The 56480-nt window shown below is 52.2% G+C and carries 55 protein-coding genes and 1 pseudogene (1 of these 56 running past the window's edge); 20 read left to right on the top strand and 36 right to left on the bottom strand.

The features are described from left to right. Positions 1-144: 144 nt before the first annotated feature. The 13 genes from ADN00_RS15230 to ADN00_RS15290 form a co-directional block, all read right to left on the bottom strand. Entirely contained in the window at positions 145-1446 is a 1302-nt protein-coding gene (locus ADN00_RS15230; protein WP_075063865.1) for a peptidylprolyl isomerase, read from the bottom strand. A 72-nt stretch (positions 1447-1518) separates the two neighbouring features. Beyond that, positions 1519-1791, bottom strand: coding sequence for a 30S ribosomal protein S18 (gene rpsR, locus ADN00_RS15235; protein ID WP_075063866.1), 273 nt, complete (start codon positions 1789-1791; stop codon positions 1519-1521). Positions 1792-1807: 16 nt separating this feature from the next. Beyond that, positions 1808-2209, bottom strand: coding sequence for a single-stranded DNA-binding protein (locus ADN00_RS15240; RefSeq protein ID WP_075063867.1), 402 nt, complete (start codon positions 2207-2209; stop codon positions 1808-1810). Positions 2210-2243: 34 nt separating this feature from the next. Beyond that, positions 2244-2528, bottom strand: a complete 285-nt coding sequence (gene rpsF / locus ADN00_RS15245; RefSeq protein ID WP_075063868.1) for a 30S ribosomal protein S6 — start codon at positions 2526-2528, stop codon at positions 2244-2246. A 171-nt stretch (positions 2529-2699) separates the two neighbouring features. Continuing rightward, the gene (locus tag ADN00_RS15250) at positions 2700-3680 is read right to left on the bottom strand and encodes a Gfo/Idh/MocA family protein (protein ID WP_075063869.1); all 981 of its coding nucleotides are present in this window, start codon (positions 3678-3680) and stop codon (positions 2700-2702) included. A gap of 23 nt (positions 3681-3703) precedes the next feature. Next, positions 3704-6019, bottom strand: a complete 2316-nt coding sequence (gene recJ, locus ADN00_RS15255) for a single-stranded-DNA-specific exonuclease RecJ (RefSeq protein ID WP_075063870.1) — start codon at positions 6017-6019, stop codon at positions 3704-3706. Further along, on the bottom strand, positions 6019-6843 hold the full coding sequence (locus tag ADN00_RS15260) for a PD-(D/E)XK nuclease family protein (RefSeq protein WP_075063871.1): 825 nt from the start codon (positions 6841-6843) through the stop codon (positions 6019-6021). Before ADN00_RS15260 ends, recJ begins: the two co-directional genes overlap by 1 nt. Then, the gene (locus tag ADN00_RS15265; RefSeq protein ID WP_075063872.1) at positions 6827-9094 is read right to left on the bottom strand and encodes an ATP-dependent helicase; all 2268 of its coding nucleotides are present in this window, start codon (positions 9092-9094) and stop codon (positions 6827-6829) included. Before ADN00_RS15265 ends, ADN00_RS15260 begins: the two co-directional genes overlap by 17 nt. Then, a complete protein-coding gene (locus tag ADN00_RS15270) occupies positions 9087-11207 on the bottom strand; it encodes a UvrD-helicase domain-containing protein (RefSeq protein WP_075063873.1) in 2121 nt (706 codons plus the stop codon). Before ADN00_RS15270 ends, ADN00_RS15265 begins: the two co-directional genes overlap by 8 nt. 79 nt (positions 11208-11286) lie before the next feature. Beyond that, positions 11287-11949 carry a protein-methionine-sulfoxide reductase heme-binding subunit MsrQ gene (locus tag ADN00_RS15275; RefSeq protein WP_075063874.1) on the bottom strand — a complete coding sequence of 221 codons (663 nt, stop codon included), beginning with the start codon at positions 11947-11949 and terminating at the stop codon, positions 11287-11289. Continuing rightward, positions 11940-12887, bottom strand: a complete 948-nt coding sequence (gene msrP / locus ADN00_RS15280) for a protein-methionine-sulfoxide reductase catalytic subunit MsrP (protein ID WP_075063875.1) — start codon at positions 12885-12887, stop codon at positions 11940-11942. Before msrP ends, ADN00_RS15275 begins: the two co-directional genes overlap by 10 nt. Before the next feature lie 124 nt (positions 12888-13011). Further along, positions 13012-13590 (bottom strand): 3'-5' exonuclease, encoded by a 579-nt coding sequence (locus ADN00_RS15285; protein WP_075063876.1) that lies wholly within the window; start codon positions 13588-13590, stop codon positions 13012-13014. Positions 13591-13604: 14 nt separating this feature from the next. Further along, positions 13605-14456, bottom strand: a complete 852-nt coding sequence (locus tag ADN00_RS15290; protein WP_075063877.1) for a hypothetical protein — start codon at positions 14454-14456, stop codon at positions 13605-13607. Between the two features lie 133 nt (positions 14457-14589). On the opposite strand from ADN00_RS15290, the gene ADN00_RS15295 reads away from it, so the two are divergent. From ADN00_RS15295 to ppgK, 4 genes are read left to right on the top strand one after another with little or no spacing between them, the layout of a single operon-like run. Continuing rightward, on the top strand, positions 14590-16077 hold the full coding sequence (locus ADN00_RS15295) for a baseplate J/gp47 family protein (protein WP_082390197.1): 1488 nt from the start codon (positions 14590-14592) through the stop codon (positions 16075-16077). Next, positions 16074-16493, top strand: coding sequence for a Holliday junction resolvase RuvX (gene ruvX / locus ADN00_RS15300; RefSeq protein WP_075063879.1), 420 nt, complete (start codon positions 16074-16076; stop codon positions 16491-16493). Before ADN00_RS15295 ends, ruvX begins: the two co-directional genes overlap by 4 nt. Further along, on the top strand, positions 16486-17634 hold the full coding sequence (gene mltG, locus ADN00_RS15305) for an endolytic transglycosylase MltG (protein WP_075063880.1): 1149 nt from the start codon (positions 16486-16488) through the stop codon (positions 17632-17634). Before ruvX ends, mltG begins: the two co-directional genes overlap by 8 nt. A 24-nt stretch (positions 17635-17658) precedes the next feature. Then, positions 17659-18411, top strand: a complete 753-nt coding sequence (ppgK, locus tag ADN00_RS15310; RefSeq protein ID WP_075063881.1) for a polyphosphate--glucose phosphotransferase — start codon at positions 17659-17661, stop codon at positions 18409-18411. 65 nt (positions 18412-18476) lie between these two features. On the opposite strand, the gene ADN00_RS20175 is transcribed toward ppgK, so the two are convergent. Further along, the gene (locus tag ADN00_RS20175) at positions 18477-18887 is read right to left on the bottom strand and encodes an indolepyruvate ferredoxin oxidoreductase subunit alpha (protein ID WP_082390201.1); all 411 of its coding nucleotides are present in this window, start codon (positions 18885-18887) and stop codon (positions 18477-18479) included. A gap of 30 nt (positions 18888-18917) precedes the next feature. Continuing rightward, a complete protein-coding gene (locus ADN00_RS15320; RefSeq protein WP_075063882.1) occupies positions 18918-19523 on the bottom strand; it encodes a superoxide dismutase in 606 nt (201 codons plus the stop codon). Between the two features lie 107 nt (positions 19524-19630). Here ADN00_RS15320 and ADN00_RS15325 point away from each other — a divergent pair, with 107 nt between their 5' ends. Next, on the top strand, positions 19631-20614 hold the full coding sequence (locus ADN00_RS15325) for a DMT family transporter (RefSeq protein ID WP_152966381.1): 984 nt from the start codon (positions 19631-19633) through the stop codon (positions 20612-20614). Positions 20615-20662: 48 nt separating this feature from the next. Here ADN00_RS15325 and malQ read toward each other — a convergent pair whose 3' ends face one another. The 5 genes from malQ to ADN00_RS15350 are packed head-to-tail and all read right to left on the bottom strand — an operon-like array spanning position 20663 to position 28053. Then, entirely contained in the window at positions 20663-22174 is a 1512-nt protein-coding gene (gene malQ, locus ADN00_RS15330) for a 4-alpha-glucanotransferase (RefSeq protein ID WP_075063884.1), read from the bottom strand. Next, complete coding sequence (locus ADN00_RS15335) at positions 22164-23420, bottom strand: glucose-1-phosphate adenylyltransferase family protein (protein ID WP_075063885.1); 1257 nt, start codon at positions 23418-23420, stop codon at positions 22164-22166. The genes malQ and ADN00_RS15335 overlap by 11 nt, the downstream gene beginning before the upstream one ends. Then, a complete protein-coding gene (locus tag ADN00_RS15340) occupies positions 23417-24898 on the bottom strand; it encodes a glycogen synthase (protein ID WP_075063886.1) in 1482 nt (493 codons plus the stop codon). Before ADN00_RS15340 ends, ADN00_RS15335 begins: the two co-directional genes overlap by 4 nt. Positions 24899-24911: 13 nt before the next feature. After that, positions 24912-26882 carry an amidohydrolase gene (locus ADN00_RS15345; RefSeq protein WP_075063887.1) on the bottom strand — a complete coding sequence of 657 codons (1971 nt, stop codon included), beginning with the start codon at positions 26880-26882 and terminating at the stop codon, positions 24912-24914. 4 nt (positions 26883-26886) lie between these two features. Then, complete coding sequence (locus ADN00_RS15350) at positions 26887-28053, bottom strand: competence/damage-inducible protein A (RefSeq protein WP_160317539.1); 1167 nt, start codon at positions 28051-28053, stop codon at positions 26887-26889. Positions 28054-28181: 128 nt separating this feature from the next. Between ADN00_RS15350 and ADN00_RS15355 the strand changes: the two genes are divergently transcribed. The 3 genes from ADN00_RS15355 to ADN00_RS15365 are packed head-to-tail and all read left to right on the top strand — an operon-like array spanning position 28182 to position 31184. Continuing rightward, on the top strand, positions 28182-28547 hold the full coding sequence (locus ADN00_RS15355; RefSeq protein WP_075063889.1) for a YraN family protein: 366 nt from the start codon (positions 28182-28184) through the stop codon (positions 28545-28547). Continuing rightward, positions 28534-29502 (top strand): tRNA (adenosine(37)-N6)-dimethylallyltransferase MiaA, encoded by a 969-nt coding sequence (gene miaA / locus ADN00_RS15360; protein ID WP_075063890.1) that lies wholly within the window; start codon positions 28534-28536, stop codon positions 29500-29502. Before ADN00_RS15355 ends, miaA begins: the two co-directional genes overlap by 14 nt. After that, complete coding sequence (locus tag ADN00_RS15365; RefSeq protein WP_075063891.1) at positions 29502-31184, top strand: long-chain-fatty-acid--CoA ligase; 1683 nt, start codon at positions 29502-29504, stop codon at positions 31182-31184. Before miaA ends, ADN00_RS15365 begins: the two co-directional genes overlap by 1 nt. A gap of 25 nt (positions 31185-31209) precedes the next feature. Here the strand turns inward: ADN00_RS15365 and ftsH are convergent, their stop codons facing one another. From ftsH to ADN00_RS15425, 13 genes and pseudogenes are all read right to left on the bottom strand, one after another. Then, positions 31210-33072, bottom strand: a complete 1863-nt coding sequence (gene ftsH / locus ADN00_RS15370; protein WP_075063892.1) for an ATP-dependent zinc metalloprotease FtsH — start codon at positions 33070-33072, stop codon at positions 31210-31212. A 162-nt stretch (positions 33073-33234) separates the two neighbouring features. Further along, on the bottom strand, positions 33235-33567 hold the full coding sequence (locus ADN00_RS15375) for a hypothetical protein (RefSeq protein WP_075063893.1): 333 nt from the start codon (positions 33565-33567) through the stop codon (positions 33235-33237). 71 nt (positions 33568-33638) lie between these two features. Beyond that, positions 33639-34202, bottom strand: a complete 564-nt coding sequence (gene efp, locus ADN00_RS15380) for an elongation factor P (protein ID WP_075063894.1) — start codon at positions 34200-34202, stop codon at positions 33639-33641. A gap of 211 nt (positions 34203-34413) precedes the next feature. Beyond that, positions 34414-34986, bottom strand: coding sequence for a ribosome hibernation-promoting factor, HPF/YfiA family (gene hpf, locus ADN00_RS15385; RefSeq protein ID WP_075063895.1), 573 nt, complete (start codon positions 34984-34986; stop codon positions 34414-34416). Between the two features lie 50 nt (positions 34987-35036). Continuing rightward, positions 35037-35570 carry a ComF family protein gene (locus ADN00_RS15390; protein ID WP_075063896.1) on the bottom strand — a complete coding sequence of 178 codons (534 nt, stop codon included), beginning with the start codon at positions 35568-35570 and terminating at the stop codon, positions 35037-35039. 36 nt (positions 35571-35606) lie between these two features. Then, positions 35607-35813 (bottom strand): annotated as a pseudogene (locus tag ADN00_RS20595) (double zinc ribbon domain-containing protein); the annotation flags it as partial. Between the two features lie 16 nt (positions 35814-35829). Continuing rightward, a complete protein-coding gene (locus ADN00_RS15395) occupies positions 35830-36777 on the bottom strand; it encodes a type II secretion system F family protein (RefSeq protein ID WP_075063897.1) in 948 nt (315 codons plus the stop codon). Between the two features lie 24 nt (positions 36778-36801). Beyond that, positions 36802-37764: a type II secretion system F family protein gene (locus ADN00_RS15400; RefSeq protein ID WP_075063898.1), complete on the bottom strand. Its 963-nt coding sequence runs from the start codon at positions 37762-37764 to the stop codon at positions 36802-36804. Positions 37765-37794: 30 nt separating this feature from the next. Further along, positions 37795-39189 (bottom strand): CpaF family protein, encoded by a 1395-nt coding sequence (locus ADN00_RS15405; RefSeq protein WP_075063899.1) that lies wholly within the window; start codon positions 39187-39189, stop codon positions 37795-37797. Positions 39190-39210: 21 nt separating this feature from the next. Further along, positions 39211-40446 (bottom strand): response regulator, encoded by a 1236-nt coding sequence (locus ADN00_RS15410; RefSeq protein WP_075063900.1) that lies wholly within the window; start codon positions 40444-40446, stop codon positions 39211-39213. Between the two features lie 43 nt (positions 40447-40489). Further along, positions 40490-41602: a Flp pilus assembly protein CpaB gene (gene cpaB, locus ADN00_RS15415; protein ID WP_075063901.1), complete on the bottom strand. Its 1113-nt coding sequence runs from the start codon at positions 41600-41602 to the stop codon at positions 40490-40492. Positions 41603-41800: 198 nt separating this feature from the next. Next, positions 41801-41947, bottom strand: a complete 147-nt coding sequence (locus tag ADN00_RS15420; protein ID WP_075063902.1) for a Flp family type IVb pilin — start codon at positions 41945-41947, stop codon at positions 41801-41803. A 63-nt stretch (positions 41948-42010) separates the two neighbouring features. Next, on the bottom strand, positions 42011-42157 hold the full coding sequence (locus tag ADN00_RS15425; protein WP_075063903.1) for a Flp family type IVb pilin: 147 nt from the start codon (positions 42155-42157) through the stop codon (positions 42011-42013). A 262-nt stretch (positions 42158-42419) separates the two neighbouring features. Between ADN00_RS15425 and ADN00_RS15430 the strand changes: the two genes are divergently transcribed. From ADN00_RS15430 to sucD, 4 genes are all read left to right on the top strand, one after another. Next, on the top strand, positions 42420-42950 hold the full coding sequence (locus tag ADN00_RS15430; protein WP_075063904.1) for a hypothetical protein: 531 nt from the start codon (positions 42420-42422) through the stop codon (positions 42948-42950). Between the two features lie 49 nt (positions 42951-42999). Continuing rightward, entirely contained in the window at positions 43000-44049 is a 1050-nt protein-coding gene (locus tag ADN00_RS15435; RefSeq protein WP_075063905.1) for an SPFH domain-containing protein, read from the top strand. A 148-nt stretch (positions 44050-44197) separates the two neighbouring features. Next, positions 44198-45352 carry an ADP-forming succinate--CoA ligase subunit beta gene (gene sucC / locus ADN00_RS15440; RefSeq protein ID WP_075063906.1) on the top strand — a complete coding sequence of 385 codons (1155 nt, stop codon included), beginning with the start codon at positions 44198-44200 and terminating at the stop codon, positions 45350-45352. After that, the gene (gene sucD / locus ADN00_RS15445) at positions 45336-46202 is read left to right on the top strand and encodes a succinate--CoA ligase subunit alpha (RefSeq protein WP_075063907.1); all 867 of its coding nucleotides are present in this window, start codon (positions 45336-45338) and stop codon (positions 46200-46202) included. Before sucC ends, sucD begins: the two co-directional genes overlap by 17 nt. A gap of 58 nt (positions 46203-46260) precedes the next feature. Here the strand turns inward: sucD and acpP are convergent, their stop codons facing one another. Continuing rightward, the gene (gene acpP, locus ADN00_RS15450) at positions 46261-46497 is read right to left on the bottom strand and encodes an acyl carrier protein (RefSeq protein ID WP_075063908.1); all 237 of its coding nucleotides are present in this window, start codon (positions 46495-46497) and stop codon (positions 46261-46263) included. A gap of 200 nt (positions 46498-46697) precedes the next feature. Here acpP and fni point away from each other — a divergent pair, with 200 nt between their 5' ends. From fni to ADN00_RS15475, 5 genes are all read left to right on the top strand, one after another. Beyond that, the gene (fni, locus tag ADN00_RS15455; protein ID WP_201781213.1) at positions 46698-47741 is read left to right on the top strand and encodes a type 2 isopentenyl-diphosphate Delta-isomerase; all 1044 of its coding nucleotides are present in this window, start codon (positions 46698-46700) and stop codon (positions 47739-47741) included. Beyond that, a complete protein-coding gene (locus tag ADN00_RS15460; RefSeq protein WP_075063909.1) occupies positions 47738-48751 on the top strand; it encodes a polyprenyl synthetase family protein in 1014 nt (337 codons plus the stop codon). Before fni ends, ADN00_RS15460 begins: the two co-directional genes overlap by 4 nt. Before the next feature lie 156 nt (positions 48752-48907). Beyond that, entirely contained in the window at positions 48908-50086 is a 1179-nt protein-coding gene (locus tag ADN00_RS15465; protein ID WP_075063910.1) for an aminotransferase class I/II-fold pyridoxal phosphate-dependent enzyme, read from the top strand. A gap of 164 nt (positions 50087-50250) precedes the next feature. Then, positions 50251-51459 (top strand): hypothetical protein, encoded by a 1209-nt coding sequence (locus ADN00_RS15470; RefSeq protein WP_152966383.1) that lies wholly within the window; start codon positions 50251-50253, stop codon positions 51457-51459. Continuing rightward, the gene (locus tag ADN00_RS15475; RefSeq protein WP_075063912.1) at positions 51446-52021 is read left to right on the top strand and encodes a class I SAM-dependent methyltransferase; all 576 of its coding nucleotides are present in this window, start codon (positions 51446-51448) and stop codon (positions 52019-52021) included. Before ADN00_RS15470 ends, ADN00_RS15475 begins: the two co-directional genes overlap by 14 nt. Before the next feature lie 46 nt (positions 52022-52067). Here the strand turns inward: ADN00_RS15475 and ADN00_RS15480 are convergent, their stop codons facing one another. Together ADN00_RS15480 and ADN00_RS15485 are read right to left on the bottom strand one after the other, a co-directional pair. Continuing rightward, positions 52068-52418 carry a metal-sulfur cluster assembly factor gene (locus ADN00_RS15480; RefSeq protein ID WP_082390208.1) on the bottom strand — a complete coding sequence of 117 codons (351 nt, stop codon included), beginning with the start codon at positions 52416-52418 and terminating at the stop codon, positions 52068-52070. Next, positions 52411-53052: a helix-turn-helix transcriptional regulator gene (locus ADN00_RS15485; RefSeq protein WP_075063913.1), complete on the bottom strand. Its 642-nt coding sequence runs from the start codon at positions 53050-53052 to the stop codon at positions 52411-52413. The genes ADN00_RS15480 and ADN00_RS15485 overlap by 8 nt, the downstream gene beginning before the upstream one ends. A gap of 340 nt (positions 53053-53392) precedes the next feature. On the opposite strand from ADN00_RS15485, the gene sufC reads away from it, so the two are divergent. The 3 genes in view from sufC to sufD are tightly spaced (at most 37 nt apart) and all read left to right on the top strand, a layout consistent with a single transcriptional unit that may run on beyond the window. Beyond that, a complete protein-coding gene (sufC, locus tag ADN00_RS15490; RefSeq protein WP_075063914.1) occupies positions 53393-54157 on the top strand; it encodes a Fe-S cluster assembly ATPase SufC in 765 nt (254 codons plus the stop codon). A 36-nt stretch (positions 54158-54193) separates the two neighbouring features. Then, on the top strand, positions 54194-55606 hold the full coding sequence (gene sufB, locus ADN00_RS15495; RefSeq protein WP_075063915.1) for a Fe-S cluster assembly protein SufB: 1413 nt from the start codon (positions 54194-54196) through the stop codon (positions 55604-55606). Between the two features lie 37 nt (positions 55607-55643). Continuing rightward, a protein-coding gene (gene sufD, locus ADN00_RS15500) for a Fe-S cluster assembly protein SufD (protein ID WP_082390210.1) crosses the window boundary here: on the top strand, positions 55644-56480 show its 5' portion. 516 nt of this gene lie beyond the right edge of the window; the window shows 837 of its 1353 coding nt (coding positions 1-837); it begins with the start codon at positions 55644-55646; its stop codon lies off the right edge, out of view.

Raw genomic sequence — 56480 nt, forward strand, 5'->3', positions numbered from 1 at the left:
AGCAGCGCTACCTGGTTCATTACATAGGGCTTAAACACGGGGTGGGCTTGTTTTCTTCTCATTCCTTTATTGAATCATTGCTTTTTAAAAATGTAAAGGGGCTGTCCTCTACTTTTTGGACAGCCCCTGTTTTCGACTGTGCCGCTAAAGAGTGGATGGCATCCGTTTGTCGAGCGGAATATTGGGCTCAACGGGTGTTTGGTCCAGGTAGCTGTCAAACGTCTCAATCTCAAGACCGGATTTGACCTCGTCAAACCACTTCTGGAAGACACCCTGGCGGGCGCTTTCGTAGGTGCTTTGATCCAGGGCGCGATCCTCTTTGCCTAAAACCTGGATGATATGCCAGCCAAACTGGGACTCAACCGGTTGGCTGATTTCGCCAACTTGCAGGGAAAAGGCCGCTTCTTCAAAACTCGGATCCATCATGCCGCGCGGGAAGTACCCCAAATCACCGCCGTTGGCGCTGTTGGACGAATCGGTGGAAACTTCTTTTGCCACTTCTCCAAAATCTTCACCATTTTCCAGCCGCTCGCGGACTACTTGAGCTGCGGCTTCATCTGCCACCAGAATGTGGCGGGCCCAGACCTGCTCTTGAACCACCGCGTAATCACGGGTGATTTCATCCACCAGCTTTTCACGCAGAAGAATGGAGCGGATAAATTCGGTGAAGAAGGCCTTTGAGATGCCCGCATCGCTGAGTTGGGTAAAGAACTCATCTTTCAACTGGTTGTAACCCTCCTGAGTGAAGGGGGTGGCGGTGGGGAAGGGCGTAGCAGTGGGTTCGCTGCTTTGTTCTTCTGGAACCGCGGTTGGCTCAGGAGTAGCGGTGGGTTCGGCGGGTGGTTCTGTCGCGGTCGCGGTTGGGGTGACGGTGATGATTGCCAACTGCTCGGCAGAGAGCGTGGAGGTCGGCGCTATGGTGGGGAAGGGAGTCGGCGTGGCTATGTTTTCCTGGTTATAGCCAAAATATTGTTCCATGCGCGCGTCAATCTCCTCCTGGGAGACGGTGATGCCTTTTAATTCCGCCTGCTGGCGAACGATCACATCGTCAACCATGCGATCCAAAACGCTTGAGCCAAGAATGCCAGCGTAATCTTCCTCCAACTGGGTTTGAATCTGCTGCAACTGCGGTTGAAGAGAAGCACCAAAATCGGGGTAGGCTTCATAAAAAGCATAATATTGCAAATATTGTTGAACTGCCTGATAGCGGTTGTACCGGACAGTGTCCTGATACTCTCCCAGCTTGATCTTCTCGCCATTGACTTCTGCGACTGGCTGGTTGTATTTAAGCACTTTGTCGTACAACAATCCAATACCAATGGTCAGAAGCACAGCTGCCACCACGATGACGCTGATGGTGATCAGAATTTTGCGCTGTTGGTTTTCGCGCTCCAGGCGAGCGACGTGTTTTTTGTTGGTAAATCTGGGCGATTTCTTTTCTGCCATACAATTGCCACCTTGGAAAAGAATAGGGCATAGAGTGTTACACTCCATGCCCTGTGGTTCAAAAAATATCTATTAACGAATAGCGTCTTCCCACGGTTCGCCAGTGTAGGGCAGCAGGGCGATGTGGCGGGCGCGTTTCACAGCCTTTGCGACTTCTCGCTGGTGGCGCGCGCAGGTGCCTGTCTGCCTGCGGGGGCGAATTTTGCCGTTTTCGGAAACAAACCGGCGGAGGAGATCAACGTTTTTGTAATCGATCTCGACATTGGCTTCTGCGCAAAACTGGCAGATTTTCGGCCGGGTAACGAAACGGCGACCGGGGGTGAAAGAGCGAGATTGCTCGTCCATATTTCACACTCCATTATCAATACGGGAAGGTATCTTCCTCATTGGTTTCAAATGCTGCATCCGCGTGGGATGCGCCAGAGTCAGGACGGTCGCCGAGCATCATCATCTCATTGGCAACAATTTCGACCGTGGTGTGTTTGGCACCCGATGTATCCTCCCAACGGCGGGTTTGCAGGCGTCCGTCAATATAGACCTGCTGCCCTTTGCTGAGATATTGCTTGCAAATTTCTGCCAGGTTCCCCCAGGTAACCACATTGAACCACTCGGTTTCTGAACGGCGATCGCCTTCTGCTGTGGTCCAAGTTCGGCTGGTGCCTACGGAGAAGGTGGTTACCGGCCGGCCTGAAGGGGTGTAGCGCATTTCAGGGTCGCGTCCCAGATAACCAATGATCATCACTTTGTTTAATCCACGAGTCATGTCCTGCTCCTGATTCAACAACAAACCTAAAAAACTACTTGGCTTCGGTCAACATGAAACGCATAACCGGCTCAAGAATCTGCAGGTTGCGTTCTAGTTCTGCGGTGAAAGACGGAGCGATGTTGACGTTCATCAACACGTATTGGCCTTCGCGTTGCTTGCGAATCGCGTAAGCCATTCGCCGCTTGCCCCAGACGTCTGTCTTTTCAACAGAACCACCGGATTCCGTTACCCAGCCCGTAACTTTTTCGACGATACCACCAAAAGCAGTCTCATCCAAATCGGGGTGGACAATGAAAACCAACTCATATTTGCGCATAGCAGGGATCCTCCTTTCCATGGGATTGCCCATTCTGCCCGCCGTGGGCGGCGAATGAGCGGAAAGGTATTGGCCGTTTTCGGCCATATACCACGAACTGTAAGTTTACCCCAACTTGCCGGCTTTGAACAGGGTAATATAATTCAAAGCCGGCGGGGTGTAACACAAAGTTTATAGCTCCACGGGGTGCTGCAGACGGGCTGATTCGAGCAGGGCCAGAATGAGGGCGGTGTTTTCCCGGCTGTCTTGCAGAGTAACACGCTGCGCCTGTCCGTCCAAGATCGCGTCGGCCATGTTTTCAAGCTGCAGGTGATATTTATCAACTGCGGGGAAGGTTTCTTTGCATTGCGAGCCGTTGGATAAAATGTGAATGGTTGATTTGCCAATCATGGAGAAGGGTTCGGGGATGACGATGGTGCCTTCGGTGCCGCGAATTTCCAACTGGCGGTAGGAGTGCATGGCAAAGGAGCTGTCAAACTGGGCGTGCAGTCCGGGTTGGAAGTGCATGATACCGTTGAAGGAAAGATCGACCCCCGAGGGAGCTGTTTCTTGCATGCCAAAGACGCTGGCGGGAAGCCGCCCAATCAGGTGGCGGGCATAGCTGATAGGGTAGCAGCCCACATCCCAAATCGATCCGCCGCCATATTCCGCGACCAGACGTATATCATCCGATCGCCTCAGGTAAAAGCTGAAGGTGCCGCGAATCAGGTGCACTTCTCCCAACAATCCCTGCTGAAAAAGCTGCGCCACGCGCAGGGTTTGCGGGTGGTGGCGGTACATAAAGGCTTCTTGAATGATCACTTTGTGGTCAGCGGCGGCCTGCTGAATGGCGTCCATCTCTGCCAGGGTGAGGGCAATGGGTTTTTCGCATAAGACATGCTTGCCCGCGGCAGCGGCTTTGACAGCCCATTCGGCGTGCATGTGATTGGGCAGCGGGATATAGACTGCCTGAATGTTTGGATCGTCGATCAGCTCTTGATACGAGCCATAGGCGCGCTCAATATTGTTCTGACGGGCGTAATCTTGCGCTTTGGGAAGGCTGCGGCTGGCTACTGCAAGCAAATGGTTGCGGCGCGATTTTTTGAACCCAGGAAAAAGGGCGTTATTAATATGCGCCGTGCTGAGAATTCCCCAGTTGATTTTTTTGGACATTGGTATCTCCCTATGAACAAGCATTATTGAATCGAGCCAAAAAGGTTCATTGGCAGGTTGAGATAGGTGGATTGGTAAGCTTTGACCTCATTATAAAGGTCTCGCAGGCGTTGCTGCAAGTCAAATAACTCAACCTTGGCAAAATCCGACTGTAAGGCCAGCACATAGCGATCAAGCTCTTTTTGACGGAATTGGACCACACCGCGCGCGGAAAGGTAATCCAGCGCGAGGCGCACCATACCGTCGGGCTGGCCGGAGGCCGCGGATAATTCTTCGACGGTTGCCTGTCCATTCTGGTGGTTTACGCGGTAACGGATCAGACTGAGCAGCGTTTTGAGATAGTTCTCCAGCGTGTCGGGTGAAGATGGGTTGGCAAACAAGGCCACTTTTTGGGGCGATACGGTGTTCATGGCCTGGTTGAATGCTTCCCAACTGGTGGGAATGTTCCACACAATCAGCCCGGCAGCTGGCTTGAGCTGGTGGCGGAAACAGCCGGACGGAGGAGGGCTTTGCATGCCTTCTTTCCAGACCACCCAGCCGGAATTGGCGGCCAACAGCGATTGCAGCGATTGGAGCGGCTCTGCGTCCTGGCGAAAGTCCAGCCATTCGACCGTGGCCAGAGGCTGTTGGATTTCGATGGTTTCCGTTTCCAGCGGGCGGGCGTGCGTCCACTCGGCTTGAATTTCGCGCGCTCCGCGGTAGTCTGAGGCGCGAAGGGTGAAGGCCAGGTCAAAACGGCCACGCGGCAAGGAATAGTTGCCTCCCTGCCACCAGATCACGCGCAGGGTGTTCTGATCGCTGTCTTCCACCACGGCTTCGATATGGTCACCGCCGCTGCCGAGTTTGTGGTGGGAGAGCAGCTTCACATTCGCGAGGGCGAATTGCAGAGAGGGGTTCCCCGCGCCGAAGGGAGACAGGCGGTCAATTTGAGCGGCCAGGTCCAGGTTGATTTCCGGGATTTTAAGAAAGGCGTCGATGGACAATGTGGGCGGCGGCAGGGGAAGGGCAGCCGACTGGAGAACAAATTCGTTGATGGCGCGGCGAAAAGCAGGCAGATTTTCTTTTTCGAGAGACAGGCCGGCAGCCATGGGGTGACCGCCAAAACTCTTCAGCAGCGCCGATTGCGCGGAAATGGCCTGGATGAGGTTGACGCCTTCCATTGAACGGCCTGAGCCGCGCAGCAAGTCCTCGCCGGTAAGGAGGATGACGAGGCGATTGTAGCGCTCAACCAGGCGGCTGGCCACGATTCCCACCACGCCACCCGGCCAGGCCGGGTGATGCAGGATGAGAACCGGCCCTTCCAAAAGCGATGGATCGCGCTCGATTTGGTCCAGGGCGGCGGTGAAGACCTGGTCGCACAGCAGTTTTCTTTTTTCATTGAAGCCGCGCAGTTCGGCGGAACGAACACTGATGAGTTGGGGATCATCCGCGTTGAGGAATTCGACCATTGGGTTGGCATCTGCCAGGCGGCCAATGGCGTTGAGCAGGGGGGCGATGAAGAAGCTGATATGCTCTTCGTTGAAGCGCTGAATATTGATGTTGGAATCGGCGCAGAGCTGCTTCAGCGAGGGGCGCGGATTCTGGCGAATTTGACTCAGTCCCATTTGGACCAGCCAGCGGTTATCCGCGATGAGGCTGGCTACGTCGGCGACAGTGCCCAGAGCTGCCAGGTCTATAAACCCTTGAGAGGCTTGCTTTTGGCCGATCAGGTCATACAGGGCTTCAACCAGCTTAAAGGCCGTCCCAACGCCGCAGAGAGGCTGTAAGGGGTGGTCTGCGGGCAGCCGCTGCGGATTGACGACAGCAAAGGCCCCCGGTAGGACTGGCGGAAGGGCGTGGTGATCGGTGATGATGACCGGAACACCGGTTGCCTGGGCAAAATTTACCGCATCATGGGCGCTTACCCCGGTGTCGCAGGTGAGCAGCAGGTCAATGCCCTGCGCTAAAAAACGCTTCAGGGCTTGAAGTTGAATGCCATGCGATTCGCTCTCGCGGATTGGAATATAATACTGAACCTTGCCTCCGGCCTGGAGTAGCGCCGAAACGAGCAGCGTGGTGGCAGTTTGGCCGTCAACATCAAAATCGCCCCACACGCCGATGGTCTCACCGGCGCGGATTGCGGAATAAAGCCGGTCAACGGCTTTTTCGAGATCGGGTAGATGTGCGGGGGATGCTGGCTGGTATAGCTGTGGGTATAAATAAGCCTGTGCCTGGGCGGGCGTGGTGATCCCGCGCTGGTAGAGGGCGCGCGCCAAAAAAGGCGGGCCCCCCAAAGCGTTTTGCAGGTCAACGGGGATGGGTAACTCTTGTGGTGCTTTCCAGACGAGTTCAGGCAGCATTAGAATTCCAGTTCCTCAATTTCATCCAGGTTTAGTTCGAGCAGGTCTCCGCTGGAGAGAGATGGCTCTTCAAGGAAATTACCAGCCGCGTCGCCACGCTCACATAAGGAGCGGTAAGGACAATACAAACAGCGCTTCTCATCGGCTGTTTTTTCAAAGCTGCCGTCGGGGGTGGACTGAATTTGATTGATCAGGTCGGTTAAAAATTCGCGGTCGGCCTGGTACCGGGCGGTGGAATAGGGAATGCGCTCCGGTTCGTGCGGGAAAGCCGGGAACCAATACAGCATTTCCATCTGTTCCGGCTGCCAGGGCTGGTTGTGATTGAGCCGCATACCGGCCTCGGCCAACAGGAAGAGGTACACGCGCGTTTGCAGGCGCTCGCGCCAGCCTTTTTTGGGGCGATGGCGGGATGTTTTCCAATCCACGATGACCGCTTTTTCGCCGGGATTGGCGCAAACCAGATCATATTGGGCAACCAGACGAAAGCCATGAAAAGGCGCGCTGAGGCGGTATTCCGGCAGGCGAACCTGATCAGGCAGCCCCGCCAGTGGATTCACTTTTATGAACTGTTCCCACCACTGCAAGCCTTCGGGCTGGGTAATCAGCGGGCGCAGCAGCTCTTCAGGTATGCCCAGCAGGTATTGTTGCACCATCTGGTGATACTGCCGGCCCTGGTCCATCCAGTTTTCCATTTCCAAAACGGGTTCGGATTTCAAAGCGGGCCAGTTCTGGCGAAGGATATAGCGCAGCTCAAAGCGGCGCGGGCAGTCGGCGTAATCTTGCAGGCTGGATTGGCTGAATTGAAAATCAGGAAGAAGCGGCATTTCTTTTTTCCTCCCAAAAAACTCTGAGGGCGACAAAGGCTAAGGCGGGCTGAGCCTGACCATTATTCTTGCCGTCGTTCCAGGTGATGATTAATTCTTCTCTGGCGCGGGTAATGCCAACGTAGAGCAAGCGCAGGCGTTCTGCCGCCAGTCCCAGGCGGGCTTCGCGGGTTGCCACGCCTTCTTCCAAATAAAGACCGGCGATATCATCGCTGAGCAAGGCTTTTAATTGGGCCAGGGTTTCTTCCTGCAGGTTGAGTTTGTTGCGGACGAACCATTTCTCACCGATATACTGGTCATATTCCGATGCAGATGGAAAATCGTAATTATTGACTGAGGTGAGATAAACGCGGTCCCACTCCAGACCTTTGGCTTTGTGCATGGTAGCCACCACGACTTTGCCTTTGTGATGCGCGGGTTCAAAGCCGGTGTCTTCTTCGGAAAAACCAGCCAGGCGCGAGCGGTTCTGAGCCACGTTGTTCAATTCATCGATGAATTGCGCCATTTGCCAGCCAGGGAAGGCCTGACTGCGCTGTTCCAATAGAGCAGCCAATTTGTGCGCCAGGGCAAGATCGGCGGGTTGGGTGAACATCTCTTTCGAGATGGTTAACACCAACTGGTCAATGGGCAGCAGGGCGGCCGATTGCCAGCGGCGCATCAATTGGCGAAAGACGAGGATCTGCTGGACAACAGGTTCCTCTTCGGGCTTGTTCTGGAGCTGCTGAAGGTAATCACGCTCTACTAATGGCCAGAGAAGGTCTTCGAGATTGGGGCACTTTTGAATGGTCTTTTCGACTCTTTTGACCAGGTCTTCGGAGGGCTGCTCATCTGAAGCGGCCAGGCAGGAATGAACAGCGCGGTAAGCGGCTATCAATTTGGGGTGAGAAATTGGATCCTGGATGGCTTGCAGGATGGCTGATAGCGTGGAGGCAGTTTCACGGGCAGAGCGGCTGCTTTTGAGCAGCTCAACATACTCAAGGCCATGCCGCTGGAGGTGTTCCACCAGCCTGCCGCCGCGCTCGTTGCGCGTTACCAGAACGGCGATGGTCTTTTCTTTGTGAGCGGGGTTTTCATCCAGCCAGCGGCGGATGGAACGCGCGATCATGTCCAATTCGGCGTCTGAATTGAGTTTGGCTGGGTACAGAACCACTTTATCCGGCCGGTCGGTTGGGTTTGGCTGCGGATCGCCGGGCGGGGTGGGCTCAATAACGGCGTGCTGCAGCGCCTCGCGCAAGCGCAGGTTGGTGTGGCTGGTGCGTGTCCATTGAACCAGATGGTTGGCCAGGGTCATGATGCTGAGGGTGGAGCGCCCGGAGTTGGGTAATGTGACCGCGATTACTCCCGGCTCGCGCAGAAAGTTCATCAGAAAAGTTGGGCTGGCGGTGGTGAAGGTCTCAAAAATGGCCTGATTGGGGTCTCCCACGCGCACCCAGTTGCCTTCTTTGCCCACCAGCAGGCGCAAGATCTGTTCTTGCAAGTAGCTGCTGTCTTGGGCTTCGTCTTCCAGAATATAAGGCCAGCGCTGGTGCAGGCGCTGAAGGTAATCGGGGTCCATCTGCAGTGCCAGGAGCGCCATGCGGATCAGATCGTCAAAATCCACCGCGGAGCGGAAGGTGAGGCCCTGCTGGTAGGATTCATAAATATCGGCGCCCATCAGAAGCAGGGGAGAGACATCGGGGATGGCCATAATCTTTTCGCGGATCACAGCCGGAGTGGCTTGCATGTCTTTTGCCTGGCGGATAAAGGCGCTGCCGATGTCGGTCACCAGTGAGAGCCAGTCTTTTTGCAAGTTGCGTTGCTGGTTGTTCACCGCTTCAAAATTTTTATACTGGTCGATCCATTCCGGGTGAGCGCGTAGCCAGCGGTTGGCTGAGTCTTCCAAAATGCGATGGGTTTCACTCTCGTCCAATATTTGAAACTGGTTTTCCAGATTCACCAAATCGGGGCGCTCGCGGACGATGTCGTGGGCCAGACCGTGAAGTGTGCGCACGCGGTATCCCATGCCGGGCATCAAATTCTCGGCCTGGATAAATCCGCGAATGCGGGCGGAGAAGTTATCCACGGCGGAATTGACCAGGGTTACGATCAGCACTTCCTGGTCTTCTTTAACATAATTTTCGGCGATAAGACGGGAAGCCAGATAGGAAAGCACCTGGGTTTTTCCGCTGCCCGGCACGGCGGCTACGCCCATGCGGCCCGACCGGAAACGCAGAACCTGTTGTTGCGCAGGACGGGGTTTGAACTCAGTCATGTTCGGCCCCCTTTAAGCTGTTCAGACGGCGCACCAGGGATTGGGCGGCCTGCATCAGCGGGCCTTTCTGCTCCTGACCGCTTTCATCAATTTCAACGGATGTCATGATCACTTTCTCGGAACAGCGGCGGATCAGGCCGCGAACCAGGCGTTCCAGCGCCTTTTGATTGGTATTCCAATCGTCGGCGTCTGTCCAGGGCTGGTTGGACGGCCATTCCCGGCTGAGAATGTACGGATGAGTGAGCGGCTGGTCAATACGCTCCCACCAGTTGCGGCTGCCGATATTCAACCAGAACTGAACGCGCACCGGGTGGTTGGTCATCAGAAACGTGTAGGCTGGCATGATGAGGACGGCGTCATCACTGGCCGGCTGGTAGGGTTGGAGATATTGGGCGGCAAAGACTCCCTGGTTGACCATGTTGAGGTAATCGAAGCCGGTGTTGAGCGGAAAATCCTGCGCTTCAGGCACCCCGCGGCGGAATTTCTGCACCGATTCGACCAGCCGGTAGGCCACGGAAGCGGCTTCCATGTTGTTATGAAAAGCATAGCCGGGTTGGGAGAGCACTTCGCCAAAGAAGCGGCTCAAAAAGACATCGAGGGCGACGGGTTCGCCGGCACGGTAGGCTTGCAGCCAGGCGCGCAGGGCTTCGTAGCGTTGGCCTTGAAGGTGAGTAATGCGGTCTTGTATGGGAGGTTTAATCTGGTAGAAAGACCCCAATTCGCCATCCGCGCGGTTGGGAGAATAGACAATTTGGCCGAGCAGGTGGGCGCGCAGCCAATCCAGCCCGTCGAGAGTTTGAATGAGAGCTGATCGAAACTCTTCGGGATCGGGCTTCATCTGCCAGGCAGGGTGGGCGATTTGCGCCCAGGTGAGCAGGCAGCGGGCGGCCGGTTCCTCGCGCAGGCTGCGTGAAGGGCGGTGCGAACGGCTGGCGATATTATGTTCTTGTAGACGGTTTACCAGCGAGAAACGAAGGGAATCACTTAAAAATGGCGAGAGAACCGCAATCTGGCCGGGGGGAACAGCCTGGTCTTTGACCAAACTGGCAATTTGTTCAGCAACCTGATCGATCATCTGTGGAAAAAAGTGGTGGTACGAAAATTCGACGGCTGTTTCCGATTGGGGATCAGGAGATTGGGATTCGCGCAGAACACAGGCGGCCAGATCGGATTGCAGACTTTCGGTGGCGGGGCTGGTTACCAAGGATTGGGCGCACTCGATCTGCTGGGCGCACATTCTGGCAAGAGAATGGCTGGTGAGGGTGTCCGCGCCGAGAAAGAGCCGGTATCCGCCCTGCTGGTCGTAGAGGAGCAGGGCTGAATCCAGTTCGGGCAGCCATTGGGCGACGATGTCGTGCGTGATGGGCACATCTTCTTCCACGTTGTCAAAGATCAAATGCCGGTAACGCTGGTTAAGATAGCCGCGCACAGCCGGTTCGCCCCATAAAAAGCGATGGAATACCTCGTATTGGAGGGAAAAATCGAGGAGATGATGCGCCAGACAGTATTTTCGAAACTGCTGCGCGCATTCCTGCGCCTGGTCGAAAAGCGTATGTTTGGCAGGGTCGTTGGGGTAAGCGGACTTGAGCCGGGCGCTGGTTTGCTGGTAATCAAAGCCGACCACAGCGGCCTTGTTGAGGTTGTCCAAAATCTGCGAGAGCAGGCGGTTTTTGTTGATCACCGCGCTCTGGAAGTAGCCCTTTTCGATCAAGGGGAAAACGATCCGCGCAAGGTAATACTGGGCGGTTTCAAGGGTTAAAAAGGTGGGTGGGCGCAAGGGCTGCTGAAAACCAGCCCGCTCAGCAACCAGCGGCCAAAAGAGTTGTACCATGCGCTGCCCCAGACCGCCCAGGGTGACAACATCCGGTTCTGCCCCCGGCATAAACTCGACCTGCCGGTAGGCGTTGGTGTAATGCAGCCCGAGGGTGCGCTGGGGAACCAGCACCAGGATCGATTCGGCGGGAATGCCGGATGCGATCATAGTCAAAGAGCGTTGCACAGCAGCTGTTGTTTTGCCGCAGCCAGGCGGGCCTTCCACAAAGATTTTGCTCTGGAGCGGCGCCTGGTTAATTTCAATTTGCTGAGCGGTAAAGTAAAGGTCTTGGTTGGACATGGTTTTTCCCCGCCGGTGTGGCTGCATTTATTGTAGCGTAAGTGGCGTTGAAAAACCAGATCATTCAAGAACAAATGATCTATTTGCTTGCCGGCCTGGCCAGCCGCTGGCTGATTTGCCGCAGCCAGGGCGGTTTGTGGGTGGTGATCCACCTTTTGATCAGGGGCACGCGCAGCAGGAGTAAGCCAAATAGAACGGCGCCATAGAAATAGGGGCCAGGCGTTCCGGCTTTAGCGGCCCACAGGTAGTGGAGGATGACCAGTACTGCGCCAGGGTAGGCGAGTTGATGAAGACGCTGCCAGATTTTGCCCAGCAAGCGCATGGATTGCTGCGTGGACGTTATGGCCAGAGCAATCAGGATCAGAAAGGCAAGCGTGCCGGCGATCAGATAGCGTTTGGAAACCAGCAGGTCGAATATCTGGGGCAGATCCAAACGGTAATCCAGGACTGAAAAGGTAAGAAAATGCAGAACGGCGTAGAAAAAGGCGTATAAGCCCAATGCACGGCGAACTTTTAACGCAGGGTTGAAGCCCAGCAGTGTGACCGCCGGGGTACAGGCCAGGGAGAGCAGGAACCAGATCAGCGCGATGCGCCCAGTTTGCTGGGTAACAGTTTGAATGGGGTTCACCTTGATGGGATCAAACTTGTATGTGAGAAAGATCCAGACCAGAGGCAGCCATGAGGCGGCATGGACCAGGACCTGAATGCCTGAGAAGCGATGGCGCCCAATACTTAGAACCATCTGCTGAGATCCATATCGTTATAGAGCTGCGCGACTTCTTCTGCATACCCGTTGAAAAGCAGGGTTTCACGGCGGCCGGATTCACCGATCACGCGTTCAGATGCTTGAGACCAGCGCGGATGGTCCACATTGGGGTTGACGTTGGCGTAAAACCCGTATTCATTGGGCGCGGCCGCCATCCACAGCGATGTGGGCATCTCTTTGACCAGGTCAATTTTGACGATAGATTTGATGCTTTTGAAACCATACTTCCAAGGGACCACCAGGCGAATCGGCGCGCCATTTTGGGGATATAGGCGTTTTCCGTACAAGCCCGTGGAGAGGATCGTGAGGTCGTGCATGGCTTCGTCCAGGCGCAGGCCTTCGATATAAGGCCATTCAAAATAGAGGCTGTTTTGCCCGGGCATTTGTTTGGGATCGTACAGGGTTTCAAAGCGCACATAGCGGGCATCTGAGGTCGGCTCCACTTCTTTAAGCAGTTTATGAAGGGGAAAACCCAGCCAGGGGATGACCATTGACCAGGCTTCGACACAGCGCATACGGTAGATGCGCTCTTCTTCGCCCAAGCGGAGCAGATCATCTACATCATAGGTTTTTGGTTTGTTGACCAATCCACCAACCTGAATGGTCCACGGGGCGGTGACAAAATCTTTGGATAGAGGAGCAACTGAGGATTTATCCATGGAAAATTCGTAGAAGTTGTTGTAGTTGGTGATGGCATCGAATGAGGTGAGAGGATAGCCCAGCTCATCGGTGCTTGCAGAAGCTGAAACGCCCTCACTGGTTGGCAATGCGGTGGCTGATGGGGATGAGCCGGGTTTCATGCCGCAGGCAGCCAGCAGGCCGGCTCCTGCAACCAGGGCGGCGGATTTTATGAACTGACGGCGGGATAGATATAGATGCTCTGGCGTGATCTCGGAGGGATTAATTTTCTTCATCACCTTCTCCTGTTGTAGATCGAATTCACCTTCCTTAGTTAATAATAATAAATAAGGTAAAAATAGGATTAATATTTGTATAAAGATAAGCGCCCGATTGTTCTTTGGGCGCTGAAAGGGGGGGTTATGTCATGGGTGTGGCGGCGATATAGTCCAGCAGGGCGCGGGTGAGTAGGGTGTCGTCTGCGGCACGGTGAGAGTTGGGCAGCGGGATGCCCGCGGCTCGCCCGGCTTCTTCCAGGCGGAAGTAGCGGTACCCGCGGCGGCGGGGATCCCATTCGCCCCGAAACTGGGCGTACAGTTTCATGACACAGAAAGTGTTGAAGTTTTCTTTCCAGGGCGTGTACTGCTCGTGGGTCTGGCGGATCATACGCATGTCAAATTCTTCGTTGTAGAACGCCAGCAGTCGGCCGTGCAGCAGCGGGCGCAGGTCCTGCCATAGAACCGGCCAGGAACGCGCACCCGCGACCATCTCATTGGTGATATGGTGCACCTGCATGGCATCGAAGGGAATGGAGCGCAATGGACGGATCAGCTCATCCATCAATATCGCGCCATCGTGGTCTATCACGGCAATTTCAATAATTTCGGCCTGCCGGTCCAGGCCGGTGGTCTCGGTGTCAATATAGACCGGTTTGATTTGCTGAACTTTGCGCGCCATTAAGATGGCCTGCTGCCGGGGAGATAAACTGGATGGCTGCATGGAAAGCTCCGGTTTTAGCGTAAATCCCAGTAGACAATTTCATCCAAAGCGTAGCTGAAGCCGCCGCTGAAGGCCGAAATGAAAGGCCCAATGTGCCCGCCGTCTGAAATGCCAGAATCGGTTACCGTTTCCAGCAGTTTTCCATTGGCATAGAGCGAAATATTTTTCCCATCCGCAAGGATGCCTAGACGGTTGGTTTGATTGGAACCGCTCAGGATCAGATCGGATTGGGTGGCTGAAATGATGGTGGATGTTCCAGATGACGTCCAGCGCGAAAGCATATATTTGCCGTCACAAGTGAAGCCGGCGTAATAACCATATCCGCTGGTGTAGTCGGCGGCGCGGAAGACCAGGCCGTACGTGTCTCCGCCGGAACAGGTGTTGGTGCGGAAAATTCCTTCCAGGTACATGTTTTGCGGCTTGGGATTGCTCAAGCGCCATCCCCGAAAACCATTCGAACTGTTGCTGGAGACTGACATAACACCATTGGAGACTTCAAAGCGCGTGTTGCCGTCGTCGTAGGCTTCTTCGAGACCAAAGCTTTTTCCGTCATCCATGTTACGCTGCCAGGTGGGTGTACCCCGGTCTTGGCGCGGATCACCAGCGGGTAAAGTGGCCGTAAGTGTGGGGGTGGCAGACGCCTGGGGTGCGATGGTCGCCGTTGGTTCGGTGGGTTGGCTGGTGGCCATTTGAATGGTTGGTATGGTTGGCGTTGCGATCAACAGTTCAACCGGCTGAGCGGTGAGGGTCAGGGCGACTGAGGTGGCTATCTGATCGGCATCCGGGGCGGCCTGGCGGGTGGGTAAATTACAGCCGGCCAGCAGAAAAACACAAAGTGTTATGGATAAACCAAAAGTTTTGCGCATAGCAATTCCTGTGATTGAACATGAGAGATTATGTCTAATTATATCCTTTTTTGGGGCATAGAAAACCTTGATTGAAAGGCACGCGCTGAACCGTTCAGCTTTTTAATGTATTGTATAATTTCATCAAACCGCTATGAAGACACATGTGATTCAACTGGAGAGACACGACGATTACCTGTCCGCGAAAGATAAAATTTCGTGGAGCAAGGCACAGCGGGTATTGCTGGTGTGGCCAGAACGGGGGCGCCCGAAAATCTTCGCCCTGGACTTAAAACTATTGGATCGTTATGCCGCCTCGTCTGGCGCGCGGCTGGCATTGGTTACTCAAAACATCGCAATCACAGAAGAGGCGTATCACCAGGGAATACCAGTATTTGAAACCATTGAGCAAGCCCGAAAAAACTCCTGGCGCGTGCCGCGCGAATGGCGCAAAAGCCGCGTCGCAGGGGCTGAGAAGCGGACAGATTTTAAGCAGCTCGTCGCCCAGCACGCAGACCGCAAGGCGTCTGCGCGGCTGCCCAAATGGGTAGAAATGGCAGCCTTTGTTTTGGGCCTTTTTGCTGTGTTTGGCCTGTTTTTGTTTTTCGCGCCTGGTGCAACCATCCACATCGACAGCGCGGAAGAGTTACAAACATTGGAAATGCCCATGTGGGCCAGCCCGGAGATAAAGGCAGCCAACTTGGCGGGGGGCATTCCTGCCAACCCGCGGACGATTATGGTTGAGGGCGAAGACAGCATTGAGACCAGCGGTGTTTCACTTGTGCCTACGCAGTTTGCCAAGGGTAAAGTCTTGTTTTCCAATCTCACTGAAGACGATCTGCTGATTCCCCGCGGAACGGTTGTCTTATCAGGCGGCGACCCCGCTCTACGTTATCAGACGTTGCAAGCGGTTGCCCTGGGCGGTAAGAACTCGGTCGAAGTGGAGGTGGAAGCGCTGCAGGGCGGTTCTGCCAGCAATGTGGCAGCGGGAGAAATTCGCGGCATTGAAGGAGTGGTTGGGCTGTCTGCCAGTGTGGAAAATCTGGAAGCGATTCAAGGCGGCAGTGAGGCCGAAGGAAAAAGCGCAGCGGCTGCCGATTTTGACCGGCTGCGCGCCCGGCTGATTGAAGAACTGCGGCAGCAGGCTCTGCGACAGTTTCAAACACAAGCCGGGATCGGAGAATTGACCATCCCCGAGAGCCTGTCTGTGGGTGATATTATCGATGAAGCATTTTCGGTAGAAGAAGGACAGCCGGCCGACCAATTGACGCTAGCCTTAAAAATGGAATTCTCGTTGTGGGTGATCTCTGAGGCGGACATGAAGATCGCGGCCAACTCCGCGATGGACGCCACGCTTCCGGCTGGTTATCAAGCTCTGGAAGACAGCCTGCTGGTCAGTATGGTTAATACGCCGCGAATGCAGAACCAGCGCGCAGTGTGGGCTGTGCGGGCAGAACGCAGCCTGAAGCCGCGTATTGATCCTGGAGACGTTTACCACGCCGCGTTAGGAAAACCGGCGCAGGAAGCCGTTCAACGGCTGGCAGACCTGCCTGGTGTGGAAGCGGTTAACGTTCAAACAAAACCAGGCTGGTGGCCGGTGATATCTTATCTGCCTCAGCGGATTTCTATTGAGGTGAAATGAGCGGGCGTATTTTGGCGGTTGATCCCGGAGAGAAACGAATTGGCCTGGCTATTAGCGATGAGACGGCTTGTATTGCCAACCCGCTGGGTGTGGTAACGCATACTGCCCGAGACGCGGACGCCCAGACAGTTGCCCAGATCGCGGCGGAGAACCAGGCTGCGCGGATCATCGTTGGGCAGGCGCTGGACGCCAGCGGAGAAGTGGGGCCGGCGGCCCGAAAAGCGCAGCGGTTTGCCGACGCGCTGCGCCTTCACACCGATTTGCCAGTTGAGTTATGGGATGAGAGCGGCAGCACAAAGGCCGCCCAATCTGCGCGCCGGGAGATGGGTGTTTCGCGGAAGAAACGCAGCGGGCATCTGGATGATCTCGCGGCAGCGATTATTTTACAAACCTATTTGGACGCAAAACATGACTGATCGAAATCTTAAACGTGTTCGCCGCTCCAGTTTGGTGCTGGCGGGTTTATTTGTTGCGATGTGCGGGCTGCTTTCAGCGGCGGCTGTGATTGTGTACCGCCTGCCAGAGATGGCTGAAAACCGTTTTGGTCCAGCGAGCCCGCTTCTCGGACGAGCGCAAAAGATCCAATATGCGTTCCAGCTTTTCTTGAAAGAAGAAGCTCTTTTGGCACCGCTGCCAGAGAAAGCAGACAGTGAGAAATTTGAGATTCAGTTGGGAGAACCTGTTTATTCAATCACCGCGCGGCTGCAGCAAGAAGGATGGGTGCCTGACGGGGAAGCGGTGCGGGTATTTTTGATCTATTCCGGTTTGGACACGCGGGTGCAGGCAGGTCAGTATCGCTTTAAAGACGCGCAAAACAGTCTGGATATTGCCCGCGGGCTTGAAGACCCCACTCCCGGCGATGTGCGCTTTATTGTGCTGGCAGGCTGGCGGGTGGAAGAAATCGCAGCGGCTTTGCCGACCTCTGGATTGTCGATATCCCCAGAAGAGTTTCTGGCAAAAGCGCGCCAACCCAACCCGGAATGGCTTCCGGAAGGCTGGGGAGAAGCGGAAAGCCTGGAAGGGCTGCTGGCGCCGGGTGAATATGTCTTTCCACGTGAGACCACTGTTGATCAAATGATCAGCGCGATGACCGAACGGATGGAATCATTGATCAGTTCAGAAATCCGGGACGGTTTTGCCAACCACGGATTGAGCCTGAAACAGGGAGTGACCCTGGCTTCGATTGTGCAAAGAGAAGCGGTTGTGGAAGACGAACAGGCCAGGATCGCGTCGGTGTTTCACAACCGTTGGAGTGTCGGAATGAAATTGGATAGCGACCCAACCGTTCAATACGCGGTGGGGAACAGCCGGTTGGCAAACACCTGGTGGGTGAACCCAATTTTCGTTGAAGATCTGCAAATCGATTCCCCCTATAATACATATATCTATGCTGGTTTGCCGCCCACGCCCATCTGCGCGGTGAGCGAAAAAGCGCTGCTGGCAGTGGCTTTCCCTGAAATAACGGCGTATTATTATTTTCGGGCAGGCTGTGAGGGAGATGGAAGGCATCTGTTTGCGGAAAATTACGAAGACCATTTACAAAATGCGTGTCAGTGATTTCAGTCATCAGGAGGCGTGAAAATGTCGGTTTTAGGGATTGATATTGGCGGGTCAGGAATTAAGGGTGCGTTGGTCGATGTGGAAACCGGGCAGCTGCTTACGCCAAGAGAGCGCATTCCAACCCCAGAGCCGGCCACGCCAGAGCGGGTAGCGGTTGTGTTTGCCGAATTGGTAAAAAAGTTAAAGTATGAAGGGCCCATTGGCGCCGGTTTCCCGGCGATCATCCAACAGGGAGTGGCTTACTCAGCGGCCAACGTGCATGAAGAGTGGATCAATACCAATGCCGAAAAGCTCTTTAGCCAGAAGACGGCCCAGCCGGTGTATGTGTTGAATGACGCGGACGCGGCGGGTCTGGCCGAGATGAAATTCGGGGCGGGAAGAGATTTTTACAAGGGCACGGTTTTAATGGTAACTCTCGGCACGGGGATCGGATCGGCCATTTTTACCAATGGCCATCTGCTGCCCAACGTGGAATTTGGGCACTTGAAAGTGCGGGGCAAAGACGCAGAACACCGCGCCTCAGATGCGGCGCGTAAGTCTCAAGAGCTCACTTGGAAAAAATGGTCAAAGCGCTTGCAAGAGGTGTTGGATTACATGGAAGCGCTTGTGTCGCCTGACGTGATTATTGTGGGAGGGGGAGTGAGCAAGGATTATCAAAAGTACTTCCCGTACTTATCAACCAAAGCCAAACTTCTGCCGGCTCAGTTTTTGAATCAGGCTGGTATTGTAGGCGCGGCTTTGTACGCGTGGATGCGCAGCCGGGGAGAGATCTAGACACTTAGGCAGAAAAAAAGAGGCAGATTATCCATGCAATCTGCCTCTTTTCCTGTCGAGAAAAATCAGGGCATAGCTTCGTAGCCCGGACCTTCGGTAAAGTACCGGGCGTTTTCACCAATACTGGGGGTTAAATCAATGGACTCATCGGCCTCCAGAGCGCGCGTGGAAACAATGCGAACCGGCTCTCCTTCATAATTCGTGCCTTCGTAAACCTGGTCGTAACCCGGGGTGCCCATGGGCATGGATACGATTTCTCCACCACGGGCGATATAGTTGGAGGGGATTTCATCTTCCGGGAAGATCGCGGCAAATGGACATTCGGGAACGCACGCGCCACAATCAATGCATGTGGCGGGGTCAATATAAAACCACGGCCATTCGCTCTGCGGGTCACCAGGAACAATGCATTCAACCGGACAAACTGTTACACATCCTCCATCTCGTAAACAAAGGCCCGTAATTACATGCGTCATGACTTTCCTCCAATTTGTTTTAATGTAATGTCAAACGTGCAGGTAGCGCCGCTCAATTTCCTCCCAGTTCAATAAGTTCCACCAATTCGAGAGGTATTCCGCGCGGCGATTCTGATACTTCAAGTAATATGCGTGCTCCCAAACATCCACACCCATCACCGGATAGAGGCCTTCAGAATAGGGCGAATCCTGGTTAGGGGTTGAATGAAGAATCAAACTGCCGTCTTGCTTCTTGCTCAGCCAGGCCCAACCGCTGCCAAACCGTGTCATGCCTTCTTTCTCAAACAAGGTCTTGAAATTTTCAAAGCTGCCAAAGAAGCGCTGGATGCCCTCGGCGATTGATCCTTTGGGTTCTCCACCACATGAAGGACCCATGATTTCCCAATAAATCATGTGGTTGAGGTAGCCCCCTCCGTTGTTGCGCACGGTGGTGCGAATTTCGGCGGGAATCTGGTTTAGATCCGTAAGAATTTCCTGGATAGATTTGTTAAAGAACTGCGGGTGCGCTTCCAACGCGGTGTTCAAGTTTTTAAGGTACGCTGCGTGATGCTTGGTATAATGAATTTCCACGGTCGCAGCATCAATATACGGTTCCAGCGCATCAAATTTGTACGGCAATTCAGGTAATTGAAACATTGTTAGCCTCCTTAGAGTTTACCTTTCCCAATTCTATTTTTCAAGTTCAAATCGAAAAATAGTTATTAATATAAATATTATCTAAATTGTAAGATTAGGGTGCATCATTGTCAAGTCAAGAACCTTACACACTTCATCAAGCCTCTCCGATGGCCTATTTGGTTTTGCTGGTAGGGGTATTGGCCGTATCAACGGCTTCGATCTTTATTCGCTTTGCGCAAAGTGAAGTACCTTCGCTGGTGATTGCCACCTATCGCATGGCGCTGGCCGGCTTGCTGTTGGCCCCGGCGGCTTTATGGCGCGGGAAACAAGCGCAGACTTCTCTGGAACCGGCTGAGAAACGACAGGTTTTGCTTGCTGGTGTGTTATTGGCCTTTCATTTTGCCAGTTGGATTGCTTCGCTCGAATTGACATCGGTTGTAAACTCTGTGGTGCTGGTTACGACTGCGCCTTTGTGGGTGGCGGCGGCTTCGCCGGTGCTGCTCAAGGAACCGGTGAGCGGAAACGCGTTTATTGGTTTGGGACTGGCGCTGGTGGGAGGCGTTCTGGTTGGTCTTAGTTCCATTTGTTCCATTACCGCGGGTGGGTTTGGTTGTCAGGAAATGGGAGACTTCTTTCAGGGCAAAGCCGCTTTGGGAAATTTACTAGCGCTAATGGGTGCCTGGTTTTCAGCCGGTTACCTGGTGGTGGGAAGGCGGGTCAGAAAAAAACTGCACTTGATGACCTACACGTTTCGCGTGTACGGAATGGCCGGTCTGACTCTGCTGGTGGTTACCCTTTTCTTTGGATTGGTTTTGAATGCCTCGAGTGGAACCAATGTCGCCGAACTGTTATTTGACTATTCACCCATTTCTTTTGTGTGGATGATTTTGCTGGCTTTGATTCCGCAGCTGGTTGGGCATACGGCGTTCAACTGGTCGCTGGCCTATTTGCCGGCTGCTTTTGTCTCGGTCGCGCTTTTGGGAGAGCCGGTGGGTTCCACAATTTTGGCGATTCTTTTTTTGCATGAATCCCCCACGCTCCTGCAGTTTATTGGCGCGGGGTTTATTTTGGCTGGTATTCTATTGGCGTCGCGGCAAACCGCCGAATAAAACACGGCTCACCCCGAACATGAGTTTCGGGGTGAGAGTTTGTCTTTTTTATTTATGAATCTTTTCTTTGTTCATGCGGCTGTAAAGCCGGTTGATTTCGCGTATGGACTGCAGGAACGCGGGGGTAATATAATCGGGGCGAACCCGCCAGGTCCAGTTACCGCTGGGCCGTCCAGGGTAATTCATGCGGGCTTCGTTCCCCAGGCGCAGCAGGTCTTGTAATGGAGCCAAAGAAAACACAGCGACAGAAGACCAGACGCCGCGCACCAGATCCCAGGCGACATCCTCTCCGGAGCGCGCCATGTAGCGGCGGTAGAAGTCTTTCTCTTGATCCGTGCCGCTCTGGTACCATCCGATGACGGTATCGTTGTCGTGCGTGCCGGTATAAGCCACACAGTTTTCCACATAATTGTGGGGCAAGAATGGGTCTGTGGAGTCGGAGGCAAAGGCAAATTGGAGAATGCGCATACCTGGAAGTCCAAACTCATCCCGCATTTCCACCACGTCGGGGGTGATTTCACCCAGGTCTTCCGCAATGATGGGTAAATCGCCCAGCTCATTGCGAACTTTTTGGAAGAACTTTTTCCCCGGCCCTTTCACCCAGCGTCCAATTTCTGCTGTGGGCATACCAAAGGGCACTTCCCAGTACCCGGCAAATCCGCGGAAATGATCGAGGCGGATGAAATCAACCGTCTTGAGCGTTGCCTTGATGCGTTTTAGCCACCATTCGTAGCCAGTTTTTTCATGGAAATCCCAGCGGTAGAGCGGGTTGCCCCATAGCTGGCCGGTGGGAGAGAAATAGTCCGGCGGAACGCCAGCCACCACAGTGGGCAGGCCTTTTTCATCGAAGTAGAATAAATCCGGGTTAGCCCAGGCATCAGCGCTGTCGTAGGCCACGAAAATCGGAATGTCGCCAACAATTTGGATATTCTTTTCTTTGGCGTACTGCCTCACGGCGTCCCACTGGCGGAAGAAGAAGAACTGGCGCAGTGAATGGCGTTGAATCGATTCCGCGTGGTTGTATTTAAATTCAGCAAGGGCTATCGCGTCTCGTTTTCTCAACTCTTTGGGCCATTTATCCCACGAAACACCGCCAAAATTCTCTTTGATGGCCATGAACAGGGTGAAATCAGGCAGCCAATCCTGGTTTTCTGCGAGAAATTCTTCATATTCCTGGCGTAATTCGGCGGACGCATTCCTTTTGAAATTGGCAGAGGCGGTATCCAGCAGTTTCAATTTCCACAAGATGGCCTGACCAAAATCAACCCGGTCTTCTGGAAAGGTTGGGCGGTCTTTGAGGTCTTCTGCTGTCAGCAGATGATCTTCTTGCAGCAAGAAAGGGTTGACTAAATAAGGGTTGCCTGCAAATGCAGAGAAGCACTGATACGGCGAATCACCATAGCCTGTGGGACCCAATGGCAAAACCTGCCAGAGCGCACAACCAGTATCTGCCATAAAATTGATCCAGCGAAATGCTTCGGGACCTAGGTCGCCGATGCCGTCTGGGCCTGGCAAGGAAGTTGGATGTAACAGAATCCCCGAGGAGCGATTAAATTTCATGTGGAAGCCTCCTGGTTTGGATAAATTCTCCTGATTTAACTACATTTTTTGGATAATCGGAAGGGATAACATCGGTTCCGATAACAACTCCTGGCTCTAGTACATAGCGGGGCGGTATAACACTGTTCTTTCCCACAGTAGTGATCAGGTTGTCGGGGTTTACTCCTACGCCCACCTGGCAGCCTGCGTGCAGAAATGCGCGCTTATCGATCACAGAATGGCTGATGGTGACATCGCGTTGGACTGTGCAATCGGTGAGCAAGATGGAGTGAGAGATCACCGAACCTGATTGCACATAAACACCGGGGGATAAGACCGAATGGGTGATCTTAACGCCACTTTCAATCACACAGCCGTCCGAGATTAATGAGTCTTCAATGACGGCGCCGGATTGAATATTAGCAGGCGGGCGCTCTTCGGACCGCGTGTGAATAACCCAGGAGCGGTTGTAAAGGTTGAGGCTGGGATAAGGTTCCAATAAATCCATGTGGGCTTTCCAATACGACTGGATGGTTCCCACGTCCATCCAATACCCCGAGTATGGATAGGCAAAGACGCGCATGCCTTTCTGAATCATCAACGGAATGATGTCTTTTCCAAAATCGTGAGAGGATTCCGATTTCAGGTGATCATCCCAAAGCAGCTTATCCAATACATATTGGTTAAAGACGTACACACCCATATTGGCGCGGTTGGAGGGGGGAACCTTGGGCTTTTCCACAAAGGATGTTACGCGGTTATCGTCACCCAGGCCAACAATGCCAAAGCGGCTGGCCTCTTCGATGGGCACGCTGATGGAGGCCAACGTCAAATCTGCCTGATGGGCGATGTGAAATTGGATCATGGCGTCATAATCCATGGTATAGATGTGGTCGCCGGAAAGGATAAGGATCAGGTCAGGATTGCTGTGCTTGATGAAGGAATAATTCTGTTGAACGGCATCAGCGGTGCCAGAAAACCACCCAGAGGCGGGCGCGCGGTAAGGTGTATAGATACGCACTCCGCCGGTGAAATCACGCGCCAGGTCCCATGGGGCGCCTGATCCAATGTGTTCAATCAGCGAGTGAGGCCGGTATTGAGCGACAATCATGACATCAAAGATGTTGGAATTGACACAGTTGGACAGCGCAAAATCAATGATGCGATATTTTCCCGCGAAGGTAACCGCTGGTTTGGTGCGTTTTGCTGTAAGCACGCCTAAGCGGGTGCCTTCGCCGCCGGCAAGAATGACAGCCCGAGTTTTCATTCATTCCTCTCTTTCAGCAACTGTTGGTATAGGTTTGCATATTCAAGAGCAGGAGTCGCCCAGGAAAAGTTGACAGCCATGCCATTGAGCTGGATTTGCTGCCAGAGTTGTGGATTTTGATAGATTTGAAGCGCTTTTCGCAACGCACGAGCCAGCGCCGATTCGGTGGCTGGTTTGAAAAGAAAGCCAGTTCCATGCTGCATCGTGAGGGTCTGATGGATCGAATCTTTCAAGCCACCAGTGGCGCGGGCTACCGGTACGCAGCCATAGCGCATGGAAATCATTTGCGCCAGTCCGCAGGGTTCATAGCGGGAGGGCATGAGCAGCATATCCCCTCCGGCATACATGCGGCGAGAAAGGCTCGCGTCAAAGCGAATGGCCGCGCGCACGCGGTCTGGATACTCTTTTTCCAACTGGCGGCAGTCCTCTTCGAGGGTGGGGTCGCCGGTGCCCAGCAGAATCATTTGCCAGTCTTCATCCGCGATTAGGCGCGCGGCCTTGACGGCCAGATCGACACCTTTCTGCTGGTCCATGCGGCTGATGAGGATCAGCAGCGGGCGCTGGGGGTCTGGATCGAGATTAAACTCTTTGAGCAGTTCGGTTTTATTCTTCTGGCGTGTGGATATTGTGGCGGCTGAGAAGGGCTGGGCGATGTGCGTGTCCGTTTGTGGATTCCACAACTCTTCATCAAGGCCGTTCAATATGCCTTTAACGTCTTGCTGGCGGGATTGCAAGAATTTTTCCAGGCCGCAGCCGAAAGCGGGAGTCATGATTTCTTGCGCATAGGTGGGAGAGACTGTTACGATCTTATCGGCGGTGAGGATACCCAGCGGTAACGGGTGATGGACTCCCCAACGCGGGATTTGTTGGGTTTCCGCGGGGGGGAGATGGTAATGAGCCATCCATTTTTCGGCGCCGGCTCCCATAAAGGGCAAGTTGTGGATGGTGAAAACGGTGTGGACTTTTTTGAGAGGGTGGGATGCGGAGCCTTTTTTCAGCAGTGAGAGCGCGTAGATCATTGGGGCGGTATGCCAGTCGTTGGCATTGATGACGTCTGGGATCCAATTCAGCTTGAGCAGCATTTGCAAGGCCGCCTGGCAGAAAAAGACGTATTTTTCTGCATCGACAGCATTGTTGGAGGAATAGACGGGTGAGATTTTTTGAACCGGCTCACCATCAATCAGATAGACCGGCACGTTGTTGATGGTTTGAGTGTAGATTTGCGCTTTTTGGTCACCAGAGATAGAGGATACGAGCACCTCGGCTACAAGTTCTGGGGTGAAACCTTTGTTGCGGATGACCGGGTGGAATGGAATCACCACACGCACATCTAAACGCGGACGGCCTGCCTGCTCAGAAAGTTTTTGCAGGGCAACGGGCAGCGCCCCAGCTACATCACCCAGGCCGCCGACTTTGGCAAAAGGGTCTGCTTCGGCTGCCGCGAATAAGACTGAAATGGTTGAGGCATTTTCAGGCATAGCCATCTCTCCTCTACTGGATCATCTGGAAATAGTCTTGCATTTCAGACTCTTGGAGAGATGCACCCAGGTAAGAAATCAGCTCAGACACGATGAGAGCTTTGCGTTCAGCGTCTTTGCGACTCCAGGTGCGGCTTTTCACCTCCAGGAATTTGCCCAGTTTGGGGCGGTTGACGGTATCCAGGTTGATATAAAGTTCGGTGTCTTTGAAGCGAATTAAGAAGCGTAAGCGGTCTTTCTCAATGTCAAATTCTTCGATGGGCTTAAAGTATTCGCGGTAGAAGCGCAGGCTCTGCGTGGCTGGCGCCAGGAAGCGGCTACGTGAGAGGATGATTTTCTCTGGGAATTGGCGTTCGCTGGCCAGGCCGATGTGAGTCAGGCGGCTGCGAACATTGGTGATTTCTCCGCGCGGGCCAACAAAATGATCCTCGCGGTAGCGAATGCGGCCTTCATCCGGGCTGTCAAAGGAGAAGTAAGTATCATACTCGCGGTAATGGCGCTGGTAAACAATTTCGATCTCCGGTTTTTTCAAGGCCTCGAGGAATGGCTGCAGGTCTTTGACCGGTACCTTGGCCTGGATTTCAAAGCTTTGCTCTTCGGTAGCGCCGCCAACGGCGATTAACTTCGCCAGGATGGATTTTTCGCGCTCGATGAGGAAGGCATCAATGCGATGGGCAAGCTCTTCACTTTGGGCAAGCAGCTCTTTTTCGTTCAAGGTCAGCAGATCATGGTCGCGCATGACCCACTTTCCGTTGATCATCACGTCCGACACATCAGTGGCTTTGGCGGCATACACCACCTGAGCGTAGGCGCCCAACGGATCGCGGCGGAAGCGAGGGGAATTGTGAAGGGGGGAGAGATTGATGCGGATGATATCAGCGCGCTTACCGGGCTGCAGCGAGCCAATGAGGTGGTCGAGGTGAATGGCCTGCGCCCCCATGCGCGTAGCCATTAATAACGAGGTGGTGGCAGGCAAAACTGTAGGGTCACCGCTGGAACCTTTGGCAATAAAATTGGCCAGACGGATTTCTTCAAACATATCCAGATCATTGTTTGAAGCGGGACCGTCGGTACCAATGCCCACATTCAGGCCGGTTTCCAGCATCTTCTGAACCGGGGCTATTCCGGAGGCCAGTTTCAGGTTGGAAGAGGGGTTGTGTGCGACACCTATGTTGTAATGCTGCAGGGTGCGCATTTCACCTTCATCGATGTGAACGCAGTGGGCGGCGATTACTTTGGCATCAAATAGATTCAATTTTTTGAGGTACGGAACTACCGGCATTCCCTGCTCTTTGCGCATGTTTTCCACCTCTCCGGCGGTTTCGGAGATATGGGTGTGGAGGGGGACATCAAATTCGATGGCCATAGCTGCGCAGGCGCGCATCAGGTCCTCCGTGCAGGTGTAGGGGGCGTGGGGGGCGACCGATGGAACGATGAGTGGGTGGCCTTTCCAGCGCTGAATAAATTCGCGCGTCATGGACAGGGCTTCTTCGTAGGAGGCGGAATCGGGTGTTGGAAATTTAAGGACGGTTTGGGCGCAAATGCCGCGCATTCCCACTTCCGCGGCGGCGCTGGCAACGTCATCTTCGTAGTAATACATATCCACAAAGGTGGTTACACCGCTGCGGATCATTTCGGCGCAGGCCAGCTTGGTGCCCAGTTGGACAAAACCGGGATTGACAAATTCCCTCTCGACCGGCATCATGTAGCCAAGCAGCCAAACATCCAGCCGCAAATCGTCTGCCAGACCGCGCAGCAAGGTCATTGGAACATGGGTGTGGGCGTTGATTAACCCTGGCATGACGATATCACGCTTGCAATCGATCGTCTCATCGGCTGAGTAGGTTGACAGGATCTCCTCATTAAGTCCAACCGCGACAATTTGATCTCCCTGAATGGCAACGGCTCCTGGTTCGTACAGGGATAAATCATTATCCATGGTCAGCACGATGGCATTGGTTAAAAGCGTGTCGACTTTTTTCATAGCTTTATCCTTTATTTGGGCTTTCTCCAGTTTGTATTTGTATTAATTTTCGCCGAATGACATCAAGAATAGTGTTTTCAGCCCAGAGGGTAGCATTTTCTGGGGCACTGCCAAAGCTGCGCTCAATCTTTTCCTTGAAGTGAACGGATTCTAGCTGGATGGATAGAAAAGTTTTCGGGCTGCCTTTTTTCAACCACGCTGTGCAGTGAAGGATACTTTCGTGGGGAAGGCTGGTTTCCAGCACCGGTAAAGGTTCGCATGGCTCGCGGCCGTCCAGGTGGATAGCTGGGAATAATTCCGGTGTGAGGGCGCTAAAGAAGTGTGGGTCAAAGCCCGAGTGGGAAATGCGCAGTTCAAGGTTGTGCTTGACCAATAACTGATGGACTACCGATTCAAGGCGTTCGTTGTCGATGCCGTAAATGGAGTCTCCCAATCTTGAGAAAATCTCCTGTGTCAGTCTATCAATCATTTCCTCAGCTTTTTCAAGTGATTCGGCTCTGGCAGTGATGCGGATGTCCGTCTGACCAGGGTGAGCCAGCAACCCGACAGTTGGGTTTTCCAACGTCTCCAGGTCGCCAACCTTTTCATCGACAAACGATTCACCGACTCCTACGGTGTGGAGAACACGGGCCTTGATGACGCCATTCAAATCGTAGAAACGCTTGAGATACGGTATGACATCGGAGGCCAGCAGGTATTCCATTTCTTTGGGCACGCCCGGAAGGCTGATGAGTGATTTTTGCTCGTGCTGGATGTAGAAAGAGGGCGCCGTGCCAACCGGGTTCGATATCGCGACCGCGCCTGCCGGTAAATAAGCCTGGCGGCGGTTGTTAGGGGTTGCCGCGCGGCCGTACCGCGAAAACCGTTCTTGTATTTCCTCCCATAATTCCGGGTGAAATTCCAATTCCACACCGAAAGCCAGAGCCACAGCCTGGCGGGTGGGATCATCCACGGTGGGTCCCAATCCTCCGGTGGTGATGACGATGTCTGCCCGTGAGAGGGCTTCGCGAATGGCATCTGCGATGCGGTTCTGATTGTCCCCAATTAAGGTGGCCCGATACAGGTTCAACCCAATATCGCGGAGCGAGCGCGCCAAATAACGCGTGTTCGTATCTTGAATTTCGCCTAAGAGCAGTTCTGTTCCGATGGCAATGATCTCGGCTGAGGGCATATTGCTCCTTTTGATAACCATTTTATCAATTTTCACCCAGGCATGCATGCCTGATTCATTCTTATTATAAAACGCAACCCCCTATGAGGGGAATTTTGGAAAAACCCAGGCTGGGTTATACTTGTGCTATGAAGAGAACCAAGCAGCAAACCGGCCGGATAGGCGAGCAGCTGGCGGCGGATTTTTTAACCCGCCAGGGATTTGAAATTGCCGGCAGGAATGTGCGCACATCATCTGGTGAGATTGACCTCCTTGCGCGCCGGGGAGATTTGCTGGTTTTTGTCGAAGTGAAAACACGCACCTCAACCCGGTTTGGATTTCCAGAGGAGGCGATTACCCCCAAGAAGATGGCGCGCATGATGGCGTGCGCGGAGGAGTATTTGCAAAACCATGCCGAGTGCGACCAGGAGTGGCGATTGGATGTGATTTCCATCCTGGCTGAGAATTCTAGAAATGACCCACAAATTGAATGGTTTGAAAATGTCTTTTCCTGAAAAACCCTTACTGGTGATTGTAGGCCCAACGGCTGTGGGAAAAACCGCTACCGCGATTGCCCTGGCAAAACGCCTGGATGGCGAGATCATCTCGGCTGATTCGCGCTATTTCTACCGGGGAATGGATATTGGCACTGCCAAGCCAACTTTGGAAGAGCGGGATGGCGTTCCCCATTATCTGATTGATGTTGCCGAACCTGGTGATACCTGGAGCCTGGCGCTGTTTAAATCCGCGGCGGAAGAGAAAATCGCGAACGTACAGCAAAGGGGCAAGCTGCCCATTTTAGTGGGGGGCACCGGACAGTATGTGCGCGCGGTGATTGAAGGCTGGAGCATACCGGAACAGGAACCCGACACGCGCTTACGGGAGGCGGTCACCGACTGGGGAGAGGAAATTGGCGCGGAAGGGCTGCACAGGCGTTTGGCAGTGGTGGACCCGGAAGCTGCCCGGCAGATTGATTATCACAACCAGCGCAGAACCGTGCGCGCCTTGGAAGTGATCTTCAACACTGGGCGAAGGTTTTCCGACCAGCGGACAAAATCTTCTTCTCCGTACAGCCTGTTTCTTTTGGGTCTTAATCTGGAAAGGCCTCTGCTCTACCAGCGAATTGACGCCCGGATTGAATCCATGTTAATTGCCGGGCTGGTTGAAGAGACACGCGCTTTACTGGCAAAAGGCCTTTCACCCGATCTTCCGGCTATGTCTGCCATAGGTTACCGCGAGGTGACCGGGTATCTGCAAGGCCATTATGATCTGGATGAGGCGGTGCGACTGATCAAGCGCAATACGCGCATTTTTGTGCGCCGGCAAGCGAACTGGTTCAAGGAAAGCGACGAGAAAATCCACTGGTTTCATGCCACCCAAACAACCGTTGATGAGATGGTCGCCGCGATTAACCAGGCTTCCAATTGGCTCGCTCTGCAGGGAGATAATGATCCTCAGGAGGTGATCTGATGGACAAAAAGGTGTGGCTTCGCCGGTATGACCCAGGTGTGCCTGATCATATTGCTTATCCGGATCAATCCGTTCACCAATTCCTAACAAATTCTGCGCAAAGATTTGGCAGCCGCGTTTGCGCTTATTACCATGACCAGGCATTCACCTACCAGCAAATAGATTGGCTCAGCACACAGCTTGCGAAGGCTTTACTCTCGATGGGATTGAAGAAAGGCGAACCAGTGGGTATTCTATTGCCCAACTCGCCCCAATTTGTTATCTCCTTCTATGGGATTCTTAAAGCTGGCGGCGTTGTTGTGGCCATGAATCCGGCTTACCAACACCGCGAACTATCATTTCAGGTAAGTGATTCGGGAGTTCGAGTGCTGGTATGCACAGAAGACAGCCTTCCTTTGATTCACTCGATCTTTCCGGCGAGTGGATTAAGCCAGCTGATGGTGACATCGGACGCACAGTTGGATGATCTTTTGAAGCTGGCAACAGGCCAGCCGGTTGAGCCCTGCGCGCGCGAATCGGTTGGCTGCGAACAATCTCTGGTGAAATTAATAAACCAGGCAAAAGAAAGCCAGGTATCGCTGCCAGCGGTAGAGCCGGATGACGTTGCCATTTTCCAGTATTCCGGGGGGACAACCGGCATTCCAAAAGCTGCTGAAGGCACCCATCGAAACCTGACGGCCAACACGCTCCAGTTTCAGAGCTGGCTTCCCGGGCTGAACGCTGGCAAAGAAGTGGTGCTGGCGGCGATTCCTTTGTTTCATGTGTATGGAATGGTGATCGCTCTGAGCATGGGAATTGCGCTGGGAGCCAGCATTGTATTAGAGCCAAATCCGAGGAATATTCAATCCATTCTGGAGCAGGTTCAAAGACACCAGGTGACTCTTCTGCCGGGTGTGCCTAACCTTTACAATGCCATCAATCACCATGAATGGGTACGGCAGGGTCAGGTCCGGCTTAACTCGATTAAGGCATGCATTTCGGGTTCCGCGACGTTAATGAAAGAAACCAAACAAACTTTTGAAGAGTTGACCGGTGGAAAACTGATGGAGGGGTATGGCCTTTCGGAAGCGCCGACGGCCACTCATTGCAACCCAATGCTGGGTGAAAACCGGACTGGCTCGATTGGGTTGCCGCTTCCCGATGTGGATGCTGAAATTGTCAGCCTTGAAGATGGGAAAACCCGCTTACCAGCTAACACACCAGGCGAGTTAATTGTGCGCGGCCCGCAAGTGATGCGGGGGTACCATAATATGCTCAGTGAAACGAAAAAAACCTTGATTGACGATTGGCTGTATACCGGCGATGTAGCCTATATGGATGAGGATGGCTTTTTTTATCTGGTGGACAGGAAGAAAGATGTGATCAAGGTTGGCGGATTACAGGTCTGGCCCAAAGAGGTGGAGCAAGTGATCAGCGAGCACCCCAATGTGGCAGAAGTGGGGGTGGCGGGGGTCGTTCGGCCGGAAATTGGAGAGAGGGTAAAGGCCTGGGTGGTCAAGAAAAGGGATGTAAATTTGACCGCCGAAGAGGTAAAAACCTGGTGCGCAACCTTTCTGGCGCGTTATAAAGTGCCTGATACAGTGGTGTTTATTGATGCGCTGCCCAAATCGACTGTCGGTAAGGTGCTGCGGCGAGAATTGGTTCGTCTGGACGATGAAGAAGAAAAGAAGACGCCTCGGTGATCGAGGCGTCTTGCTTTGTGCATTGTTAATTCAGTCCCATTAATTGCGGCGTTCCGCTCTTTTTGGGCTCAGGGGGCGGGAAGATCGCCTCAAATTCCTGGCGAGACATGGTCTCAACTTCAAGCAGGCGGTGAGCGACTGCATCCAGGTTTTCACGGTATTGGGTTAAGATGCTTTTCGCTGTTTCGTAGGCGTCATTGACCAGTTTGCGAACTTCTTCGTCAATTTTCTTGGCGATGTCTTCAGAGTAATCTCTTTGTTCAGAAATTTCGCGGCCCAAGAATACCAGTTCTTCTTTTTGGCCATAGACCATGGGCCCCAGTTCTGGGCTCATACCCAGGCGGGTGACCATCGTGCGGGCGATTTTGGTAACCCGTTCAATATCGTTGGACGCGCCGGAGGTGTAATCGTCAAAGACGATCTGTTCGGCAGCACGACCGCCCATCAGGCTGACCATTTCGGCGACCAGTTTCTTGCGGCCGGTCAGGATGCGGTCTTCTTCCGGCAGTGCCAGGGTGTACCCTCCCGCCATGCCACGCGAGATAATGGAAATTTTGTGAACGGGGTCGGCTTCTGGCAGGGTGTTCATCACGACCGCGTGACCGGCTTCGTGGTAGGCTACGATTAATTTTTCTTCTTCGCTAATGAGACGACTCTTGCGTTCTGGGCCGGCAATCACTTTTTCAATGGACTCTTCAAATTCCTGCTGGCCGATAATCTTCTTGTTACGCCGCGCCGCGAGGATGGCGGCTTCATTTACCAGGTTTTCCAAATCAGCGCCGACAAAACCGGGCGTACCGCGCGCGATCAGCGCCAGGTCTACTTCTGGAGCGATGGGCTTGCCTTTAATGTGGACTTTGAGAATGGCTTCGCGGCCGCGGACATCCGGGCGGTCCAGCACGACCTGGCGGTCAAAGCGGCCAGGGCGGAGCAAAGCGGGGTCCAGAATATCGGGCCGGTTGGTGGCGGCCATGATGATGATGTTTGTGTCGGTGTCAAAGCCATCCATTTCAACCAGCATCTGGTTGAGAGTTTGCTCGCGTTCGTCGTGGCTGCCGCCCAAACCAGCCCCGCGCTGGCGGCCAACCGCGTCAATTTCATCCACAAATACGATGCAAGGCGACTGGCGTTTGGCCTGATCAAACAGGTCACGCACACGGCTGGCGCCTACACCCACAAACATTTCCACAAATTCAGAGCCAGAAATGGAGAAGAATGGCACGCCCGCTTCTCCAGATACTGCTTTTGCCAGCAGGGTTTTACCGGTTCCGGGAGGGCCAACCAATAAAACACCTTTCGGAATGCGCGCCCCAAGCTGGATGAACTTCTGCGGTTCGCGCAAAAATTCAACGACTTCTTTGAGTTCTTCTTTGGATTCATCCACGCCGGCAACATCTGCGAAGGTTACGGTTGGTTGGTCGCCGGTAAACATGCGCGCGCGCGATTTGCCGAACGACATAGCCGCGTTGTTACTGCCTTGCGCCTGGCGGAAGATGAAGTAAAACGCTCCACCTAAAATGAGGAAGGGTAAAACATACCCAATGATGGTCAGAACCCCCATCCACGGGCTGGGCGGTTTAATCTCAATTTTGATTTTATCTGACGCCAACTGTTCAGTGGTAACGCCGAGATTGAGAAGCTGCTCAACCAATGTGGAGTTTGATTCAATGGTTGACGTGGTCTGAGACCCGTCTTTGAGGGTAATTTTAAGGGTGTTGTCGTCTTCCACAATGCGGGTTACGTTTCCGCGGGTGATTTCCGATACGACTTCATTAATGCTAAGTACGCCCTGACCGCTGCCCTGGGAGTTGAATTGAAATATCAACATGGCAATAATTGCCACGAAGAGCAACAGGTACACAACGTACGATTGATTGCGCGAATTCACAGGTACCTCCTGAATAGATTCCGGTAAGAATTTTTGTGTAATTCTTCAAACAAATTATACCAATCTATATCGGGGTCAACCAGATATAGGCTTTGATTGTACAACAATAATCTATATATCTTATTAACAAAGAGTCTGCAGCGGGGAGATTCTGACCGGAGATTATGGCTTGTCGATAAAAACATCAGGAAGGGGATGGCATTCACCGCAGCCAATGTACGGTTCAGCAACGGCGCGGTTGGTTTTTTCGCAAAACGCGCTCACTTCCACCACCCGCTTGAGACCAAGGAACTTGCGTTTTACGGTTGCTTCAAGCCGCATGTGTTCGCAGGAATTGGCTAATACGATGCCGGGCACCGGGCAGCTCGCGCAGAGGTCTGGCGTCCAATGATGGGGGCGGGGCTGGTTTCCAATTAACCGGCATTCTTCGCGGTTACGGCCGCGATAATAATCTCCGAAGAAGAAGCGACATTCTTTGCCTGCCGGTGTTTTCATTTCTGTTCTCTGAGTGAAATAAAGATCTGCCCCCAAAAAGGGGGCAGGTAAAGTCTCTTTCGGTGGCCTGCTTAATCCGACACGCGTGTTACGTACTCTCCGGTGCTGGTGCTGATGCGGATCTTCTGCCCCTGAACAATGAAGGCGGGAACATCCACATAGATGCCAGTTTCCACTTTGACTTTCTTGGTTACACCGGTGGCGGTGTCACCGCGCACGGCCGCTTCGGCTTCTGTCACCACCAGGTCCACAGAAGTGGGAAGTTCAATGTCAATCGCCTCGTTGTTAAAGAAAGTTAATTTAACCTCAAGGTTCTCGGTGAGGTAACCGGCGGCTTCTTCAACAATTTTTGCGGGAATGGCGGGTTGTTCGAACGTTTCCACATCCATAAAGTAGTAGAAAGCGCCGTCATTGTATAAATACTGGACGTTGTGATAGTCCAGGCGCACATCTTCGACACGGAAACCAGAGTTGAAGGTTTTTTCCAGGGTGGTGCCGGTGCGCAGGTCTTTGGCCTTAACCCGGATTGTGGCATTGCCGCGGCCAGGTTTGTTGTGATGGTAATCTAAAACTTTGTAGAGACTACCGTCCAGTAGGAAGGTAACACCTTTTCTTAAGTCATTTACGTCGATCATAAAAATTATCTGCCCTTGTAATTGTTGGTTAACGGTGCAATTATAGCCTAACCATGTTAACGCCGCAAGGCACGAAATATTGAGAATCCAGCGCTTCTTTTAGTTGTAGAAACGAATTCTATTCCTATTCGCATAATAGAAGCGCCGGTTTGCCAAGTGCAAAAAAAGCCGGGCAGGGAAACCTGCCCGGCTGAAGTAATACAAAGCTCATTTACCCAATTTTCGGCTCGATCAAACCGTATGTGCCATCTCGGCGGGTATACAGGATATTGATCTCGCTGGTGTTGACGTTGTAAAAGATGAAGAAATTTTCGTGACCGAGCAATTTCATTTGCTCAATCGCTTCCATTTCATCCATCGGAATGAGGGTGAACTGTTTGCGGCGGGCGATAATGGGCGCGGCCTCGGCTTCATCGGGAGCTTCGGTCGCAGAAATCTCTGCCGCAAGGGACGAGGCAGGAACACCATCTCCACGGCCGCGATTGCGCTTGCCTTTATAGCGTTCAATTTGGCGCTGAATTTTATCGAGAGATTTGTCGAGGGCGGCAAAGATATCATCCGCACGTTCTTCGGCGCGTAAAATAAACCCTTTTCCACGAATCGTGATTTCGGAAATGTGGCGGTCAGACGCACTGCGAGCGGATTTATTATAGGAGAGATCAACCCGGGTTTCTTCAATGTTGTTAAGATAGCGATCCATTTTGGATACCTTCTTTTCAACATATTCATTGATCCGGTCGGTCAATTCCATATTTCTTGCAAAGATTTCGACTTCGAGAGCCATTGGATGCCTCCTTCTAAACAAATTGGGTTGCGGTAATAAAACAAAAATGGTTAAGGTTGAGTGTTTTGTTGGACCTCCTGATGGGTATGAGATTGTAAAACGGATCTGGCCAATGTCAGCGCAAAAATTTGTTTGGCTCCGGCACCGACCAGGGTACGAGCGATGGCAGTCAAGGTGGAACTGGTTGTGGCAACGTCATCGATGAGCAAAATTCGCTTTCCAGCTACCAGCGATGGCTGGGCTTGGAAGGCTTGGGTAAGGTTTTCCGTGCGCTGCTGTGCAGATAACCCAACTTGAGTATTGGTATGGATGGTACGGGAAATTGCTTTTGTAGAAATGGGCAACATAAAATGGAGTGAAAGCGGGCGTGCCAGCAAGAAAGACTGGTTATAACCTCGTTCTTTCTTGCGTTCCTTGCTCAATGGCACCGGAAGTATCAAATCCACCTCCCATTTATATCTATTAAACAATTCAATGAGATAAATAGCAAGTGATTCGCATAGGGCTATATCTTTTTGGTATTTGAAACGGTGAATCGCCTCTCGGATGGGGCCTTGATACGTCGTGTAGGATCGAATCGTCACGGGTGGAGGAGCAGATAGTTCAATACAGCGAAAACACAATCCACCCCCTGCGACGGGATACCCACAATACTGGCAAATTTGCGTCTGATCAATTGGCGGGGTATTCGCGTTACAGGATTCGCACCAGCGGGAACCTGGCTGCAAGCAGCCACCGCAATAAGGCGGGTACAGCCAGTCTATGGCTTCCCATAAGGTGTGGTAAAAGAAAGAGGCTGGACGTCTATACAGACCAGCCTTTAGCATAGCGCCTCCGATTTGGTTAAAATATTCCAGATAAGGCGGAGTGAATGAGCTGCAGCGCCGCCGGTGTGAGCAGCACGACCATCAGCGCGGGGAAGATCAATAGCGCCATGGGAATTAACATCTTCAGCGGCGCTTTGTGCGCTTCTTCTTCCGCTCTTTGACGCCGTTTAATGCGCATCTGATCCGATTGAATGCGCAGGACCTTTGCCAACGAAACACCCAACTGCTCACTTTGAATGACCGCGGCCACAAAGCTGGTCATTTCTGGCACACCCAGGCGGTCTGCCATGTCACGCAGGGCTTCGCGGCGCAATTTACCCAGCTGCACCTCTCGAATCACGCGGGCAAAGGCCAGTGATAATTCAGTTTCCCATTTTTCGCTTACTTTCGACATGGCTGAATCAAAGCCCAGGCCAGCTTCCACGCAGATGGTTAGCAGGTCAAGGGCGTCGGGTAGGGCTTTCCACACTTCTTTTTGTCTGCGTGATATTTTACTGGAAAGCCACAGCATGGGGAAATAGAAGCCCAGCAAGCCAAAAAGCAGCGAAACCAGCAATTTCCGCCCGATGGGCCATTGCGTTGACCCAACGGTGAATACCAGGAAAATCAGGCCGCCAAAAATGAGCATGGCTGTGAACTGCAACGAAAGGAAGAGAGTTGGATCCAATCGCGAGGATGTGCCTGCCAGCTCAAGCCGTTTGGCGATGGACTGCCGGGCGTTCTGGGGGGTGAACTTCATGGCGATTTCACCAAAACGCTGGGCAACCGGGTATATGACGCGCTCTGAAAAGGGCTGCGACATCTCTAATTTTTCAAGATCGATTTGCTCGCCGCGCTGGCTTAATTCCTCAAGGCGGTCCTGTAAGATGCGTTCATTGACGGTTTGCGGATTTCGCAAACCGATATAAACGAGAATCCCCGCGCCAGCCACAACAACAACGACCAAAATGATAATTGGGAGCATAAGTCTCTCCTTAATAATCTCAGGTTAGACTTCGATCTGACCTAGTTTTGTCATGATGAAATAACCAGCGATGATCAACGCGGCTGCAACACCCAGGGCAATGTAGCCGCAAGGAACATTCTCTGGCTTGAAGAATTCCATCATATACTCGCGGTTAAGTAAGTAGAGAACGCCCATTACAAGGAGGGGTAAGATGGATAGGAAACGCCCTGAGTACATTACTTGAGAAGTAAGAACGCGAATTTCGCCTTTAATGCGCACGCGTTCGCGGATGGTGTGCGAGATGGTGTCCAAAATCTCGGCCAGGTTACCACCCACTTCGCGCTGGACGTTGATGGCGGTGATGACCAGATCCAGGTCATCTGAGGGAATGCGGCGCAGCAAGTTATCCAAAGCCCGCTCAGTGGGAACGCCCAGCTGCATTTCCTGTACCACCCGGCGGAATTCGTCGCTGATGGGTGGCGGCAGCTCGCGGCTGATGGCTTCCATGGCTTGAGCAGTGGAGTAGCCCGCGCGCAAGCCGTTAACCATCAGGTTAAGCATGTCGGCCAGTTGTTCGTTGAAGCGAATAAGACGTTTGCTCTGCTGCCGTTTGACATACATGCCCGGCAGGAATAAGCCAATGATCGCGCCGATGACACCGGCAAAAATTGATCTTCCACCGATGAACCACAAGATGATACCTACACCAAAGGCCACAATGATCATCATGGCGATATACTCACCAGGTTTCATTTTGATGTCTGCGCGAGCAAGGCTTTTTGAAACCCGCTCGGCAAATGACGATCCCTCAACCCGGCGGTTTAGCCAGTCTGTTAATGGCGTAGCCGCATCTTTGGCAATTTCTTCTTGCTGATCAACATATTGTCCCAGGCGTTCTTCCACCAGCGACCTTTCGCTGGTGATGGAGATGACAATGCCGATGATGAGCATGATAAATGCAAGCGCACCGCCAACCCCGAGAATCAATATTGGATTAAATGGCATAGGGTCACCTTCTCTGACTGATCCGTACGGTTACCGCCTGCGTTCTCCCGCTCCAAAAATGGTCGGGGGCAGACTGATCCCGGCTGCTTCGATTTTTTCCATGAATTTCGGACGGAGCCCTGTGGGGCGCAGTCGCCCCATGACTTTTCCGTTATCGTATCCGGTCTGCTCAAAGGCGAAAATGTCGGTAAGTGTGATAACATCACCTTCCATTCCAGAGACTTCGGTGATGTAAGTTACTTTACGGCTGCCGTCACGCATACGCGACTGGTGGACAATGACATCAACTGCAGAGGAAATTTGCTCTCGAATGGCGCGCACGGGCAAATCCATGCCAGCCATCAATACCATGGTTTCCAAACGAGCTAATGTATCACGAGGACCGTTCGAGTGCAACGTGGTCATGGAACCATCATGGCCGGTATTCATGGCTTGCAGCATATCCACCGCGGCTTCATCACGAATTTCGCCGACGATAATGCGGTCAGGGCGCATACGCAAGGTATTAATCACCAATTGGCGAATGGTAATCTCGCCGCGACCCTCAATGTTGGGGGGGCGGGATTCCAATGTAACCACATGCTCCTGGCGAAGCTGAAGCTCGGCCGCATTCTCAACTGTGATGATGCGCTCGTCGGAGGGAATGAAGCCGGATAGAATGTTCAGCAGGGTGGTTTTACCGGAACCAGTACCTCCGGAAATGACGACATTCAAGCGTGATTCAACACAAGCTTTCAAAAACTTCATCGCCTCGGGCGTGATCGATTCAAACTTGATCAACTGCTCAATGGTGATGGGGTTCTTCGAAAATTTTCGAATAGTGATGACTGGGCCTACCAGCGAGATGGGGGGGATGACCGCGTTAACACGGGATCCATCGGGCAAACGGGCGTCCACATATGGGCTGGATTCATCGATGCGGCGTCCCAGCGGAGCAACAATTCGGTCAATAATGCGTAAAACGTGGTCCTGGCTTTCAAAACTGACCGGCACCCTGTGAATTTTTCCGCGGCGTTCAATATAAATGTTCTTCGCTCCGTTCACCATGATTTCAGTGATTTGCTCGTCTTCCAACAGTGGTTGGATGGGACCAAAGCCCAGAATCTCGGCGGCAATTTGTTCAAACAGTCGGGCGCGCTCTGGCCGTGAGAGAACAATATTTTCCTCGGCCAAAATTTGTTCGAATAGCTCGAGAATCGTGTGACGAACTTCGTTTACCTTGGTAACATCGGTGCTTGGGTCCAGACCGGCCAGCAGCTTGTTTTGCACACGAGTTTTGAGGTCAAGATAAGTGTCTTGAACAGAAGATGTGGTCGGCGCGGTGATGCGGCGAGCCTGAACGGCTGAATTGGGGCGCGTGTCTTTTCCTACCGGAACTGGCGTAGGTGTTCCTTCTGTTCCCTGTAATCGTTTTAAAATTGACATATATTGTCCTCCTGATACCGGTTATTTCTTTAAGTGGAGGTCCATTCCAATGTCATCCATTTTGGCTGCTCGTTCGCGAATACCTTCTGCAAGCATTATGATCGTTTTGCTGATTGGGTGAATTTTGTTATCTACCATTAATGGTACGCCTCGCGTAATGGATAAATTGACCACCTTTTCATCGAAGGGGATAACGTAATGGATTTTTTGGCGAAGTGTCTCTCCAACTTTTTCTGGAGAAATGGAGTTGTGTTTGTCAAACAAATTCATGACAAAGATGATTTTTTCTCTGGCAATGCCTACTTTATCTGAGAGGCTGAGGAACAAGTTCGCGTTCTTGATGGCAGGTATATTTTGCGTGGTAACCAGAACAATCAAGTCGGCCAACTCTAACGCGGTTTGCACCACTTCTGTCATGTATGAATTGGTATCAATGATGATGTAGCGGTAGATCTGCTTCAGATATTGCAGCATCTTAAAGAAATGGTCTGCTTCAACACCTTCCGCGATTTCGGGGCGGGGGGGCGCGGCTAAAACACTGATCCCAGAACTGTGTTTGAAACACACATCTTTGACAATATCCGGGTCCAATTCTTCGGCGCGCGGTGATAGATCTGCAACGGAATTTTTTGACTGCTCATTGAGAAAGACCATTACATCGCCAAACTGCAAACTGGCGTCAATAAGCAAAACTTCGTTCTGTGGATCGTTCAGAGAAAGCGCCAGGTTGGTGGCAATCGTTGTAACGCCGGTTCCGCCTTTTGGGCTGTAAACGACAATGATTCTTCCGAGCGGACCGACTGGGTGACCATGACTGGCGCCAGGCACCGCTGCTCCGCTCGGAAAAGTACCGGCTGATCGCTCTCTTTCTTCTTGCGCCATTTTCCCGGCACGCTTGATGGCCGCGGTGAGTTCATCGATGGATGGTGGTTTGGTCAGGAAATCGCGCGCTCCGGCCAACATGGCGCGGCGCATATAGCTGGGGTCACCCTGAACAGAAAGGATGACCACCTGGACGAAAGGCATTTTCTTGAGGATTTCTTCGGTGGCCGTGATGCCGTCCATATCCGGCATGTTGATATCCATGACAACCACATCGGGTTTGATTTGCTGAGTGAGTTGTATGGCTTCTTTGCCGCTCCTGGCTGATCCGACAACTTCAATATCGCGATCGAATTGCAGTAATCTGCGCACGTTTTCGCGAGTTTCATCGATATCATCGACAATCAAGACCCGAATTTTTTCCTCAGCCGGCATGCTATCTCCTGTCTAATTTGATGAGAGCGATCGAAGAATATGGCTATGGTAATGGTGCGGGCGCCAGCAGATCAGTAATAGAGGTCACGTTGTCCAATCCATAAGGCAATTTGGCCGGATAGGGGAAGTTGTATTGGTCCATGATGAATTGGAGTGTTACCGCCTCAGTCGCCACCCGATCCGTATCGCCCGCGCCGCGCAGCACCAGGGCTAAATCTGCCTCGGAAAGCAGCATATAGCGCAGGGTAACAGCATCTTGTGGGGTAACAATCAGGGTAATGCGAGTGGGCAGTGGCGCTGCTTGAACCGCCTGGCCCTCTACCGGCGCCTGACCCTCGGGAAGCGGGGTTGGAGTGGGGTGAGCTGCAGCAGTGGTGAGCTGGCCGGTTTCAGGGAAATCACCAACCCAGAGCACAATCGCGTCTTGAACGATGGTTTGGCTGACCATTCGCGGGCGTTGAGCCTCGGAGGGGATGACATACACAGGTTGCTGAAATACCGGGTCTAATTCTGTGCGGCCCTGCGTTGATCCTGCGCCGCCAGTGGAGATGATGGCAGAGAGGGAATCGCCGGCACATTCATTACAATCCGTGGGGCCAGGCGAGATGACGGACGCGGTGTAGTTCGGCAACCGGGTCTGGAAATCGGTGTCAAGATCGACCAGTTGAATGGTGCCAATGATGTTGATGTGATCTCGTGGCTGAAGGCCATAAGAGAGCGATGTGAGCTCGTCAATCGGAATGGAAATGGCAACCATGCCGCGTGGAATTTCAAAAGCGGCGTATGATCCTTCTTTCGCATCCGTAATCATTGAGCGGGTCAGCGGAACGCCCTGTTCCAGATCGAACTTTACCTGCGCGCCGATCACTTCATCCATGTTGGTGAAGAACAGGCCGGCAACCAATTCCCTTTGTGGGTAAGCGATAGTGGCGAGCATCGCTTCGGTTAAGATAGTCCCCCTAGATACCGGTTGGGCAATCACAACGATGTTAACCAGATCCTGGCGGGGGGTGGGGGTCGCTAATACTTCAGTTACTGTCGATTGAGGGAGCAGTTGATCCCTGAGAAAGAAAGCAGCTAAAGCGAGGACCAGAACCAAAACAAGAGCTAACAGGATGAGAATCCTTCCACTTTTACGACGTCCACCAGCGGCCATGGAGCCTCCTCATAATTTGGATAAATTTTACGGTTTTGTCCATATTATACGTCAGATACACAATCCCTATTGGGAAATTATATACCTGTTAAAATAAAAAAAGTAGGATGTTGTTAATAATGCCAAAAAACGAAGATGGAAGGCTGTAAGAAGACAATGCCTTCCATCTTTCTTGTTGTCAGAAAAAGTTGAATCAGATTAGATGGTTTCAACGACGTTGCTGAAAATGCGGCCGATCGCCGGGCCAAGCAGGGCCAGGATGACGATCACGACAACAGCGACGAGGACGAGAATCAGCGCGTATTCCACAAGGCCTTGGCCTTTTTCTTTCGGTGCAAATAACATAATATTTCTCCTTAAACAAATGTGGTTGGTTAATAAACGAAATGTAGTGTTATGCGGTGTAAATTACACGGCTTCAACGACGTTGCTAAAGATTCGGCCAATCGCCGGGCCAAGTAGAGCCAAAATAACAATCACAACAACGGCCACCAAAACAAGAATCAACGCGTACTCTACCAAACCCTGGCCTTTTTCCTTCGGTGCAAAGAGCATGTTTCCCACCTCCTTTCCTAAAATCTTTACAATATCATTATATTGGTCGGTGGTAAAAATTCAACTATTTTGACATTACAGCAACCTTACAGTACTTGCATGGGAGAAAGCGAGCGCGAATAGGTGATATTGATTACGAAATCGTGCCAGGTGCTCTTTAGGTGCGACTAATTCTCGATTGTCTCGTATATGGTAAAAAGATATATAATGATTTTGTATGCAAATGAAAAAGTTCTACTGTTCTCTCAACATAGGAGGAGGAATGAGCGATTTATTTGATCAGGTTACATCAGACCAGGATATATTCAAGAAGCTGCTGAGTAAAGTGCCTGGGTTTAAAGGGTACATTGAGCGAGAGAATCGACGGTCTTCTGATAAGCTTTTAAGAGGCATGGTCGCAGAACGCTATGAAGAACAATGGGGACGCATTTCAGGCTTGCAGCGTGATTTGATCAGTGAAGGCGGGCTGGTGTACATCGACGACCTGGAGAGCGCGGCTATCAAGCTCCGCCAGTTCATTGACCGTGTAAAAACTGCCACGTATGGTTATGCGGGGCTTTTTGACGCCGTCAAGGTGCGCGAGGATGAGCTGCAGAAAATGTATCAGTATGATCTGAGTTTGCTGGATGGCGCAGAAGAAGTGAAGCGCGCAGTGGATAATGTGGAAGCGTCAATGGGCTCAGAAGGGCTGCCTGCCAGTATTCGCCATCTGACCAGCCTGGCGCAAAACATGGTGGAGCTTTTTAACCGCCGCGCTGAAGTGATTACGCAGGGCGAGGAACCCGCCGCTTAAGGCAGCTTTTTCACAATAATACCTGGCTCAAACCAATTGGAGACGTAAAATGGCAAGAATTTTTGATGTAGTTGAATATCCTAATGAGATGAAGGACGAGATCGTCCATCGTTTTCCTGAAACAGGCGTGGCGGACCTGCGAATTGGCTCGCAGGTGATCGTTCGCGAATCCCAGCAGGTGGTCTTCTTTCGGGACGGAAAGGCGTTGGATATATTCGGCCCCGGGCGGCACACGATTGTTACTGCCAACGTTCCAAAATTGATTGATTTCATCGGCAAAGCCTTCAACGACCGGACTCCTTTCACCGCGGAAGTGTATTATGTTTCCATGAAGGAGTTCGCTGATCATAAATGGGGAACTCCTCAACCGATCATCGTGCGGAATCCGGGTATGGGCCTGGGCGTAGCGCTGCTGCAAGGGTTTGGCACTTACAGCTTCCAGGTTGCCGACGCGCAGCAATTTATCACTCAGGTTGTGGGCGCGCAGGGCATTTATCGCATGAGCGATATTGAAAATCGCTTGCGGACGATGCTGCTTTCGAAATTACAAGATTTGTTGGGCGAGACTGCTGCGGCGAAGAGCGTTGTCGACCTGATTGGCCTGACAGAGGAACTTGGAGCAGGTGTGCGCGCCAAAGCGCAAGATGATTTTGCCGCGATTGGCTTGCTCTTGAAGAGCTTCTATATTGGCAATTTGAAGCCTTCATCAAAGTCTGCCGAGGAACTGCGGGCAATGGGTATGCTGGATATGCAGACCTACACCCAGTTGCAGGCTGCTGACGCAATGCGTGACGCTGCTCAAAACCCGAGCGGCGGAGCAGGGCTGACCGCTGGAATTGGCGCAGGGATGGGAATTGGCAATGTGTTAGGCCAATCCCTTTCGGGGATGACCAACGCCGCTGCCGGCGCTGCTGCCGCATCGCAGAACGGTACGCCAGCGATGCCCGATGTGATGACGCCCGCTGAGGCCGCCGGAATTATGCGCGTGAGCGAAGAGGATGTGATTGCCGCGATTAACGCCGGTGACCTGAAGGCGCGAAAAATCGGCAGTGCTTTCCGAATCAGCAAGGCCGCGCTGGAAGATTTCTTGAAAGGCTAACCTTCTTTATTTCACTGAAAAAATCGAAGAACAACTCGCGAGGGTTGTTCTTCTCGTTAAAAAATATCTGGTAGCGAGCCATGCTATAATCCTTAAAGATTTTGGAAGTATCGCAGCCACCTGCCCCCCTTTTTTACGAGGATAAAAAATGCGGCTACAAGAATACCAATCCAAAAAAATCTTTCAAGCGTATGGCATTCCGATCCCGCGTGGTTGGGTAACCTCCATCGCGGGGGAGGCAAAGCAAATGGCGGAGGAGCTGGGCGGCAAGGTGGTAATAAAAGCCCAGGTGTTAATTGGCGGGCGAGGCAAAGCGGGGGGAATTCGCTTAGCAAAAAGCCCAAAAGAAGCCGAGGACCTCGCGACTATTGTATTGGGGATGGAACTCAAAGGTCTGCCAGTGCGCAGAGTGCTGGTGGATGAAGCCGTGCGAATTGACAAAGAGTTCTATCTTGGGATCACAGTGGATCGCATTCGCAAAATGCCAGTCATGATCGCCTCGGGAGCGGGAGGGGGCGATATTGAGCAAACAGCCCATCAGAACCCGGAAAAAATTTTTACCACCACCATTGATCCTCTCATTGGGCTGGCGGATTATAAAATTCGCGATTTAATCACCGGAATTGATCTTCCATATAAGCATTGGAAAGAATTTATTAAGATTGCGCATAGCTTATGGAAAGTATTCCTTGATTATGATGCCACTTTGGCTGAGATTAATCCGTTGGTGCTTTCCAAGGACGAACGCTTACTTGCTCTGGATGGCAAGATGATTCTGGATGATAACGCGCATTTCCGGCATCAAGAATTTTCTGAGCTGCGCGATCCGGATTATGAAAACGCTTCTGCCAGAGAAGCACACAAATATGGGCTGGCTTATGTCAAGCTGGATGGGAATATTGGCTGCCTGGTTAATGGCGCCGGCTTGGCTATGGCGACCATGGATATTGTTCAATACTTCGGCGGTTTGCCGGCAAATTTCTTGGATATTGGAGGAGGGGCAAGCGCTGAGAAGGTGAGCGCGGCTTTTCGCATTCTGCTGGCGGATCCGCAGGTTAAAGTTGTGCTAGTGAACATTTTTGGCGGCATTACCCGCTGCGATGAGGTGGCAAAGGGCATATTAAGCACCATCGCTGAACTGAAACCGGCTGTGCCGATAGTGGTGCGGCTGGTTGGCACCAATGCCGGAGAGGGTTTGGAGTTACTAAGAGCGGCCAATATGATCACCGCAGAGACCCTGGTAGAATCGGTACAAAAAACGATGGATGTGATCCAAGGAGGGTGGAGTGGGGATATTCATTAACCGCCAAACTAGAGTGATGGTTCAGGGGATTACTGGTTACCAGGGAAGTTTTCATACCCAAAAAATGATTGAATATGGAACGTGTGTCGTCGCCGGGGTTACGCCAGGTCGGGGCGGTGAATGGGTGATGGAGAATAAAGTTCCGGTGTTTGAATCGGTTAAAGTGGCCAAAGAGGCCACTGGCGCGGACGCGTCGGTTATTTTTGTGCCAGCCCGGTTTGCCACCGATGCAATTCTTGAGGCTATTGATGCCAAGGTTGGCCTGATTGTTTGTATCACCGATGGAATTCCTACCCAGGATATGATGCGTATTTGCAGTTACCTTAAGGATAAAGACTGCCGCCTGATAGGACCGAATTGCCCCGGAATCTTAACTCCTGGAGAAGCCAAACTGGGTATTATTCCCGGTGATATTTCATTGGCCGGGAATGTGGGCGTGGTTTCACGATCCGGCACTCTGACTTATGAAGTTTTATACGCATTAAAACGATTTGGGGTAGGGGTAAGCTCTTGCGTTGGCATCGGCGGTGATCTGATTCTGGGAACAGGATTTGTGGATGTGCTGGATCTGTTTGAAGCCGATCCGCACACCGATCAGGTGGTGTTGATTGGTGAGATTGGTGGAAATGAAGAAGAAGCGGCTGCCGATTTTATTGCCAGTCGCATGACCAAGCCTGTAATCGCTTTTATCGCCGGAAAGACGGCCCCGGCCGATAAACGCATGGGGCATGCCGGCGCGATCATTGAAGGTGATCGCGGATTGGCTATGGAAAAGATTCGTTCGCTTGAAAACGCCGGTGTCAAAGTGGTTGATCATCCAGAAGAAATTCCATTGTTGCTACGGGACTAAAAAAAACGGCACGATTGGATGTCCTTTCGTGCCGTTTGTGGACTTCAAAACCAGCGGGTCAGGCTTTGGCTTTGTCGATAAATTCCACCGCGTCTTTGACGTTCTTAATTTTCCGGGCGTCTTCGTCTGAGATATTGATATCAAATTTCTCGCAGAACCCGTCGATAAGGAAGAACTGATCCATCGAATCCGCTTGCAGGTCTTCAATAAAGCGGGTTTCCATGGACAGATCTTTACCATCAATTTTCATGACTTCAACGATTACTTCTTTCACAGCTTCAAAGGTGTCACCCATTCTTTCCTCCTGATCATATTTTTCCTGGCGATTTGATTTTAATGCCACTCCCAGTTCTGTCAAGTCCTTCTCAGGCAATTTCAATTTATGACAACAAGGCTGGTGTTTCTATCCCTATAATTTTACCGGAAAATCGTTGCTGCTTTTGGTATACTGGGTAAAACCCAGTTATTGATCCTAAGTTATGGCGACGAGGCAAAATGGAAGATTCTGCTCTATTGTCCAACCGCAAGGCTGATCATATTCGCATTAACCTGGCAGAAGATGTATCTTCCTCCCGGACTAACGGACTTGAAGAATACCAATTCACGCATTGCGCGCTGCCGGAAATTGATTTTCAGCACATTCAGACGGCGCAAGAGTGCTTTGGGCGGGAGTTGGCTTTGCCGATACTGATTTCGTCGATGACTGGCGGGACAGATGAGGCGGCTCGGATTAACTCCGATCTGGCCGAGGTGGCCCAGGCTTGTGGACTGGCAATGGGGGTTGGCTCACAGCGGGTTGGCTTGCGCGATGCAAAAACACAGGACTCCTTCAGGGTGAGAAAAATCGCGCCCTCTATTTTGCTTTTTGCTAATATTGGGGCAGTGCAGCTCAACTACGGTTACCAGGTTGATGATTGCCGGCGGGTGGTGGAGATGATTGAAGCGGACGCGCTGTACCTGCACTTAAACCCCTTGCAGGAAGCACTACAGCCTGAAGGCGATACGAATTTCTCAGGGTTGCTGAAGAAGATCGAAGCAGTCTGCCGGGCTTTGGCTGTGCCCGTGTTCGTGAAAGAGGTCGGTTGGGGAATCTCCGGGCAGGTGGCTGCCCAACTGGCCAGAGCCGGGGTGAGCGGGATCGATGTGGCTGGCGCGGGTGGGACTTCCTGGTCGGAGGTGGAAAAGCACCGCATGACAGACCCTATAAGGGCGAAGGTGGCTGGCGCGTTCCGTGGCTGGGGCATTTCCACTGCAGCGTCTTTGGTGCAGGTGAAGGAATCTGCGCCCGATCTGTTCTTGATCGCTTCCGGAGGACTGCGGAGCGGTATGGATATTGCCAAATGCATCGCTCTGGGCGCGCTGGCTGGGGGATTGGCTGGCCCATTTTTGAAGGCAATTGTTCAATCGCAGCAAACCGCGATGAAGCTGGTTGAGGAACTTTCGCTTGAATTACGGGTTTGTATGTTTGCGGCAGGCGCGCAGGATATTCAAAGTTTACAAAATACACCGTTAATGAAAATTGATAAAGGGATGCTATGAACCTGAGTGATTACTTTTCCGCCTATTTACCAGCTGTTGAAAATGAGCTGAAATTGGCGGTGTACCAGTTTGTGCCCGATCAGTTTGCTGAGTTTCGGGGAATGTTGACCTATCACATGGGCTGGGAAGGTGAAGGTGCCGGACCTTCCGCTCAGGGAAAGCGGCTGCGGCCACTGCTGGTCTTACTGGCATGCGAGGCCTGCGGTGGAGAGTGGAAAAAAGCACTGCCGGCTGCCGCGGCAGTTGAGCTACTGCATAATTTCTCGCTGATCCATGATGATGTGGAAGATCAGGGCGAGACGCGCCGGGGGCGTTTGACGGTTTGGGCGAAGTGGGGTGAGGCTCACGCGATTAATGCCGGCGATTTGCTGTTCTCTGTGGCCAACGCGGAAATGCTGCGCTTGCAAGAGACCACCGGCTACCACACCGCCCTGGAAGCGATGAACCTGTTTCAACGCACCTGCATTCATTTGACGGCCGGGCAGTACCTTGATATGTCGTATGAAAAGCAAGATTCCGTTCAGATGGAAGATTATTGGCCAATGATTGAGGGCAAAACTTCGGCCTTGCTGGCTTGCTGCGCGGAGCTGGGTGCTCTTTGCGGTGGCGCAAAGCCTACGGTTCGTGAGAAGTTGGGCGAATTTGCAAAAAATCTGGGTCTGGCTTTCCAGGTTCAAGATGATTGGCTGGGCATCTGGGGGGATTCTGCGCTGACGGGAAAGTCAAGTGCCAGCGACCTGGTTACGGGAAAAAAGACACTGCCAGTTCTGTATGGGTTGAAGCACTGCCCGGGTTTTGCACAGCTGTGGGGAAATAAACCGGTGCCTCCTCAAGAAGCTGAAAGCGCGGCCGCCATGTTGCGAGATGAAGGGGCTGAAAGCTACACTCTGACTGAATCAAGCCGTTTGACGGACCTGGCCATGAGCGCGCTTGCTGAAGCGGCTTTAACTAATGATGCCGGTAAAGCGATAGAAGCCATGGCTCTCAATTTGGTGAACCGAAAAGCATAGTTCCACTCCGGAGCGCGCGAGAACCCGCTCCGGTTTTTCATTCTAATATAAGCTTAATCACGGGGTATAATTCTCCAGATTATTTTTTTTTGGCTATCTCATTTTTTTTGGCCAAATCTTTTCAACCCGTTTTTTCATTATTATGGAGGCGTTGTAATGGATATCTTTGAAAAGTGTTTTAGCTACACAACGGTAAAGGAGGCGATTAAGGAAGGGTTCTATCCATTTTTCATTCCCTTATCTGAAAACGAGGGAACAGAAGTGGAGTATCGCGGTCATCGGTTAATTATGTGTGGTTCGAATAATTATTTGGGGTTGACAACTCACCCTAAAGTCCGCGAAGCTGCCATTGAAGCCATTCGCAGGTTTGGAACAAGCTGCACCGGTTCTCGCTTTTTGAATGGCACGCTGGAAATGCACGAACAATTGGAAGCTGAACTGGCAGAATGGGTTGGCAAGCCGGCTGCGTTGACTTTTTCGACGGGTATGCAAGTGAACTTGGGGACGGTCTCAGCGCTGGTTGGCCGGGATGATATTGTCATCCTGGACAAAGATGATCATGCCAGCATTGTTGATGGGGCGAGATTGGGCTATGGGAAAATTCAGCGCTTCCGCCACAACGACATGGAGCATCTGGAATGTGTATTGAAAGGGCTTCCTGACAATGCAGGCAAACTCATCGTGGTGGATGGACTTTTCTCTATGGAAGGCGACCTGGCTCCCCTGGATGAAATGACCGTAATCGCGAAGAAATACAACGCCCGTCTGATGGTAGATGACGCGCACGGTATGGGTGTAAACGGCGGGGGGCACGGCACAGCCTGGCAATTTGGGGTGACTGATCAGGTAGACTTGATTATGTCGACCTTCAGTAAATCATTCGCGTCGTTGGGTGGCTTTGTGGCCGGAGACGCAGATGTGATTGATTATGTTAAGCATCACGCGCGGGCGTTGATTTTCAGCGCGAGCATGCCGCCCGCAAACACCGCCGCCGCGCTGGCTGCCCTGGATGTGATGCGCCAAGAGCCGGATCTGGCGGCGCGGGTAAACGCTAACGCGGAAAAGATTCGCAATGGTTTGAAAAGCCTCGGGTTTAACACCGGCCGTTCAGTTACGCCAGTTGTGCCGGTGATTATTGGGGATGACCAATTGACTTTCCTCACCTGGAAATCGCTGTTCGAAGAAGGTGTGTTTGTCAACCCGGTCATTTCTCCGGCGGTTGCCCCAGGCCACCAGCTTCTCCGCACCAGCTATATGGCGACTCACACCGATGAGCAATTGGACAAGGTGTTGGGCATTTTTGAAAAAGTAGGAAAACAGGTCGGTTTGATCTAATCTTCTGAGATCGAATGAGCACCTTTCAGCGCGGCGAACAATTGAACAGTTCGTCGCGCTGACATTTATCGGTGGTTGTGTGAATGGGCGGGCATCGGTTACAATCGGTAGAATGTTCGATTTCCGAGATGATTAATCTGCATTGCCGATCCATGGGAGTTGTGGTGAAAGAAATTATTGTTCTTTTTGATATGGACAACGTGTTACTGACACCGGGTGGGTACCGGATGGCTTTTCGGGATGCTCTTCGTTATCGTTTGAGCAAGGGCGGAGTGGCTGATCGAATTCCTTTGGAAAGCCTGCCAGAAATTTTTGAATCGGTGGGTGTGACCAATGAGTGGGATATGATGGCGGTTACTCTTGCCGTTCTGGTAGATGACCTGCTGGCGCACAAGGATGAGTTCCCGTCTCTGATCAGTTTAGAAGATTGTGTTGAATGGCTCGCTTCGCTGCCCGCGGATCGCTTCGCGGTTGATTACCGAAGCAAGATCAGGGGAGTTGTGAAACACGCCGCGCCCGGCAAACCGGTTTCGCTTTCTATTTACCATGCCTGCCGGGAGGATTCAACCAATTCACTGTTGCCCAATTTGAAACAGCAGGAATATTTTGCCAGCAGTTTGTTGGCTCATACACCGGATGTGTATCAATCCAGCCTGACGCGCATGTTCCAGAACCTGATTTTGGGCAGTAAACAATTTGAGGCGGCTTATCACCTGCCGGCTGAAGTTCAATGCGATAGTTACCTGGATATGTATGACCATTCGAACCTGTCACCGGAGAATCGTGATTGGGTTTTAAGCCAGGCTTCTTCTGGACTGATCCATCCGGTATTATTTACTGCCCGCCCTTCTTACCCTCCCAGGGGCGTTGAGCTTCCGGAGCGCACGCTCTATTCGCCAGAAGCGGAAGCGGGGGCGAGGCTGGTTGGGTTGGGGAGTCTGCCTTTGATTGGAATGGGAAGTATGGAATACATGGCCGGGAAGGCAGGAAAAAGCCTGAATGAGCTGTTAAAACCAAACGTTTTTCATGCCGTTGCCGCGGTGCTTGCGTCTGTTTATAATGATGATCTAAAGTCGCTGTACGCGGCGTATCACTGGTGTTTTGCTGGACAGGTTGGCAAGATGGATAAGGAATGGGATCTCCCGCTTGAAGTTCATGTGTTTGAAGATTCTCCCGGCGGCGTGCGAGCAGCCATTGGCGCGGTGGATCTCTTCCGGCAACGCGGTTTGGACTGTCAATTGGTGATATGGGGTGTCGCGGATCATCCCGATAAACAGTCTAGTCTGGAAAAATTGGGTGGGCGCGTTTTTCCTTGTTTCGATGCGGCATTGGGAGCATTTCGGCAAATGGTAAACAATAATGGGAATGATTGATCACTTTGGCCTGCTGGCCCCATTTTATAATCGGATATTTCAACGTTCGCAGCCTCCCGAATGCCTGCGTTTTTTGCGGCTTGAACCAGGGACAAAATTACTGGACGCGGGTGGCGGCTCCGGGCGGGTCACTACATGGCTGCAGGGGAAGGGTCTTTTCATTGTCGTTGGGGATGCTTCTTTGGCGATGCTGCGCCAGGCAAGAAAGGTCTCTGAATTAAATACAGCCTGCATGGACACGGAAACGTTGGGGTTCACTGAAGATACCTTTGATGCCATATTGATGGTGGATGCACTTCATCATGTGAAGGAGCAGTCGCAGACTTTGCGGGAATTGTGGCGGGTGGTTAAGCCCGGAGGGCGGATCGTTATTGAAGAGCCCAATATTCACCGGCCGGGCATCAAGCTTCTGGCTTTGATGGAGAAAGTATTACTGATGCGAAGTCATTTTTGGACGCCAGAGAGGATTGCTGAAGTTTTCATGCAATTGGGCGCGCGGGTTGAAATTCATTACGATGCCAAACAAACTACCGCGTTTATCGTGGCAAACAAAAACTGGTGAGGGAAATTCTTCACCAGTTTTTTAATCGTTTTTGTTGGCTGTCTTGCTACCACATGCCCCATTCCGGCTCAGAGCCTTCTTCCATCATGTCGTAGTCCCACATCTCGTCTCCCAATTCGATGGTGGTAGGAAGGTTGACTACCTCTTCGGTTTTGGCGCGAACGTTTTCAATCAAGGAAGGTCCGTAGGGACAAAAAGGAGTGGTCAAGATCATGACGACGTGTGCCTTCTTTTCACCAATCATTAAATTGCGCACAAGGCCAAGCTGGATCATATCCATGCCAATTTCTGGATCTACCACTTCACGCAGCTTATCCTGAATTTTGCTGGCTAATTGCGGGTGTGTCTGTTCGCAGTCCCAGGCGGGGCGGTTGCGGGGAGCCTGTTCATCAGTCATGTTTGCTATCCTCTTTTACAGATTGGTGGTTATCAATTAGATATGAGCAAGTCTTATCACCTTTCAGCACACAGCGGATTTTTGCGATGGGAACCTGTAACACTGAGGAAATCAGGGTCCTGTCAATGGCGCAAACCTCGGGGTGGCTCTGGCTGACGTGATAATACGGGCAGGTGATTTCTGTCAGCTCGTACTGATCATCTCTTTTTTTCCAATCCACCGAAAAGCCTTCTTGCTGCAGTATCTCTTTAACAAGATCTAAACGCCCTTCCAGGGGCAGGTTAGCGGCTTTTTGGGCGTACGGCTCTGCGATGTCTTTCGCCATTTCATGCAGAATTTTCGTCACAGTTTTCTCAGGCAGCGACTCTTTCATCTGCTCCAGCAGTCGATTGGAGAAACGAAAATAGCTGCTGGGAAACAGTTCCATACCTTTTTCGGTTAAAAAGTAAACCAGCCTGGGCCGGCCAACACCATGCCGTTCTTCTTCATACGTAACCAGGCCTTCTGCTTGCAGACTGGATAGATGGTGGCGCACCGATATGGAATTGATTCCAACAACCTCAGCCAGCTCATTAATGCTGGCACGTGGCGTTTTGAGTAATTTTTGCAGAATGCGTTCGCGCGTGCTTTTCATGGTAAGAACCTGATTATTCTTTGACTGAATGTTGGCTTTTGGTAGTATAGCATGGAAAAAATAAATTTGTCAATATATTATATTTATATCCTAAATATTAATGAGCGAAAACATAAGACACCTCTAGGTTGGATATAGCGGAAAAAATCCCGTGAAAACTACTTAAAATAGCCAAAAAAAGTTCAGAAAAGAGGAAAACATCCGAAAAAACTATTCTAAGAATTTATTAGATAATTATAAATATTATTGACCCGACTATTTGAGTATGCTATAATCCAACCGATAATCCGATATAAACGGTAATATTACCGATCATTGATGTAAAGGAGTAGATAAACTCATGGCTGACCTGGAAATCCGCAATTTGCATGTGCGTATTGACGAGACCGAAATTTTGAAGGGATTGAATCTTAAAATCAATAAGGGCGAAGTTCATGCCATTATGGGGCCAAATGGAACCGGTAAGTCAACCCTGGCGTATACACTGATGGGACACCCTGGGTATGAGGTAACTGACGGCGAAATTCTGTTCAAAGGGCAAGATTTGCTTGAGCTGGAACCCAATGAGCGCTCAGTGTTAGGGATGTTCCTCGCCTTTCAATACCCGGTGGCGATCCCAGGCGTTACGCTGGCGAATTTTCTACGGTCGGCACTCAACGCGCGCCGCAAGGCGGTTAATCCTGAAGATAAAGGCATCCCGGTGCCGGAGTTTCGAAAATTCTTGAAAGCGAAAATGGATCTGTTGAAAATGGATCACAGCTTCGCGGGACGATATTTGAATGACGGCTTCTCTGGCGGCGAGAAAAAACGAGCTGAAATTTTACAAATGGCAACCCTGCAGCCGGAGATCGCCATTCTGGACGAGACTGATTCGGGTCTGGATATTGACGCTTTGCGAATTGTTTCAGAAGGGGTGAATACACTGCGCGGGCCGGAGATGGGGGTGCTGGTGATCACCCACTACCAGCGCATTTTGAATTACATCAAGCCGGATTACGTTCACATTATGCTGGCCGGGCAGATTGTTGAATCGGGTGGAGCCGATCTGGCTTTGCATCTCGAAGAACATGGCTACGATTTACTACGAGAGAAATATACCGCCTAGCCTTCTGGCTTGAATGGCCTGAAAGGACATTGCATTATGAGTTCAAAACCACCAGTTGATTTTTTAAGCGATCTTGAGCAGTACCAATATGGTTTCCGCGACCCTGAAACGTATGTGTTTAAGTCGCGCAAAGGCCTGGATCGTGAAGTTGTTGAGCAAATTTCCGCGCACAAAGGTGAGCCGCAGTGGATGCTGGACTTTCGCCTGAAGGCGCTGGAGCATTTCAGGACTCGTCCCATGCCCAATTGGGGACCGGATATTTCGGGATTGAACCTGGACGATATCTTTTATTATGTTCGGCCAGCTGAAATGGAAAGCAAGTCGTGGGACGATGTGCCGGACACGATTAAAAAGACCTTCGACCGTCTGGGAATCCCGGAAGCTGAACAGCGCTTTTTGGCAGGCGTGGGCGCCCAATACGAGTCGGAGATGGTTTATCACAATGTCCAGGAAAAACTAAAGCAGCAGGGCGTGATTTTTGTCAGCATTGAAGATGGTTTGCGCCACCATGAAGAGCTGTTCAGGGAATATTTTGGAAAGATCATTCCGATTGAAGATAACAAATTTGCCGCGCTTAACAGTGCGGTCTGGTCGGGCGGCTCTTTTGTGTATATTCCCAAAGGCTTAAAAGTGGAAATGCCGCTGCAGGCTTATTTCCGTTTGAATGTGGCGAACATTGGACAGTTTGAGCGCACGCTGATCATCGCGGATGAAGGCGCGCAGGTCCACTATGTGGAAGGCTGTACCGCGCCGCAATATACCACCGATTCCTTCCACAGCGGTGTGATTGAAATTGTGGTTAAGAAGAACGCTCGCGTGCGCTACTCGACGATCCAAAACTGGTCGAATAACGTTTACAACCTGGTAACGCAGCGCGCCATGGTTGATGAGGGCGGGACGATGGAATGGGTGGACGCGAACATTGGCTCAAAAGTTACCATGAAATATCCGTCCTGCTATCTGATGGGTGAAGGGGCGCATGGAGAGATCCTCTCGATGGCGTTTGCCGGCCCCGGACAAATTCAGGATGCTGGTGGGAAGATGCTGCATTTCGCGCCCAACACCAGCAGCAAGATTACTTCAAAATCAATCAGCAAAGGCGGCGGACGAGCCTCTTACCGCGGTCTGCTCAAAGTGCATCCCAACGCCGGGAACGTCAAATCGAATGTGGTTTGTGACGCTCTGATTATGGATCCGGACTCTCAGACGGATACGTATCCCTATATTGAGATTGAAGAAGAAAATGTTACCATCGGTCACGAGGCATCGGTCTCGAAAGTGGGCGAGGAGCAGTTGTTTTATTTGATGAGCCGCGGACTTTCGGAGGAAGAGGCGCAGACCATGGTGGTGAGCGGATTTATTGAGCCGCTAGTGAAAGAGCTGCCCATGGAGTATGCCGTGGAAATGAACCGGCTGATCCAGCTGCAAATGGAAGGTTCGGTTGGTTAACCGGCATCGTAACAGCATAGAAGAAAAGCAGGGAACTATGAGTGAACAAATAAAAGTCGTCTCGCGCTCACGCAGCCGGGGAGAACAAAAACAAGAATGGTCATTCCGGAAAGAAGATGTAAGAGATTCCGGCAGCGCCTTGATTGACGCTTACCGGAACGAAGCCTGGAAAATCTTTAATAACCTCGAAATGCCGGATCGAACCAATGAGGCCTGGAGGCGCACTGATATTCGCGGATTGGCCGTGAACCGGTTTTCTTTGCCAGCCCAGGGGGCTTTCACCCATCTGGAGCAGCCACCGCAGCGGCTTTTAGAATCGGTAACGGGCGAGTCGCATGGCGGGCAGGTATTGTTGTACGCTGGCGGCGCTGAGACGCGGCTGGATGAGACCGTGAAGGCGCAGGGAGTTATCTTTTGCGATCTGCTGACCGCTGAAAGGGAATACCCGGATCTGCTTGGAAAAGCAATGGGAAAAGTGATTGGGGCCGGTGAGGGCAAGTTTGCCGCTTTGTCCGGTTCGCTGGCGCAAATGGGCGTTTTCTTATATGTGCCGAAAAATGTGGTGGTTGAGAATCCGCTGCACAGCTTGTTGTGGGGGCCTGGCATCGATCTGGCGTATGTTTCCCATATTGTGGTGTACCTGGAAGAAGGCGCCTCGGTAACGTATGTGCATGAAGCTGCTTCTCCGACCTACGAGACAGGCCAAACGCTTCACAGCGGTCTTTTTGAAGTGCATGTTGGCCGAGGCGCGAATTTGCGGCTGGTTGAGCTGCAATCGTGGGGCGAACATGTGTGGAACTTCAGCCATGAACGGGTTGAGGTGGAAGCCGATGCCAATCTGGATTGGATATTCGGCGCAGTGGGCAGCCGCCTG

This window comes from Ornatilinea apprima (genome assembly GCF_001306115.1).
GTDB lineage: Bacteria > Chloroflexota > Anaerolineae > Anaerolineales > Anaerolineaceae > Ornatilinea > Ornatilinea apprima.

Excerpts from the sequence above, each read along its gene's own strand:
- ADN00_RS15230 (WP_075063865.1), bottom strand. The coding sequence starts at position 1,446 with ATGGCAGAAAAGAAATCGCCCAGATTTACCAACAAAAAACACGTCGCT.
- rpsR (WP_075063866.1), bottom strand. The coding sequence starts at position 1,791 with ATGGACGAGCAATCTCGCTCTTTCACCCCCGGTCGCCGTTTCGTTACC.
- ADN00_RS15240 (WP_075063867.1), bottom strand. The coding sequence starts at position 2,209 with ATGACTCGTGGATTAAACAAAGTGATGATCATTGGTTATCTGGGACGC.
- rpsF (WP_075063868.1), bottom strand. The coding sequence starts at position 2,528 with ATGCGCAAATATGAGTTGGTTTTCATTGTCCACCCCGATTTGGATGAG.
- ADN00_RS15250 (WP_075063869.1), bottom strand. The coding sequence starts at position 3,680 with ATGTCCAAAAAAATCAACTGGGGAATTCTCAGCACGGCGCATATTAAT.
- recJ (WP_075063870.1), bottom strand. The coding sequence starts at position 6,019 with ATGCTGCCTGAACTCGTCTGGAAAGCACCACAAGAGTTACCCATCCCC.
- ADN00_RS15260 (WP_075063871.1), bottom strand. The coding sequence starts at position 6,843 with ATGCCGCTTCTTCCTGATTTTCAATTCAGCCAATCCAGCCTGCAAGAT.
- ADN00_RS15265 (WP_075063872.1), bottom strand. The coding sequence starts at position 9,094 with ATGACTGAGTTCAAACCCCGTCCTGCGCAACAACAGGTTCTGCGTTTC.
- ADN00_RS15270 (WP_075063873.1), bottom strand. The coding sequence starts at position 11,207 with ATGTCCAACCAAGACCTTTACTTTACCGCTCAGCAAATTGAAATTAAC.
- ADN00_RS15275 (WP_075063874.1), bottom strand. The coding sequence starts at position 11,949 with ATGGTTCTAAGTATTGGGCGCCATCGCTTCTCAGGCATTCAGGTCCTG.
- msrP (WP_075063875.1), bottom strand. The coding sequence starts at position 12,887 with ATGAAGAAAATTAATCCCTCCGAGATCACGCCAGAGCATCTATATCTA.
- ADN00_RS15285 (WP_075063876.1), bottom strand. The coding sequence starts at position 13,590 with ATGCAGCCATCCAGTTTATCTCCCCGGCAGCAGGCCATCTTAATGGCG.
- ADN00_RS15290 (WP_075063877.1), bottom strand. The coding sequence starts at position 14,456 with ATGCGCAAAACTTTTGGTTTATCCATAACACTTTGTGTTTTTCTGCTG.
- ADN00_RS15295 (WP_082390197.1), top strand. The coding sequence starts at position 14,590 with ATGAAGACACATGTGATTCAACTGGAGAGACACGACGATTACCTGTCC.
- ruvX (WP_075063879.1), top strand. The coding sequence starts at position 16,074 with ATGAGCGGGCGTATTTTGGCGGTTGATCCCGGAGAGAAACGAATTGGC.
- mltG (WP_075063880.1), top strand. The coding sequence starts at position 16,486 with ATGACTGATCGAAATCTTAAACGTGTTCGCCGCTCCAGTTTGGTGCTG.
- ppgK (WP_075063881.1), top strand. The coding sequence starts at position 17,659 with ATGTCGGTTTTAGGGATTGATATTGGCGGGTCAGGAATTAAGGGTGCG.
- ADN00_RS20175 (WP_082390201.1), bottom strand. The coding sequence starts at position 18,887 with ATGACGCATGTAATTACGGGCCTTTGTTTACGAGATGGAGGATGTGTA.
- ADN00_RS15320 (WP_075063882.1), bottom strand. The coding sequence starts at position 19,523 with ATGTTTCAATTACCTGAATTGCCGTACAAATTTGATGCGCTGGAACCG.
- malQ (WP_075063884.1), bottom strand. The coding sequence starts at position 22,174 with ATGAAATTTAATCGCTCCTCGGGGATTCTGTTACATCCAACTTCCTTG.
- ADN00_RS15335 (WP_075063885.1), bottom strand. The coding sequence starts at position 23,420 with ATGAAAACTCGGGCTGTCATTCTTGCCGGCGGCGAAGGCACCCGCTTA.
- ADN00_RS15340 (WP_075063886.1), bottom strand. The coding sequence starts at position 24,898 with ATGCCTGAAAATGCCTCAACCATTTCAGTCTTATTCGCGGCAGCCGAA.
- ADN00_RS15345 (WP_075063887.1), bottom strand. The coding sequence starts at position 26,882 with ATGAAAAAAGTCGACACGCTTTTAACCAATGCCATCGTGCTGACCATG.
- ADN00_RS15350 (WP_160317539.1), bottom strand. The coding sequence starts at position 28,053 with ATGCCCTCAGCCGAGATCATTGCCATCGGAACAGAACTGCTCTTAGGC.
- ADN00_RS15355 (WP_075063889.1), top strand. The coding sequence starts at position 28,182 with ATGAAGAGAACCAAGCAGCAAACCGGCCGGATAGGCGAGCAGCTGGCG.
- miaA (WP_075063890.1), top strand. The coding sequence starts at position 28,534 with ATGTCTTTTCCTGAAAAACCCTTACTGGTGATTGTAGGCCCAACGGCT.
- ADN00_RS15365 (WP_075063891.1), top strand. The coding sequence starts at position 29,502 with ATGGACAAAAAGGTGTGGCTTCGCCGGTATGACCCAGGTGTGCCTGAT.
- ADN00_RS15375 (WP_075063893.1), bottom strand. The coding sequence starts at position 33,567 with ATGAAAACACCGGCAGGCAAAGAATGTCGCTTCTTCTTCGGAGATTAT.
- efp (WP_075063894.1), bottom strand. The coding sequence starts at position 34,202 with ATGATCGACGTAAATGACTTAAGAAAAGGTGTTACCTTCCTACTGGAC.
- hpf (WP_075063895.1), bottom strand. The coding sequence starts at position 34,986 with ATGGCTCTCGAAGTCGAAATCTTTGCAAGAAATATGGAATTGACCGAC.
- ADN00_RS15395 (WP_075063897.1), bottom strand. The coding sequence starts at position 36,777 with ATGCTCCCAATTATCATTTTGGTCGTTGTTGTTGTGGCTGGCGCGGGG.
- ADN00_RS15400 (WP_075063898.1), bottom strand. The coding sequence starts at position 37,764 with ATGCCATTTAATCCAATATTGATTCTCGGGGTTGGCGGTGCGCTTGCA.
- ADN00_RS15405 (WP_075063899.1), bottom strand. The coding sequence starts at position 39,189 with ATGTCAATTTTAAAACGATTACAGGGAACAGAAGGAACACCTACGCCA.
- ADN00_RS15410 (WP_075063900.1), bottom strand. The coding sequence starts at position 40,446 with ATGCCGGCTGAGGAAAAAATTCGGGTCTTGATTGTCGATGATATCGAT.
- cpaB (WP_075063901.1), bottom strand. The coding sequence starts at position 41,602 with ATGGCCGCTGGTGGACGTCGTAAAAGTGGAAGGATTCTCATCCTGTTA.
- ADN00_RS15420 (WP_075063902.1), bottom strand. The coding sequence starts at position 41,947 with ATGTTATTTGCACCGAAAGAAAAAGGCCAAGGCCTTGTGGAATACGCG.
- ADN00_RS15425 (WP_075063903.1), bottom strand. The coding sequence starts at position 42,157 with ATGCTCTTTGCACCGAAGGAAAAAGGCCAGGGTTTGGTAGAGTACGCG.
- ADN00_RS15430 (WP_075063904.1), top strand. The coding sequence starts at position 42,420 with ATGAGCGATTTATTTGATCAGGTTACATCAGACCAGGATATATTCAAG.
- ADN00_RS15435 (WP_075063905.1), top strand. The coding sequence starts at position 43,000 with ATGGCAAGAATTTTTGATGTAGTTGAATATCCTAATGAGATGAAGGAC.
- sucC (WP_075063906.1), top strand. The coding sequence starts at position 44,198 with ATGCGGCTACAAGAATACCAATCCAAAAAAATCTTTCAAGCGTATGGC.
- acpP (WP_075063908.1), bottom strand. The coding sequence starts at position 46,497 with ATGGGTGACACCTTTGAAGCTGTGAAAGAAGTAATCGTTGAAGTCATG.
- fni (WP_201781213.1), top strand. The coding sequence starts at position 46,698 with ATGGAAGATTCTGCTCTATTGTCCAACCGCAAGGCTGATCATATTCGC.
- ADN00_RS15460 (WP_075063909.1), top strand. The coding sequence starts at position 47,738 with ATGAACCTGAGTGATTACTTTTCCGCCTATTTACCAGCTGTTGAAAAT.
- ADN00_RS15465 (WP_075063910.1), top strand. The coding sequence starts at position 48,908 with ATGGATATCTTTGAAAAGTGTTTTAGCTACACAACGGTAAAGGAGGCG.
- ADN00_RS15475 (WP_075063912.1), top strand. The coding sequence starts at position 51,446 with ATGGGAATGATTGATCACTTTGGCCTGCTGGCCCCATTTTATAATCGG.
- ADN00_RS15480 (WP_082390208.1), bottom strand. The coding sequence starts at position 52,418 with ATGACTGATGAACAGGCTCCCCGCAACCGCCCCGCCTGGGACTGCGAA.
- ADN00_RS15485 (WP_075063913.1), bottom strand. The coding sequence starts at position 53,052 with ATGAAAAGCACGCGCGAACGCATTCTGCAAAAATTACTCAAAACGCCA.
- sufC (WP_075063914.1), top strand. The coding sequence starts at position 53,393 with ATGGCTGACCTGGAAATCCGCAATTTGCATGTGCGTATTGACGAGACC.
- sufB (WP_075063915.1), top strand. The coding sequence starts at position 54,194 with ATGAGTTCAAAACCACCAGTTGATTTTTTAAGCGATCTTGAGCAGTAC.